This is a genomic window from Natrinema sp. CRL1 (assembly GCF_059162405.1).
Window position 1 is genome coordinate 1 of sequence record NZ_JBLVOY010000011.1, and the last position, 52,016, is coordinate 52,016.

Sequence of the window (52,016 nt, forward strand, 5' to 3'; positions counted from 1 at the left end):
CGACGCCGTGCGTGCGCGAACCTGGTACGGCGAATTTCGAGAACTCGTCTTGATGTGTGCAGTTTACAACATCACGCAGGCCGTGAACCAGTGAAATCAAGCACCGTCTGGCGATTCACCACGGCCCTTTCGACGTAGTCGAGCTGACCGCTCAATCCTAATCAAGAGAGCAGTCAGATCGCCGTAGCCATCGGCGAGAAACACCGTGTCAGAGAGATCGTGTTTCTCGGTCAATTTGTGTAGGAACGCAGCGGCTGGATCGGTGCCTCGGCGTCCAAAGACTGCGACATCGAGAATCAACCGTGAGTCTAGGTCGATTGCAGCGTACACCCAAGACCAATCGCCGTTAATCTTGACAGCGGTTTCATCAATGGCGACCCGCGTCGGCGAAGCCGTCGACGGGTCTGACATGCTGTCAGCCACCCGATGTACCCAGTGCCAGATCGCTTGATGAGAGCGTTCTACGCCGATCAAGCGAAGAATCGCTTGTGTCTATCGAAGTGAACAACCGGTCGCGTGGAGACGGACGGCGAACACCCTGACGGGCGTCGCCGTCCGTTCACGCTCCCAAGATTCATCAAAATCCGCCGCGTAGCACTCGCTGAGCAGATCTGCGAGCTGCATGCCAAACTAGCTCTATGACCTGCTCGCTTCTCAAACTGCGCTAACTAGTGTTGCTTCCAGATCCAATCGATAAGTACAGGACTGCTCTCGTCTGCTGGTTTTGATGCATCTATTCACGGCTGAAGAACCACTAGACGGTGCCCGTTGGAGAAATCCACCATCTCGTACATAATCGGCGAGAATAATGTCCTTGTAGTACCGTATTCATCCGGTCAGCCGTATATTCGTATCCGCTTCGGTGCACTTCGAAAGTCACTGCGTCGATCTCGTTTTTGGATTCAGTTTGTTGGGACATTGTTTAATGCCTTGTTAATTATTCATATCAATGGTTACGTTCTCATGTTCGTCGATCGATGCATTCATTGCCGGGTTGAGAGTTATCGTTGAGTGGTCGTTTCCCATGATAACTGGTCCCTCGAACTCCGCTCTTGGGTTGAGTCTATCACGGTGATAGGTCGTTGCTTCTCGCCACTCTCCGTCAAAATACACCTTACGCGTTCCGCCGTCGTCCGCTTCGGTTTTGGCGGCACTTGGACTCTGGAACTCTTGGGCAGCTGTTTGCTTGCTCCCGATAGCGCGTAAATTCACGAACGTAACTGGGAACTGGTCGAAAGGGGCCGAACCGATCGCAAAAACGCGGATTCGGAGAATCGAACCACTCTCACTGACGGGCCACAACGGCGGCCGAACCGACGGTATATTTATTTCGGTACAAATTTATGTGTTCTGCATGAGCGATGCTTATTTAATCGGTGCCGGACAGTCGTCATACGGAGCTTTTCCCAGCGAGAGCTACCGATCGCTGTTCCGGACGGCGTTCGAGGCAGCCGTCGAAAGCGTCCCAGACGGGATCGATGCGGCCGAGATCGACGAGGCCGTCATCGGCAATCTCGGCGTCGGCGGTCGCCAACTCGGGCTCTCCGGCCCGGCAGTGACCGAACACGTGGGCCTCGATGGCGTGCCGACGACGCGGGTCGAAAACGCCTGCGCGGCGAGCGGCTTCGCGGTCCGGCAGGCGGTCCAAGCGGTCAAATCGGGGATGGCCGACGTCGTCCTCGCGGGCGGCTTCGAGGTCATGTCCGACATGAGTTCGGACGCGACGAAGTACTGGCTCGGCGTCTCCGGGGAGACCGAGTGGGAGCGCCTCTCTGGAACCACCTTCTCCGGCGTCTACGCCCAGATGGCCAGCGTCCACATGGAGCAGTACGGCACCACGCGCGAACACCTCTCGCGGGTCGCGGTGAAGAATCACGCGAACGGGGCCAAGAACCCCCACGCGCAGCTAGGATTCGAGTGCTCGCTCGAGGACGCCCAGTCCGCGCCGGTGGTCGCCGACCCGCTGAACCTCTATCACTGCTGTCCGACCTCCGACGGCGCGGCCTGCGCGCTGATCGTCAGCGAGGACGTCGTCGACGACTACACCGACGAACCGATCCGCGTCGCCGGCGTCGGTGCCGGCAGCGACAACGTCGGCCTCTTCCAGCGCGACACCTACACCGGCGTTCCCGCCAGCCAGCGGGCCGCCGAGTCGGCCTACGAGATGGCCGGCGTGGGGCCCGACGACCTCGACTTCGCGGAGGTCCACGACTGCTTCGCCATCGCGGAATTGCTGGCCTACGAGGATCTCGGCTTCTGTGAGAAAGGCGAGGCGGGTCAGTTGATCGAGTCCGGCGCGACCGAACTGGGCGGCGACCTCCCCGTCAACACCTCCGGCGGCCTCAAGTCCAAGGGCCACCCCATCGGCGCGACGGGTGCCGGACAGGTCGTCGAGGCCTACAAACAGCTCACCGGCACGGCGGGCGAGCGACAGGTCGAGAACCCCGCCCGCGGGCTGACCCACAACGTCGGCGGCAGTGGCGGTGCGTCGGTGATCCACGTTTTTGAGAAGGAATCGGAGGTGGAAGCATGAGCGCGATCACCGGCGTCGGCGCGTACGCGCCGCGATTCCGCATCAGTAGCGGGGCCTTCGAGGAGGCGTGGGGCCAGTTCCACGCCGCCGGCATCACCCAGAAGGCCGTCCCGTCGGCCGACGAAGACGCCCTGACGATGGGCTACGAGGCCGCGACCCGCGCGCTCGAGGCAGCCGAGACCGACCCCGGCGAAATCGACTGGCTCGGGTTCGCGTCCTCGCAACCGCCGGAGGCCGAGGAGGACCCGACCGCCCGACTGGGCGCGATGCTCGCGCTCTCGGAGTCGGCGACCAGACAGGTGTTTACCGGGAGCACGCGCGCCGGCACCCACGCGCTGTGGGCCGGCCTCGACGCGCTCGAGGCCGAGTCGACCACCGCGCTGGTCGTCGCCGCCGACGCGCCGCGGGGCGACCCCGACAACGGGATCGACCACGCCGCCGGGGCCGGCAGCGCCGCGTTCGTCCTCGAGCGCGACGGCCCGGCCGAAATCACCGACCGCGCCGAATATTCCGTGCCGTATCCAGGGACCCGGTTCCGCAACACCGGCGAGGACGAGACGCGGGGGCTGGGCGTCACCCAGTACGACCGGCAGGCATTCTCCGAGACGATCGGCGGGGCTATCTCGGGTCTCGAGGTCGAACCCGAGCCCGAGGCGGCCGCGATTCAGGCACCCGACGGGAAACTGCCCTACCGCGCCGCGGGCGCCGCTGGCGTCGACAGCGACGATATCCAGGCCGCCGCGACGGTCCACGAACTGGGCGATCTGGGCGCCGCAAGCATCTCCGTCTCGCTGGCCAGCGCGCTCGAGGACGGGTACGAATCGATCCTCGCGGTTTCCCACGGCAGCGGCGCGGGCGCGGACGCGCTTGTCGTCGAGGCCGACGGCGAGGTTCCCGCAGAGATCGCCCTTGAGGGCGACGAGACGCTTTCCTACGCGGAGTACCTGCGCCAGCGCGGCATCGTCACGACCGGCCCGCCGTCGGGCGGGGGTGCCTACGTCAGCGTCCCCTCGTGGAAGCGCTCGCTCCCGCAGCGCTACCGGCTCGAGGCCGGTCGCTGTTCGGAGTGCGGCGCGCTCTCGTTCCCGCCGGAAGGCGCGTGTGACGACTGCGGGGCGCTCGCCGAGTACGAACCCGCTGCCCTCTCTGGCGAGGGAACGGTCGAGGCCGTCACGACTATCTCGCAGGGCGGCGCCCCACCGGAATTCGCTGACCAGCAGGCCCGTTCGGGCGACTACGCCGCGGCGATCGTGGCGCTTGAGTCGGCACGCGGCGACGACGCCGTCAGCATCGTGGCGATGGGAACCGACGTGGCACCCGAGGGGTTCGCGGTCGGCGACCGCGTCGAGACGACGATCCGTCGCATCTACACGCAGGAGGGCGTGACGCGATACGGGTTCAAGATCCGCCCGCGATAGCCAGTAGCGGCGACTCTGGGACGCGACATCGAACCGTCGCCAGTCGGCCGCGATTGTGTTCCGTGAGCGCATCGAGACATCCGGTTTTTGCGTGGATCCGCCGAATACACCCGATCGCGTTCGTCGGATAGGAATCTTTTTCACTGCGCTTGAGATGCGATACCACATGCGAATCGCAGTACTCGGAGCCGGGAGTATGGGCCACGGGATCGCGCAGGTCTCCGCCGCGGCGGGCCACGACGTCGTCCTCCGAGACGTCGAGAGGGACTGCGTTGAGGACGGTCTAGAGGGGATCCACGAGAACCTGCAGGGCGGCGTCGACCGGGACAAGCTCACCGAAGAAGAGATGGCAGCGACGCTCGAGCGTATCGAGGGCACGACCGACCTCGAGGCAGCGGTCGGCGACGCCGACCTCGTCGTCGAGGCCGTCCCCGAGGAGATGGACCTGAAGCGGGCCGTGTTCGCGGACGTCGAGGACGCCGCGAGCGAGGACGCCATTATCGCCTCAAACACCTCCTCGCTGTCTGTGACGGAGCTGGCCAGCGTGCTCGAGCACCCGGATCGGGCAATCGGACTACATTTCTTCAACCCGCCGCACATCATGGGCCTCGTCGAGATCGTCGTCGCCGAGCAGACCGACGAGCGCACCGAGGAGTTCGCGATCGACTACGTACGGGGCATCGAGAAGGAGGACGTCGTCGTCCGCGACACCGCCGGGTTCGCCACGTCCCGCTTGGGACTCGCGCTGGGACTCGAGGCAATCCGGATGGTCGAGCAGGGCGTCGCCAGCCCCGCGGACATCGACGAGGGGATGGCGCTCGGCTACGGCCATCCAATGGGACCGATCGAACTGACTGATCACATCGGGCTCGATGTCCGGCTCGACATCGCCGAGTACCTCCGGGAGGAACTCGGCGAGCGGTTCAGGCCGCCGCAGTCGCTCCGGCGGAAAGTCCGGGCCGGCAAGCTCGGCAAGAAGACCGGCGAGGGCTACTACGTCTGGGAGGACGGCGAGCGCGTCGGGACGAGCGGCGACTGGGGCAACGACTGAACTGCGACGGTACGGTGCCGCTCGAAGGGGCTGACGTGCACCGTCGGCCGCACGATCCGTCGTTGAGCCAGAGGTCGAGCCCCATCGGATCGTTGGGCGTGCGAACGATCGGATCGATTCGCGACGGCAGTGGTCTGACGGGCGATACGAACGGGCGAAGTGGTAGGGTTTGGGTCGGTCTACCGAACCATATGAGCGACGACAAGTCAGCGCGAATCGCGAGCGTGTCGTCACGCGATCAACTGTCGCCCGAAGACCCGACGCATTTCGATGCGATCGAGGAGAGCCGCGGTGGCGTTCGCGGCCCGTTTCAAGTACTGCTGCGAAGCCCAGAGATGACCGGGCGGACGGGCGAACTGGGCGCGTACCTCCGTACGAAAGCCAGTTCGACGGGACCAATCGGGAACTCGCGGTTCTGACGGTCGCCCGCGAGTTCGACTGCGCCTACGAGTGGGCCACGCACAGACCTTCGCGCGGAGGAGCGAGAGGCGGCAATCGACGCGATCAGGACGGACGAGTCCGCTGCCGGCCTCACTAAGGACGAGGCAACGGTAGTCGAATACGGTCGTGAGCTGTTTCGAAAGTGCGGTATCGCTGCGGACACCTATCGGGCGGTGGCCGATTGCAACTCGTCGAACTGACGGCGACGATAGGGAATTACGCAATGCTCGCGTGTGTACTGAACACGTTCGAGCTGCGGCCCGACAACGACACACCACAGTTACCCCGACGGTTCGATCACCGTTGGCTCCCGACGTCGCCGCTACAGTGGCGAGACAGCGTCGACAAAGGGCCAGTACAGCGTCCAGCTGAGTGCTACGATGACGAACGCGAACGCCAGCGTGAGCAGCCCGAGCGCGGTGACTTCCCTCATCGTCAGCGGTCCCTGTTCGTACGAGATCAAGACGGTGGCGTTGTTGAACGGGAGTAGCGTGGTCGACATCAGCAGAATCGCCAGTCCGAAGGAGAGGTACAGCTGGTTCACCTCGAGCAGCGTGGCGAACTCGAGGAGGATGGGAAACATCACGAGGAACGCGGCGGAGACCGAAGAGAACGCAGTCCGAACGAATATCGCGACGAAAAATAGCATGAGGAGCACAACCGCCGTCGGTGCACCGAGCGGAAGCACGGACGCGAGTCCGGAGATTAGGAAGTCGAACGCGTTCAGGTCCTGCATGACCTCGAGAAGCGAGAGCATTGTCCCGATAAGGAAAATAATTCCCCAGTTAATTGACCGGACTTCTTTGGCGGTGACGATGCGGACGCCCGGCAGCGAAAACACAAGGACGACGAACATGCCGGGGATGATCGTGGATATCCCTACGAACGAGCCGACAATCCAGAAACAGGTTGCGGTGAGAAGCGTCCCGACGACGATCAACTGATCGCGGGTCAACGATTCGGGAGCACCGTCAATGCCGTCGATACCGTCGATCGATCCGTCGGTGCGTACTTCGCGCGTCTGGAGGTCGCGATCGTCGTCAACGTCGTAGACGAAGCTCGCGGCGGCGATCCCGATCGTGAACAGGAGGATAATCGGCGGCGTCATATACAGCGCCCACTCGACCCAGGTGATTGGCCGGACGATCGAACTGGTCAGCGCCGACGCCGCGATCGCCATTCCGCCGCCGGTCATCAGTGCCAGCGACCCGACGGGGTTGAGGTGGCCGATGACGTAGTAGGCCAACCGGCGGAACTGACTGTCGTTATCGATGTTGTACAGTTCGTTGACCCGGTCGACAATCGGAAAAAACGTCGCTGTTCGAGCGGTGCCGGAGGGCATGATGAACGCGAGGAGGAGGATCGTGGCGGCGAGCCGGCGGATGGAGCTCTTCGGCGTGCTCTCGGGGGAGACGAGGAGGGTGGCGACCCACTCGTCGAGATCGACCTTCGCGACGCTCTTGCCGATGAGCAGGAGCAAGACCATGAAGAACACGAGGTTCGACGCGAATCCGACCGTCGCCGCCTCGAACGTCGGTGCCACGCCGAGTGTGTAGAGCAGGATCACGCAGAGGATGCTCGAGATCGTGTACGGAACCGGTTTCGTAATCCACAGGAGCACCGTCGCGAGGAACACGGAAAAGGCGAGCTGGACATCGGGCTGGACCGTTGCGGAGACGGGGACGAATGCGCCGATTACGAGGATCGCGGCTGCACCGGTGAGCCCCAGTACCGATGTCGCCTCGAGGTTGGACCTGCCGAAGACGTTCACGGACCGACTGACAGGCTACCGCATAATATTCGTGTCGACTTTCGGCGCTGCGGTGCAACTCGCTGCTTGAATGGATTCCCGATCGGATCGGTCGCCGCTGACCGGTGACAGGTGCTATCACACCGCTACTGTTAATGAGGTGTAAGTAGTGAGACGTACCAATGGCAACGTTCGATTTGGACACGGAAGAGTACATCCACGATGACGACCGGATGCAGTCGTTCATCGATGTCGTACAGACGACTGCCGAGGAGTACGAAGAGATCACGGACCTGCTCGCGGCCCTGGAAGCACCGTTCGAGGAACTCCTCGCGGACAACGGCTGGCTTGACGAGAAGTATCAGCAGCTCTGTACTGACGAAGATGACGACATGGGGAACATGGGCGACGACATCGCCCAGTGGCTGCTGTACCGTGACGGAAACAAGCTTGCACTGTTCACGCTCGTCCTGCCACCTGGTGCCTCGACGCCGGTCCACGACCACCTAGCGTGGGGCTTAGTCGGCATTTACGGCGGCATGCAGCGCGAGGAGTTCTACCAGCGCGTCGGCGATGGCAAGAACGATGTGGGTGAGGCCGAACTCGAGCACCTCCGGACTGAACACATGGAGCGGGGAGACTACTACGAACTCGCGCCGCCAAACAACGACATCCACTCGGTGACGACAACGTCCGACGAGCCGAGCGTGAGCGTTCACCTCCTCGGCGCCGATGTCGGCTGTATCGAGCGCCACGCGTTTGATGTCGAGGACGAGGAGATCGAACTTTTCCACTCCGGATACACGAACGTCGAATGTGACGAGATCATGGAGGCGCCGGATATCGGTCACGGACATGGAAACGGGCATGGTCACAGTCACGACTAGTCGATCTCACACGCGTCCGGCCGGGAACGGCCCTAAACTCGAGGCAGTTACGCCTAGTCGAGGGCGAGAAACGGCCAAAAGGATAGGTACTTTTTTCTCCTTATCGAGGCGCTGACGACTCGACAGCACCGTCACCCGCCGCGGCAGTCGCAACTCAAGTCGGAGCGGATCGCCGCGGTGCGACGGCGGTAACCCGACCCCTTTGATAGGTTCACGGCAAAATTGATCTCCACCACGGAGACAATAGGGGCGAACCGAGTACAACGGAGTGTGCAATCGTTCGCCGAAGTCGGCAGCAACGCGAAAGCGATCTGGACCGATGGAAAAGGCAAGATCCTGTTCGCCGTCGCCGCGGGGTGGTTCCTTTCTATCGGTCTTCGATTCGTCTATCCGGTGTTGCTCCCGTCGCTGCAGTCTGCCTACAGTATCGATCTCACGACGGCGGGGCTCCTGTTGAGCGTCCTCTGGGTCGCGTACGCGCTCGGGCAGCTCCCTGGTGGGATCCTTTCCGATCGGATCGGTGAGCGGAACATCCTCGTCCTGAGTACAGCCATCTCGGCCGTGACGATTGCGCTGGTCGCGGCGGCCGATTCCGTCCTCGTGCTGTTCGCCGCGACAGCAGCGTTCGGTGCCGGTACCGCACTCTATGGCGTCGCTCGGTTCACCACGCTCTCGCATGTGTTCCCCGACAACGAGGGGGCAGCGATCGGACTAACCATGGCCGCCGGCGATCTCGGTAACGCGCTCCTCCCGCCGGCCGCGGGACTCGTCGCGGGCGCACTGGCCTGGCAGTACGGCTTCGGTCTCACCGTGCCGCTGTTCACGGTCGTGGCCGCCTTGCTGTGGATGTCCGTTCCGAAGCGGACGTCGGCGGGCTCGAACGCGATCGACGAACTCTCGCTCGACGCGTTCCGGGAGGTCTTCGCAGCGCTCAGTCGCTCATCGATCGTCCTCGTCACGATGCTGCAGTTGCTAGGCTACGTCGCCTGGCAAGGGTTCACCGGGTTCTACCCCACCTACCTGATCAACGTCAAGGGGATATCACCCTCGGTCGCCACTCTCCTGTTCGGCGCGTTCTTCGGGCTGGGAGTCGTCATCAAGCCCGTCGTCGGGTCGGTGTACGACCGGTTCGGCCTCAAGCGATCGTATCCGATCGTGATGGGCGTGTTCACGGTGACCGTCGGACTCCTCCCGCTGTTCGAGGGGTTCTGGTCGATCGTGATCGCAACGGTGTTCCTGAGCAGCATCCTCGGCTACGGGACGATCACGCTGAGCTACCTCACCACCGCGCTGCCGGAGTCGGTGCAGGGCACCGGTCTGGGAACCCTGCGGACGATCTACATGACGGCCGGCGCCGGGAGCCCGGTCATTATGGGCGCGCTCGCGGATCGCGGGTTCTTCGACGAGGCGTTCCTGTTGCTCGCCATCGTGGCGGCCGTCGCGATCGCGCTCTGTACGCGGATTCCGAACCAGTAGCCGCGTCGGACGCTCCGTTCGGTGATCGGGGTACCGAGACACGGCCTGCTTCAGTTCCGGCTACGAGGAGAATCCGACATCGTCGCCGAGCGTATGTTCTTCCACGACGTCCTCGTTGAGTTCGATCCCGAGCCCCGGTTCCGTCGGGACCTCGATGTGGCCGTCCGCGATCAGCGGCCCGCCCCGGACAAGCAGGTCGTCCCACCAGTCGACCTCCAGGGCGTGGTACTCGAGCACGTCCGCGTTCGGGATCGCCGCACAGAGATGGACACAGGCGATCGTACCGACAGGGCTACAGACGTTGTGCGGCGACATCGGGATGTAGTTCTCCTCAGCCCGGTCGGCGATTCGTTTTGACTCCGCGAGGCCGCCGCAGGTCGTCGGGTCGGGCGTGACGATGTCGACGGCGTGCTCGTAGAGCAGTTCGGACAGTTCGTGGACACGGAAGCGGTTTTCACCCGTCGCGAGCGGCGTCGAGGTCGACCTAGCGAGTTCGCGCTGGGCGCTCGTCTCCTCGGGCGGAACGACATCCTCGAGCCACATGAGATCGTACGGTTCGAGGGCTCGAGCAAGGCGCTTTCCGCTCTCGACCGAGTAGTCCCAGTGGCAGTCGAAGGCCAGATCAACATCGTCGCCGACGGCGTCGCGAACGGCCGCGACGATCTTGCGCTTACGTTCGATCGCGGCGTTGTCGAGGCGGCCGTTGTACGGATCGGGTTCGTTGTCCGACGCCATGTCGAGGTCGAACTTGATTGCCGTGAACCCCGAGTTGACGACCTCTGCGGCCGTCTCGGCGTACGCCTCGGGCTGGTATGCATCGACACCTGCATACTCCGTGAAGCCATCGTCGACAGCGTACGCCTCGCCGGCGTGGCAGTCGCAGTAGATTCGGATCCGGTCGCGGTACTTGCTGCCAAGCAGTTGGTAGACCGGCAGCCCGTAAACCTTGCCGGCGAGGTCCCAGAGCGCGATCTCGATGCCCGAGGCCGCGGTGACGACCTTCCCAGTCGTCCCACCATGACCGGACATTTCCTGGACGATGCGCCGGAAGAGTCGCTCGACATCAAGCGGATTCTCGCCGACGAGGAACCGCTTCGTGTACGCGATCAGTTCGTCGATCCCCCCGCCCCGGTAGGCCTCTCCGATCCCCGTGACGCCGGCGTCGGTGTGGACCTTGACGAGATTCCACTCGAAGTTCCCTTCGACGACGCAGGTCTCGATATCAGTGATCACGATGTCGTGGTCGGCCGGTCGGACGGTCGCATGATTGGAAAAGTCTCGCACGCACCTATTACTGACGGACGGACGAATAAGTAATGCGGTTGAGGTCAACGTGACGAGGAGACGCCACCCGGGCCTCATCGGGAACCTCCAACGGTCAAGATTCGAGGTCTCCGGCGTCGTATCGTAGTGCGGCGGCGACCTTCGACGGGACGCCAGCGGCAGGTATCAGTCTCGGTACCGCGGCTCCGATATCGTCAATCGACCGAGTCCCGGTTCTCCTTGATCCATCGTCGCCACTTGTCGGGAATCGACGCGGCCGAACTGGTCTCACCGTCGATGACGACCTGAGTCGTCCTGGCCGTTGCGGCGACGTCGCCGTCGGCGCGTATCTCGTACGCCTTCGTAATGCTCAACTCGCCCAACCCGTCGTCCGGACCGCCACCTCAACGCGCTGGTCCGGTTTGATCGGTGTCTTGTATTCGAGGTGGAGTTCGACGATTACGGTGTCGACCTCGCCGATTCGCCGTCCGATCACGTCCCGGTAGTACCCTTGCCAGGCTGCCCTGAGATAGCTGGCATAGACAATGTGTTGACGTGACCCATGCCTTCAATATCTCGTATCGTGTCTGTATCTCCATGCTATAACTGAACCATGACACGATGAGTACAATACCCGAGTCGCAGTTGTATGTTCTGATACGGGCGATCCCGAACACAGGAAACGGGACGAACGTTCAGTAACCGGCCGTCTCGTGATCGGTCCACGGCATATCATTAATAGGCTGGAGTTTCGATATAGGAGTACAATGGTCATTATTGCTGCCGTAGATCAAACTGAACCGAACGACGACGTGGTTAGAGAGGGACGCCGACTTGCGGATGCGTTCGGAGCGCCGCTACACGTCGTTCACGCGCTAGACCGATCTACGTTCATCGAGTTGGAACGTGGTCAAGTCGAAGACGAGGGGGAGACGGTGCCACTCGATGAGGTGCGAGGGATGGGGGAAACGATCGCGTCAGAGGCGCTCGAGCGAATTGGCGTTGAGGGGACCCCTGTCGGGCTCGTCGGGGAGCCGGCCGAGGAGATCATCGACTACGCCGACCGGAACGACGCATCGCACATCGTCCTCGGCGGCCGGAGTCGCTCGCCGGTCGGCAAAGCGCTCTTCGGCAGTGTCACACAATCGGTGCTGCTTAACACGTCCCGACCGGTCGTGTCGGTCCACAATGAAGAGGCGTGAACCGGCGCGGCGATCCGCCGCAGCGAGACGCCCTGCTTGCCGCTACGTGATGCGACTGTGCCAGCCGCCGTCGACCGGGATAACGGAGCCGGTGACGTAGCTCGCGGCCGGCGAGGCGACGAACGCTGCGGCACGGGCGAACTCTTCCGTCGATCCCAGTTCATCAACCGGCAACTCTGCCTCGCGCCGGTCCCAGGCCTCGCTCTCGGCGATCCCTTCTCGGTCAGTCAATTGCTCAACTTTCGTTCGGATCCGATCCGTGACGACGCCGCGTGGGGCGACGCAATTCACTCTGATTCCCTCCTCGCCGAGCTCGTTGGCCTGTACTTTCGAAAGGCCGTAGATTCCCGGCCGAAACACGTGGCCAAGCGCCCCGTTCGAGGTCGGTTCGAGCGAGGAGACGGCGACGAGGTGCGTGATCGACCCACCGCCGTCTCGCAACGCGGGAAGCGCCTCCTGGCAGAGCAGGAGGGTACAGCGCAAGACTGACTCGTATGCGGCGTCGAACTCGTCGATGCTCGCCTCGGCAAACGTTGACGACGGCGGCGCAACGTGGTTCGTAATCAGTGCGTCGAGCGTCCCGAGCCGATCGACGGCCGTCTGCGTCGCGGACCGGATCGACCGTTCGTCCTTGAGGTCGCAGACGACCCAGTCGATCGTATCCGGGTCGGCGCCCGTCTCATCGAGGACGCGTTCTTCGGCCGCCTTCAGGTTTTCCTCACTCCGAGAGGTGATGACGACGCTCGCACCCTCGTCGACCATCCGGGTCGCGACTGCGAGGCCGAGCCCTTTGCTCGCCGCCGTGATGAAGACACTACATCCGTCGAGATCGAGATCCATATGTTGTGTAGACGATCATTGATGATGTACTATGGGTTATGGGCTGATCGTTGCATCTCCCTCTAGGATCGTCGCACCGTCGGCAGTATCAATAGTTATTGATATCTCCGCCGTCGTCGTGTTGCCCGTTCGATCCGTCTCGACCTCCGCAACCGTTCCGCTGACGCGCAGCGAGTCGCCAGGCCGAACCGTTCCGACGAACCGGGTCCGAAACCGGTCGACTACGTCGATAGGCACCCAGTCCGTCACTGCCGCCGACGCGAAGCCAGCAACGAGCATTCCCGGCACAATCACGCCGTCCTGGCCGGCCGTTCTGGAAAACTCGTCGTCGTGGTGGAGGGGATTGAAATCGCCGCTAGCCCCGAGATAGCGGACGATCTGCGTCCGATCGAGGTCGTCGACGCAGAACGTCGGCAACTTGTCCCCGACCGAGAGCGTGTCCGGATCGAGATTCATTGCGAATCGGCCGCCTCCCGTTCGATGCGCGTCCGTCGTTCGATGACCACGACTTCGCCGTCCGCGTCGGTGTACGTCGTCTCGAGGACGGCAAAAGTAAGCGTCCCGTCGGTGCCGGGCTTCTGATACACGTCGACCAGTTCCGTCGTCCCGTCGAGCGTGTCGCCGACGGTCACAGGGCGGCTGTACTCGTACTCCTGTTCGCCATGGACGGTGCGTTCGGGGTCGAAGCCGAGATTAAATCCGAACGAGGACCCATCGTTGCCGACGCGGTACCGAGGGAAGTACGCGACCCGTGTGAACGTAAGCGGCGCGGGGACATCGTCGTACCCAGCCTCTCGCGCGGCTTCACCGTCGTAGAACATCTCGTTCTGACTCTCGATCGCCCGTGCAAACTCGGCGACCTTCCCCGCTTCCACGGTGAGATCGGTGACTGTCTGCCGACGTTCGCCGACCAGCGACTCGAGTTCCGCCATGGATTTCTCAGGCACTGCTGATCCCCTCGTTGGCTTCGATCCGCTGCCGCCAGTCGGTCGGGATCGGACGGGACGATCCGCTCTCGTTATCATATATCACCTGAACCGTCTTGGCCGTCGAGACGATATCGCCGTCGACGCGGAGCGTGTACTCCATGGTGAGACTCGAGGTCCCGAGGTCGGTCACCGCGACCTCGATATCGACGATGTCGCCGCGGGTGATCTCGGCACTGTAATCAATCGTCATGTGCACGACGACCGTGTCTGCTGCCCGGAGGTCGTACTCCAGCACCTCCTCGTAGTATCCTGCCCTCGCCTCCGCGAGGAAGGTCGGATATTCGCTGTTGTTGACGTGTCCCATCGCATCGATGTCCTGAAACCGTACCGGTATCGACGTCACGTGCGTTGCTGCCATCATCGTCAGTTCTGACGTGAGCTTTCATAAATTACGGGGATCGATATCAAATACCACTCACCGGCATCGATACCCGCGAGACCCGGCTCCATCGCCGTTGGGATCCGTTCGAACGAAACCGTCGCTGACCAGCCCAGTAACTGGCGAGTACGACGGCCGGAGAAATCACTGGAGGGAAAAACGGCAGCCGAGAGGTTATCCCAGTTGCTTTTTGAACACGCCGCGAATCGCCGGACCGATCGTCAGCGCGACGATCGCGATCACGATGATCAGCGAGAGGGGATCGTTCACGAAGATCATCAACGAACCGTCGGACAGGGTGAGCGATCGGGCGAAGTTCTCCTCAGCGATCGGTCCGAGGACGATCCCGAGGACGAACGCGATGACCGAATAGTTGTACCGCTTCATGTAGTAGCCGATGATGCCGAGACCGAACACCGTCAGCACGTCAATCCAGTTGACTCGGAGCAGGAATCCACCAACGACGGCGAGAACGACAATCATAGGGATGATGATGTCTGTATCGATCTTTGTCAGGACCCCCATCCGGCTAATGAACGTTAGTCCGACGAACAGAATGACGAAGTTCCCGAGGAACAGCGCGATGAACACCGCGTAGGTGATCTGGAGGTCGGACGAGAAGAGGTTCGGACCCGGTTGGAGACCGTGCATGATGAGACCGCCGAGCAACACGGCGGTCGAACCGCTGCCGGGGATCCCGAACGAGAATGTCGGGATGAGCGATCCAGGAATCGTCGCGTTGTTCGCGGATTCCGCTGCGATCAGTCCCTCGTGGTTGCCGGCGCCGAATGAGTCCGGATCGTTCGACGAACGCAGCGCTTCCGCGTACGAGACGAACGTCGACACCGTCGACCCAGCACCGGGAACCGAACCGATTCCCATGCCGATGAGACTCGATTTCGCGAGTAGATATGGTTTCGTGAGAACGGAACTGATTCCGCTACGGATCGAACCGGTAATCTCCATATCTGTCTGTGCGACGCCGCCCTCCTCTCCTGCCAGGTTGATCATCTCGGCAATAGCGAATAGGCCGATCAGTGCGGCGACAAAACTAATACCGTCGAACAGCGCCGGATCCCCGAACGTGAATCGCTGCTGAGGGATCATCGGTGCCATCCCGATTGTGGCGATAAGCAGTCCGAACATCCCAGAAACGACACCCCTGACGAGTGATCCGCGGGCCACGATCGCGATCATTGCGATGCCGAGAAGCGCGATGAGGAAGTACTGGGGTGACCCAAACAGTAGCACCATTCTGACGAGGAAGGGCGAGATAAGGATCAACAGCACGATCGTAATAAATCCGCCGAGCGTCGACGCGACAGCGGACATCGCGAGCGCGGTGATCGCCTGTCCCTGTCGCGAGAGCGGGTACCCGTCGAGCGTCGTCGCCGCTGCTGCTGACGTCCCGGGCGCGTTGAGAAGAATCGCTGCAATGCTCCCGCCGTACATCCCGCCACTGTAGATACTCACGAGCAGAATGATAGCGTTTACCCCGTCGAGCGGAAGCGTGAGCGGAAGGATGAGCGCCATCCCGAGCGAGGCGCCGATGCCAGGGAGTGATCCAACGAATATTCCGATGAGGATTCCGACCGTCAACCAGAGTAGCGGTTCACCGGTCAGGATGATGCTGATCGCTTCGGATAGTGCGTCTAACATGGGTCAGCCCACCAACACCCCCGAATTGAGTTGTACATTGAGCAGTCCCATGAAGCCGTACACGATCCCAAACGCGCCCGCCGTCAATCCGACCGTGATGTACCAGTTGTGGTCCACCCAGTACGAATAAGCGAACACGAACACCGGTGAGGCGAAGAGGAAGCTGATGAAATAACACAGCACTACGTATCCAGCCGTCATCACGGAGAGTACGAATCGCTTGTTTTCCAGCGCAGTTCGCGGCGACGGGAGGATTGAGTGCGACTCGAACTGTCGCTCGTCCGTCGCTCCCGTCACCGCTTCGGCGCTCATTTCGTTATCAGACTCCTCCTTGGAGTCGACTGTCGGTTCTCTGTCGGTCGTCATGTCGTCCATCTCCTCGGTCTCCGCTTCGACCTCCTCGATTTCCTCCTCGTAGGAGTCGAACATGTCTCCAGACTCGCTCACGACCGCTCGCAGCGGAGCGGGGAGAAACGGCTCAAGGAGGAGCACCAGTGCTCCAAGGAACGTGATCGAAGCGATAAATCGCGGAAACATCCCCGACGGATCGCGGAACTCGGCGGCCTCAACGAACATGTAGGCGGAAACGACGAGGAGCCCTATCAGAAGTATGTGCTCTGCCGTGATTCTCTGACTTAAATTGCGTGAATTGCTCTCAGACATCACATCACCGTGAAATAACGATTAGCAGGAACTACCTTATAGTTTGTGTTGATCGCTATCGTATGCGTGGGATGTAGCCCCGCTCGACCGCCACGACTCGCCTCACGACGAGTCGTCGGAAAGATGTCCCTTGAGCGCCTCCAGCACGGCGACGTAGTCGTCGTCGGACGAGTTCAGTAACTCCTCGTGGAGGGCAATCGTCTCGTCGATGATCGGCGCTCGATACCCGGCGTCCGCAGTCGTCTGCCGCACTTCACGTAGTTCACCCAGTCGGCGTTGCGCGTGTTCCGGGGTATTCTCGAGCGCGGTTCGCATCCACTCCTCAACTGATCGCTCATCGAAGAGTCCGTTCAGGTCGTCGAGAACGTCCTCGTGGACGCCGTACGCGACGGCCGGAGCGAGCGTTTCGGCAACGAGTTCGCGCATCCCCTTAGTGAACGTGCTCCGGAACATCTTGAGCAGCGCCGGGTGCATCGGATCCGCGCCGACATCCTGGACCGTGAATCCGACCGTTCGAAGGGCGGCGACGGTATTGGCGCGATCCGGCCCCCCGATGACCAGTCGGACGCTGTCGCGACCCGCCGCGGCAGAGCCCATGATGGTCGCCTTGAGCGGCGTGCCGCCGGCCGTCTCGATCTTGTCGACGATCTGTTCGGTCGTCGCCGGCGACACCGAGTTGAAATCGAGGAACGGCTGTCCCGGCACGAGCCCCGGAGCGGTCTTCGCAGCGACGTCAGCGGCCGTCGCCGGCCAGACGCAGGAACAGACGAGCTCCGTCTCCGCCGCGAGCGACGCGTAGGAGTCGGCGACGGCGATCGGCGAGTCAGAGAGTCGCTCGCGAAGGCGATCCGGAGATCGAGTCAGTACGGTGACGTCGATGTTAGTTTCGACAAACGCTCGAGCGAGCAGTTGACCGGCCTCACCGTACCCGATAAGTCCGATGCGCTCGATGCTCTCGGCTCCGCTACAATCCGCATTTTCGGCGCTCATTTCGTACGGGTAGTCGAGATTTCACCTCATAAGTCCTCCTGTGGATTGGTGACGAGGAGATCGCGACGCTTCGGAGCGATACTCGACTCTGGAGACGGTCACAACGCATTACTGCGATAACGGGGTACAGACGGGCAGCGTCACAGTTCTACTGTCTGACCGGGACAGCAACGCGGTTTCGGCCAGTCCGCGAGCGCCGGTACCTTTTCCATCAGTGTAGCTGTACATTTGAGCGGAGGTCCAGTGGGTGAACGCACTGGAAAGTACACGCATGAAAATCGGATTCAGATGTACGGAAGGCGGGCAGCGGTTCGACGAGGCACTGACAGAGGTCAAACATGCCGAGGAGCTCGGCTTCGACTCGGCATGGGTCGCCGAACACCACGGCTGGGGCGCGAAGTGGCCGAATTCCTATATCGCACTTGCCGGATTTGCAGCCGCGACGGACAAAATCGAATTCGGAACCGGCGTCACGATCCTCCCACAGACGAACCCGGTCTCGCTCGCAGGCGCGGCGAATCTCGTCGATGTCGTCTCGGACGGTCGCTTTATCCTTGGCGTCGGAACCGGTTGGCGTCGCGACGAGATGGAGAATCTTGGGTACAACTTCGAATCGCGCGGCCCGCGCATGACCGACCACCTGTGCGCACTCAACGAACTATGGGAACCCGGACCATCGTCCTACGACGGCCGGTTCGTGTCGTTCGAAGAGTTCGACCTCACACCCGAGTCTGTCCGCGATCCGCGACCGCCGATCTGGGTCGGCGGCGGATCGACGCCTGCACTGAAGCGGGCCGCGCGTTTGGGGGATGCCTGGCTGCCGTCTTGGCGCGAACCGTTCGACGCTCTTGAGGAGAAGTATGCGACGTACGAATCGTTCATAGACGATGCCGACGGCTCGAACAGTTCGGTTCCGCTGCTCCGAATCGCCTGTATCGACGAGGACGGCGACGTCGCTCGTGAGAAGCTTCGCACCCTGCTGACGAAACTGGTCGAATCGTACCGGGCGAAGGGGTCGACGGTTCCGGAGGCATGGGTAAGCGCGCTCGAGGGCGACATAGACGAGTTCGCGCAGGATCTGTTCGTTTACGGGACGCCGTCTGAGTGTGCAGCCCAGATCGAACGGTACCGTGAGGCCTTCGGCGTCGATCATGCGGTGTTGCGGCTCGCGACGCCGACGACGGACCACGAGGACGTCATGGAGGCCGTCGACCTGTTCGGTCACCGTGTGATCCCCGATCTTTGAGGGAACGCCCGCTCCCAGTACCGTTTCAGAGATCCGGTTGGCACCGCGGCCCGTAGTCCCGAAGCTATGGTCCGTCGTCCGTAGCCACTAGGAGATAATCCGGTCTCGACACTAAATAAAATCGAACGACCATGCCGTCGAACGCGATCTATTGTAGTTGGTCGAGGTCGATCTGCTCGTCGAGGCTAAATGCTGACTCGATGGCCGCGTTGGTCTCGTCGGGACCGTTGAACAGCACTTCGTTGCCCGTCTCTTCGGACCACTGCTGGACCTCGTCGGAATTGACGGCCGCCTCGTAGGCGTCGGCGAGCGTCTGAACACGATCATCGGGCGTGTCCGGTGCGCAAGAGGCGGTTCGCATGATTGCTCCGAACTCGTCGACGTTCGTCCAGCCGGCGTCCTCGGTGGTCGGCGTGTCCGGGAAGACGCTGGATCCGTTGGAGGTCAACACCCCAACGATGTCGATGTTCCCCTCCTCGACGGCACCGGCGGCCGAGGAGTCAGTCGCGGTGCCCACGGGAATCTCACCGGACGCGGCTGCCTGCACGGTCGGGCCGGAACCGTCGTAGACGATCCAGTCCTCCCAGGGGACATCGCCCTCTTCGCGGAGTTGGATCATGGCGACGTGGTTCGCGGCGCCAAGCGACCCGCCGAACTGCGTGAGATCGCCATCCGCGTACCTATCCGCGAGGTCTTCCATCCCCTCGATCTCCTCGTCAGGGTTCGCGAAGATGACGTACGGCGTCTGTCCGTATTGACAGATTCCCTTCAGCTGAGAGAGGTCGTCGTTGGTCTGGTTGAGCAGCCATGCGATGCCGGCCGTCGGCAGCGTGTGGCCGACGTGCGTGTAGCCGTCTGGCTCGGCGTGATACGCTTCTGTGATACCCTGAATCGATTCGGCGCCGGGAATGTTTTCGAGTTGCACGTCGACACCGAGCTCTTCCCCCACTTGCGGCAAGATGCCTCGCGCGTACGTGTCGGAACCGCCTCCCTCACCGTATGGAATGATGTGACGAATGTTGTCACTCGGAAACTCGCCGTCCCTGTTGTCGCCCCCGATACAGCCGGCGAGACCGACTGTAGTTGCTGCACCCACACACTTCACGAAGTGGCGCCTGTCAAAACTTGGCATACACGGATTGATATCCAATGTAGCATATTAAACCTTATGACTCTGATGGAATAGATACCGATTATTCATCGGGAGTCGTTCTCGGTAGGATGATACTCAGGCGACTCCCATCAGGCAAAGGGGAATAGCGCCCACCGATGGGGCAGCCTCCCTCCAAGGCGGATTCAGTCTGACTGAACCGCTGCGGTCGCCATGTACGTTCCGTGATCCACTAGGAACGGCATCAAGTTCGATCAGATCGGCGAGGGCGGGCCGGATTTATGTGCGCTCCCGACAAGGTCTGACCCGTGATCATGCAGTACGACACCATCGAGAGCAAGCTAGAGGACGGCATCGCGACAGTAACGCTCGACAGACCCGAGTCGCTAAATGCATTCTCGCCGACGCTCAGAGGGGAGCTGGTTGACTGTCTCGAGGAGATCCGCTCGCTCGATCGGGACGAGTCCGAACCGAACGTCCGCGCGGTTGTCGTCGAGGGCACCGGCAAGCAGGCGTTCAGCGTTGGTGCCGACGTCAACGCCGACGGCGATGCTCCTCAGCCCAGCGTGAAGGAGTTCCGAGATGAACTCGTTCTCCCCCCGAATCTCCCGATGCCGGTCGTCGCCGAGATCGATGGCTACTGTCTGGGCGCCGGCCTCGAGTTCGCGATGGCCTGCGACTTTCGCCTCGCAACGCCGGAGAGCGAACTGGGCTTTCCCGAGTCGCGGCTCGGGATCCTTCCAGCCAACGGTGGCGTCCAGCGGCTCGTCTCGCAGGTCGGCTCGAGTCGCGCCAAGGAACTGGTGATGGCGGGTGAGCGCGTCTCCGCCGAACGGGCGGAGAGCGACGGGTTCGTCGATTACGTTCACCCCCGCGCGGAAATCGATTCGTTCGTCCGAGAGTTCGTCGATCGGATCACGACCGGCGCGCCGCTCGCGATCCGCGCCGCGAAGGACGTTATCGATACGGGACTCGGTACCGATCTGGAGACGGCGATCCAGTACGAACACCGGGCGTCTCGTGCGCTCCGAGAGACGCGCGATCACGAAGAGGGACAACAGGCGTTCCGAGAGGATCGAGAGCCTGAGTGGCAGTGGGAGTGAGGCGGTGACCTGGCTCTCGGTACGAGGTCGAGATGGCGTAACCGTACCTGCGACGCGTCAGTCGTCCGAACCCATTACGTCGAGGACGTATTCGGCGGTACCGCCCCGGACAACGTGGCTGTTCTGTCCGACATCGAGTTCGTTAGCAACGTCGTCGGCAACCGTCGAGACGGATCGGAACAGTTCCTCGGAGCTGATCCCCATCCGCGAGAGCATGTGAAGCAGGTCCTCCGTCGGTGTGTTCCCGACGCCTTCGAGTTCGTCGGGGAGGACGACACCACCGCCGACTCCGCAGACCGACGTGTCGAACCGGTCGACGCCATGTTGCATCGCGACGAGCGTGTTCGCGAGGCTCATGCCATTGGTGTCGTGGAGGTGGAGGCCACAGTCGAGGTCGGGCCAACGCTCCCGGACGGCTGAGAGACTCTCTGAGACCTGTGCGGGATCAGCGAGTCCCATCGTGGTCGCAAGCGTGACTTCGTCGACGCCCGCTTCGACCATCGCGTCGACCACGGAGAGAGTCTGTTCCAGTGGGACGCGCCCCTCGTAGGGACAGTAGAAGCTGGTCGCCATCCCCGCCTCGACCGCGACGTCGGTCCCGTCCGCGAGGTCGACGATCCGCTCGATCTCCGCGATGCACTCCTCGCGGGTCGCGTTCTGGTTCTTCTCGCAGTAGGTTTCGCTCACTGCGAGGAGCGCATTGACCTTGTCTACGCCGGCCTCGAGGGCCCGCTCCATGCCAATAGAGTTGGGGACGAGCGCCCGGTAACTGACGTCCGACCGGCGATCAATTCGCTCGGCGACCTCCGCGGCGTCACGGAGATTCGGCACGGCGTCGGGGTGGGTGAACGACGTGAACTCGATCTCGTCGACGCCCGTCTCGGAAAGCCGATTGATCAGTTCGACCTTCGTCTCCGTCGGAACGAACTCATCCAAACTCTGAAATCCGTCACGCGGCAACATCTCGACGATCCGGACATCCTCGGGAAGGTCGTCCATCTAGATCACTCCCCCCTCGGAGAGCCGCTCGTACTCCTCCTCGTCGATCCCCACCTCCTCGAGGTACACCTCCTCGTTATGTTCGCCCGGGGACGGGCCGAGGTGGGACACTTCGCCCGGCGTCTCGGAGTACTTCGGCACAATGCCGTGGGTCTTCACCTCACCGAGGTCCGGGTCATCGACGGAGACGATATTGTCCCGCGCTTGGTAGTGTGCGTCCTCAAAGATATCGGCCATGTCGTAGATCGGTCCGACGATGGCATCGGAGGCCTCCATCACCTCGATGACCCCGTCGGTCGGCCGCTCGCTAGTCCAGTCCTCAATGATCGCGTCGAGTTCCTCGACGTTATCCAGGCGGTCAGCGTTCGTCTCGAAACGCGGATCGTCGATGAGGTCCTCACGACCGATCGCCGCCATCACGTTCTCGAAGATCCGCTGTGACGACGCGGAGAGCGCGATGTAGCCGTCCGCGGTCTCGTACATGTTTCGGGGCGCGGAGTTCTCCGATCGGTTGCCCGTGCGCTCGGAAACGTAGTCCATCGTATCGTAGGCCTCGACCTTGCCGATGAACAGACGAAACAGGGGTTCGTACAGGCTCACGTCGACGACCTGTCCCTCGTTCCCCTCTGTCATCTCACGGTCGAACACCGCGTACACCGCTGACTGGGCGGCGTACTGTCCCGCCGTGAGGTCGGCGAGCGGAATCGGCGGGAGCAGGGGATCGCTGTCCGGGAAGCCGTTACTGTGGGCCCACCCGGAGATACCCTCGGCAACGGATCCGAATCCCGGCTTATCGGATTTCGGGCCGGTCTGGCCGTAGCCAGTGATGCGCACCATGACAATACCCTCGTTAACTGCTTTCAGTTCCTCGTAACCGAGGTTCCACCGTTCCATGGTTCCCGAACGGAAGTTCTCCAGGACGATATCGGCGTCCTCGACCAGTTCGAGCGCCATCGCCTGACCCTCGTCTGACGACAGATCAAGCGTGACACAGCGCTGGTTGCGACCCAGCGACTTCCACCACATCGACTCACCGTCCTTGATCGGCTTCCACTCGCGGATCGGGTCCGTCTTCGTCGGGTGTTCAACAGTGATGACGTCGGCGCCGAAGTCGGCCAGCGTCGAGGCAGCGAAGCCACCGCTTATCATCGTCGTGAAGTCAACGACGCGAAGACTACGTAACGGTCCTTGAGACATACGTACGGATAACAAGGGCAACGGGATGTAATATAAGTTTGTTTCTCGAGGGTCCGGAGACAGACGGGCGAACCGATCGCGTCGCTGGAGAACAGCGTTCCGACACCGGCCGGTTTCCGAACACGGATGGAGTCAGTCCCGTTCCAGGCCGACATGGTAGTGTGGAACCTCCATTCGCCACCACTCGTCGGTCGGTTTCCCCTCCCGGAGCCAGCGGATGTAGGCGTGGTTCATGTCGAACGTCGTTCCGCGTCGAATGCTTTGGAGTCGAGGGACACGCCGCGGCGGGATGTTCCCGACGTTGACTGACGGACCGAATTGGTAGACCAGCCAGGACCAGAACTTCGCGTACTCGAGTGAATTCATCGTCGGACTCCAGATCTCGAAGACGATGTTCTCCGGGCCGACGGCCTCTGAGACCTCTAGCAATGCCTTCTGTCCCTCCCGATACGCGAGGTCGCGGCCGATGAGGTTCCGAACGACCATCCCCTCCCAGTAGATCATCTCGCATCCGGCGTCGAGGAACCGTTCGAACTGCTCGATCGTCACCTCGATCTTGGCGCGGTCGAGCGAATACCGAGTCTCATCCTCGTGAACCACTTGGCACCGACCTCACCGGTGACGTCAAATCCGTGTTTTCGGAGCGTCTCGACCTCCGATCGCATCCCGTCCACGGACGGGCGATCGACGTGCGTTTCGTACTCCACGACATCGATACTGGCCTCCTCAAGGCGGTCGAGAAATTCGTCGTCTTCCCCTGCATGCGTGCGACCTCGCCGGGAGCGCTGCCGATCTGAACCCGGATGTCGTCTCTGATCACGTCGTCCGGGGCCCAACTGGCGGCATCGAGCAGTTTCACGACATCGATATATTCACCGTACCGTTCGAGGACCACCTCCGGAACGTTCACCTGTAGCGTCACGAAGCACAGGCCCTCATATCGAGGTTTTTAGACACGTGACGGCTCTCGAGACCACCTAGGAATCTATCGCTCATGCCCGGGCTAACAATGAACATGTATGAATGCGTTCTCCTCGATGTTCAGTTCGCGCCGAGCGAGGAGTTCAAATCAGACGCTCAGACCCGCGGATGCTCCTCGACGACGCGCTCGGCAAGCTGCGCCGCAAGCCCGGTGTACCGCGTCGGGTCGGTTAACGACGCGACCTCCTCGGGCGTGAGGGCGTCCGTGACCCGATCGTCTTCGAGCAGCCGATCGACGAACTCGTCGTCCGAGTCGGCCGCCATCGCGTTCTCGTAGACGATCTCGTGGGCCGTCCCCCGCCCGACGTAGTCTGCAAGGGCCATCATCACGTTCTCCGAGGTCACGAAGGCGCCGTGGATCGAGAGGTTCTCGCACATCCGGTCCGCGTCGACCGTCAGCCCTTCGACGAGCTGGCGCGCGCTCTCCGCGCAGCGATCGGCGTAGCCGAAGGCCGTCGGAACGACCGCAAACTCGCCGTACCAGGTCGACGCCGAGCGCTCGTCGAGGGTGGCCATCAGTTCGAGCATCGATCGGGCCTCGCTCCGGAGGAGCTGCGCGGCCATCGCGGTCTTCTCTGCACGCTTCGGGTTACGCTTGTGGGGCATCGTGCTGCTGCCGACTTCACCCTCGGGAACCGGGTTCCGGAGTTCGCGTATCTCCGGCCGATTCAAGACGAGGACCTGCCTCGCGATTCGCGAGAGTGTGCTCGCGACCGACGCAAGCGCGGTGACCACTCGCGCGATCCGATCCCTCGCGGCGTGCCAGCCGACCGTCGGAACCTCGAGTCCGAGTTCGTCCGCAAACGCGTCGGCGATCTCGAGGCCATCCGAACCGAACGTCGCGTACGTCCCGACCGCGCCGCCGAACTGACAGACGGTGATCGATTCCTGGATCGACTCGAGGTAATCGACCTGCCGGCGGAGTTCGTCCAGCCAGCTCGCCGCCTTCAGGCCGAACGTCGTCGGTACCGCGTGGACGTAGTGCGTCCGTCCAATCATCGGGGTGTCGGCGTGGGTATCGACGTGGTCGGCGAGGTGGAACTCGATCGCCCGGAGCCGCTCGAGCAATTCGTCGAGTCCGTCTCGCACCTGCAGGACGGTCGTCGTGTCCATGACGTCCTGGCTGGTTGCGCCCCAGTGAACGTACTCGCCCTCATCGCCGATCATTGCCTGCCAGCCGCTGATAATCGACATCGCGAGGTGGCCTCGCTCGTCGAGGTAGTGTTTGACGACATCCATGTCGACGTGTTCAACCGACGCACGGTCGGTGAGCGTTTCCGCGACCTCCTCGGGGATCATGCCGACCGACGCTTCCGCCCGTGCGAGCGCCGCCTCGACCCGGACGAATCGGTCAATGTAGCTTTCGGTGCCGAAGATCTCCCGCATAGCCGGTGTACTGAACGTATCCGCGAACAGCGGACCCTGTACCTGTGACGCCATAGCTAATAGCTCGTTTCGATCGACATAATCGTTCACCTCGAAACGAGCTACCGTTCTCATGATCGAGGCGGCAGCAGCGAAGTGTCGAGATCTCGATCGGGATTCGCGGCCACCAACGGCAGCCGTAGCGGCCGGCTCGGGGCAACTTATTTACTCCATGGTTGTGGAATAGCTGTATATGTGCGCCAATAGCACACGTACAGACGACGGAGTGAGTATTGAAATCCTCGACCCCCGAGGGGAAGTGAACTATGACGCGACGCCGATCGCGGAACGGCTCGACTCGCTCGAGGGGGCGACCGTCGGACTGCTCGACAACTCGAAGAGCAACGCAGATATCTTCCTCGAAGCCGTCGGCGAGCGGCTCAAATCCGAGTACGGCGTCGATGAGGTCGTCTACCGACGGAAGGACAAGAGTCCGATCCCCGCCGACGCGATCGCCGACCAACTGGTTTCGCAGTGCGACGCCGTGGTCAATGCCTACGGCGACTGCGGCTCGTGCACGTCGTGGTGCGTCTACGACAGCATCGACCTCGAAAAGAAGGGAACACCGGTCGCAACGATCAACAGCGACGAATTCATCAAGCTCGGCCAGTCGGAGGCCCAGTCGCTCAGCATGCCGGGCCTGCCGCTAGTCATGGTCTCGCACCCGATGGGCGACCTCGAGGAGCCGAAGGTCCTCGATCGGGCCGAGAATGCGCTCGAGGAGATCGTCGCCGTTCTCACCACCGACCGCGACGAGCTCGAGGACGAGTACGCGGAGCGCTATTTGGCTGCCGACGAGGAACTGAGCGACGAGAGCCTCTACTGCCCGATCGACCTATGACGTTCGACTCAGAGACGATTTCGATCGACGACGACTTCGAGGACGTAAACGACTACCTCTACCGACGGGAGATGACCGACGGGCTCCCGGTCGTCCCGCCGACGGCCGAGCGTGTCGAACGGATGCTTGAAGGGACCTCGCGGGAGCCGGACGAGGAGTTGGGAACGATCCCGCCGAAGTACGGGGTCGCAACGGTCGAGAAGATCGCCATCAACGCCGTAATGGCCGGCTGCGAACCGGCGTACATGCCTGTTCTGATCGCGGCGGTCGAGGCGATGACCGAGGAGGAATTCAACCTCTACGGTGTCAATGCGACGACGCACCCGGTCGCGCCGATGCTCGTCGTCAACGGACCAATCGTCGAAGAGATCAACCTCAACTACGGCTACAACGTCTTCGGACAGGGCTACCGGGCGAACGCGACCATCGGACGTACCGTCCGTCTGCTCCTCGTCAACCTCGGCGGTGGGACGCCAGGGGATATGGACCGCGCCACGCACGGCCATCCCGGAAAGTACAGCTTCTGTATCGCCGAGAACGAAAAGAAGAATCCGTGGAATCCGCTCCACGTCCAGCGCGGGTTTGACGAGGACGAGAGCGCCGTGACGGTCATGGGCGTCGAAGCGCCCCACGAGATCAATGACCACGTCAACGAAAAGCCGGCAGAGCTACTGACGATCGCGGCGGACGTGTTCGCGACCGTCGGAAACAACAACTCCCACCACACGCACGGCGAGATTTGCATCGTGTTGGGTCCCGAGCACGCCGATACCATTGCCCGCAACGACTGGAGCCGTGAGGACGTTCAGTGGTTCCTCTACGACAACGCCCGAAACGAGCTCGAGACGCTCCGGACGGCCGGCATCACCGACAACTACACATGGCACCACCGGTTCGAGGTGGAGAACGACGACGCGAGGATCCCGCTCGTCGAGACGCCGGAAGACGTCACCGTCGTTGTCGCCGGCGGCGCGGGAAAGCACTCGATGGCGTTGCACTCGTTCGGCGAGACGCGGTCGATTACCGTCGGCATCGACGAGGAGGTCTGACCGATGCTGCCGGATGATGCGATCGATTTCCACGTTCACGCAGCCCCGTCACTCTGGGAGCGAAAGCACGGGACGGTCGAGCTCGCGCGGCGGGTCGCTGAGTCCCACCTCGGCGGGTTCGTACTGAAGAGCCACTTCTGGAACACCGCGCCGATGGCGCGGATGGCCGCTGAACAAGTTCCCGACGTCGACATCTACTCATCGATCGCGTTGAACACGTTTGTCGGCGGCTTCAATCCCAGTGCAGTCAAATTGGCGATCGAGATGGGCGTCTCCGTCGTCTGGCTGCCGACCTTCAGCGCGGCCAACTACACCCCGGGACGACACTTCCCCTTCGAAGGGCAGGACCTTACCGCGCTCACCGACGATGGTGCACTCCGCGCCGACGCTCGCGCTGTGCTCGAGACGGTCGCCGACGCCGATCGTGACGTCGTGCTCGGGAACGGCCACCTCGGCCCTGACGAGACATACGTCATCCTCGACGAACTCGAGGCGATGGGCGCCGAAGTGCCCTATCTCATCACACACCCCGAATCGGCCTTTATGGACCTCTCCCGCGAGGATCAAGTTGCCTTCGCCGAGCGCGGCGCGTACCTCGAGAAGTGTTACCTTCCGGCGACGAAAGGCGATGTCGACGTCGAGACGATGGCCACGACCGTCGACGCAGTCGGCGCTGACCGCTGCGTCCTCTCGACGGACTACGGTCAGCCGTCGAACCCTTCGCCACCGGAGGGACTGCTGGAGTTTGCCGACCGGCTCGTCAATGCCGGGCTGAGCGAAGACGAGATCGAGACGATGGCACTCGAGACGCCACGTGTCCTGCTGGAGCCGCGCTGAACGTCGGTGCGCTCAGGCTGAAACTTATTATTCTTTCTCTGACACACTGAAGTGGTATGTCAACTCAAATCAGGGATGGAGACACGGACATCGAGATCGTCGATTTATACTTTGTCACGGGCCCCCACGAGAAGATGCAACAAGGGTTTAGTAGCTCGTGTGAGATGTACGGTTGTCATGCGAGCAGTAGTCTGTACTGACTTCGAATCGTCAGAAGTGAAGGAAGTTGAAACGCCCGCGCCTGGTCCGGGCGAGGTTCTCATCGAGGTGTCGCGTGTCCAGCTCAGCGTCACAGAGTGCATGCTGTACCGCGGCACCGAGATCGCTCATCATGACGAGGTCGCTCGTCGCATTCGCGAGAGCAACGACGGTGCACAGTTGTTCGGCCACGAGTTCTGCGGCCGAATCATGGCAGTCGGCGAGGGCGTCGACGCCTACGCGGAGAGCGATCGGGTCTACGCGCCCGGCAAACCTTACTGCGGTGAGTGTACCTACTGCCGGTCGAACCACCAGCACCTCTGCGACGACATCATCAGTCTCGGGTTCGACCGCCCCGGAGCGCTCGCGGAGTACGTGCGGATGCCCGTCGAGCCGCTCTGTACGCTCCCCGATTCCGTTTCGGACGCGGAGGGCGCCGCGTTGCAGCCGATGGCCAGCTCGGTGCTCTGTACGCTCGACGCAGACGTGGAGCCGGGCGATACCGTCGTTGTCATCGGCGCCGGAGTCATGGGGTATCAGTGCGCGCTTCTGGCCAACCGGTTCGGTGCTGAAACGGTGTATGCCGTCGACGTCCGCGACCGACCACTGGAGCTCGCCGAGCAAAACGGCGCTGAGGCGATCGATGCGACGGAGACTGACGTCGTCGAGGCCGTCGACAAGGCCACCGACGGGATCGGTGCCGATATCGTCTTCGAGGCAGTCGGCGGTGACCAGAGCCACGCCACCGAGGGCGGTGATCCGATCGCACAGGCGTTCGAGGTGGTACGACGCGGCGGCACGGTGGTACAGGTGAGTCACATCGAGGGCGAGGTCGACCTGTCGCCGCGGTACCTGCGATCGAAGTCGATTCGCTGGGTCAATCCGCGGAAGGGCCTCGTTTCGATCCAACCCGGCACAGACACGGGGCAACTAGCCGCCGACCTCGTTGCAGACGGCGAGGTCCCGATCGAGGACTACGTCACCCACGAACTCGACGGCCTCGAGGAGTTCGAGACCGCGGTCGACATCACCCTCAACAAGGACGAGTACGACGCGCTCGGGCCGGCTCAGCTCGTCCTCAATTAGTCGAGCTTCGGGAGGAACAGACTGAGCACAGCTGCGACACCGGTCGCCCCCGCGAGTAACAGAAACGCTCGGTCGAAGTAGCCGATATCGGCGACGAACCCGACGACGGTCGCGCTCGTCGCCCCGAACAGCAGGTGGCCGGTACGCAGGAGTCCGAGCCCGGATCCTTTTATCTCGGTCGGGAGCGCGTTCGCGATGAACGTCTGAGTCGTCGGCGTGAATCCGAGGAGACTGCTCAACAGCACCGTGAGCACGACAAGCGGAATGAACCCCTCGACAAACGAAAGCGCACAGAGTCCGATCGTTATCAGCGTGAGGATGCCCATCAGCGTCCGACGCGGTCCGAGCGTGTCGTGGCTGAGGCCCGACAGCGGACGGACGATTAGTCCCAAGAAGAAGAAGAAGCCGAACAACGTCGAGGCGGCTCCGGCGGAGAACCCCTTCGTCTCGATGAGGTAGGTGACGAAGAACGACGTGAACCCTTGCCACGCGAAGAAACCAAGGAACTGGATGGCAGTGGCGATCAGGACCGGCCCGAGGAGGATGCTCGAGAGGACGTACCGGAGCGACGGGTTGGATCCATCGGCGGTGGCTGCGTCTCCACCGTCGCTGGCGCTGGTACCGTCTCCGTCGGATGCACGAAGCGATCCTGATGGAATCGCGTACCAGAGGAACAACCCCATACAGAGAAACAGCGGCGCGGTGAATCCCATCCCGGCCCGCCAAGAGAACCACGATGCGATCCCAACGGCCAGCGGCGGCAGCAGCGTGTTACCGACGTCTCCGGCCGCCATCGTGAGCGAGACGGCCGTACCGTCTCGCTTCGAGTAGACGTCCGTGAGGACCGTAAACCGGGTCGTGCCGTACAGCGCGGTCGCGAAGCCGAACAGCGCCGTCGCGGCGAAGAGGATCCGATAGTCCCACGCGAGCGCAACGAGGAAAATCGTTACAGTCGAGACGAGCGTACTCGCGGTCAGGACGATTCGGGCGCCGAGCCGATCTCCCAGAACGCCGCCTGGGAACTGGCCGAGCGCATAGGCGTACCAGAGGACGGAAATCAGGAGACCCGCCGTCGTCAGCGTGAGGTCGAACGCCTCTCGGAACAGCGGTAGCATCGCTGGAAAGATAATTCGAACCCCCATCGAGAGGAGCCATCCCCCGGCGACGCCGAGCAGGATCCACCCTCGTCCCCCCTGACGCAGTTCACGGAAAATCGCCTGTACGGTACCTAGACGGCCGCGAACCCAGGATCGACCATACATGCTCAGAAGCGGGTCTCCCGTCTCACGGACTCGATCGATGAATGCGGTATCACGGAACTCTCCATTCAGTAGTCGCGATCGAACGCCGGTTCCCGGCCCTCGATGACGGCGTCGACGGCCTCCGTATGCTCCGAATCGTTCACGCACTTCCACTGAGCCTCGAGCGCGGCCTGGGTGTAGTCCTCGAAGCTCTGGTTCGTGTCGATGAGTTGTTTGGTGTTCTGCATGGCGAGCGCCGGTTTGTCGCGGAGTTCGTTCGCGAGGTCCCTAGCGCGCTCGACGACGTCGCCGTCGGTGGCGCTCTCGACGCTCAGACCGAGATCCTCGGCCTCGTCGGCATCGATGTCGCGACCGGTCAGAATGAGCTCTTTGGCCTTGCTCTCACCAACGAGTCGCGGTAACAGCCACGCGCCGCCATCGCCGGGGACCAGACCGATGTTTACGAACTGCTGGCGGAGGAAGGCGTCGTCGTCCATAACACGTATATCGCACGCGAGCGCGAAGTCACAACCGGCGCCGACCGCCGGCCCGTTGACCGCTGCGATCGTTGGCTTCTGTCCAAAGTAGAGGAGGCGATCGACGTTCTGTACCAGCCAGAGGTGCGATCCATACAGGTGTTTCTTCTCTCGATCCTCACGGCCGTCCATCGAGGTCACGTCGGCACCACTGCAGAACCCTCGGCCGTGCCCCGAGAGCAGGACGACGTACACGTCGTCGTCCGTCATTGCGTCCTGTAACGCCTCGTTGAGTTCCAGCAGTGTCTCCTCGTCGAAAGCGTTCATGATGTCAGGGCGGTCGATGAAGACCTCCGCACGGCCGTCTACGATATCGTAGTCGATCTTATTGTACGGCATTACCACACATGGTGATGGGAGTCCTTATAAAAATTGCCGTTCCGTTCGTCGGGACGGACGCGACTGCCTACGGTCGGCCGCCCGTTACAACCACGTCGCGATCGTCAGTCAGTGGTGGCCACACCCCCGTTGACATCCGATTCGCGACGGTTGCGGTCGGTCAGTCGTCGGCCTGCAGACGTGCGATCTCCTCCGCGGAGTAACCGGCGAGCTCCGCGAGCACCTCTTCCGTGTGCTCGCCGAGTTCGGGTGCGGGTTCGACCTCCGGACTCTCGCTCCCGGAGAACTTGATCGGCATCCCGGGGACGGGGATCTCGTCGCGACCTTCGCTTTGGTTCGGCACGTAGTTGAGCATCTCGCGGTGCTCGAGGTGGGGATCGTCGACGATTTCCTCGACCGTCTGGACCGGTGCACAGGGGATGTCCCGCTCAAGGAGCGTCTCGACGACCGCGTCTTTCTCTTTCCCCTCCATCCAGTCCTCAATCGCACCGTCGATCAGATCCATGTGCTGGGCGCGTTTGTACTTCGAGTCGAACCGATCATCCCCAACCATGTCCTCGCGGCCGATAAGCCGCGCGAGGCCCACCCACTGATGTTCGCTGATGCATATGACAGCAACGTACCCGTCCTCGACCTCGTAGACGTTGTACGGAGAGATTGCGAGGCCAGAGTGTTTATTCCCCGTTCGCGGCGGCGCGTCGTTCTGGGAGACCCACGACGAAACCGGCGAGGCGAGCGTCGGATAGAGGCAGTCGAACATCCCCACTTCGACGTACTGGCCTTCACCGGTAAACACCCGTTCGAAGAGAGCGGCCACGACGCCGACGGCGAGGTGAATCCCGCCGAAGAAGTCGGCGATCGCCGGCCCAGCCTTGACCGGTTTCTGATCAGGGAAGCCGGTCGTGTGGATCGCGCCGCTCATCGCCTGAATAGTCAGGTCCATCGCGGGGTAGTCAGCGTACGGGCCGTCGTCGCCGTATCCAGATCCATGAGCGTAGACGAGTTCAGGGTTCACCTCGCTCAGATCATCGTAGCCCAGCTCGAGAGAGTCCATCGTCCCGGTCGAGTAGTTTTCGATGACGACATCGGCCTTCTCGGCCAGCCGATGGAGAGCCTCCTTTCCCTCTTCGGACTTGAAGTCGAGCGTTATATCGCGCTTGTTCGGATTGAGGTACTGGTACTGGGGGGGTTTGCCGTCTTCGGTACGCGTTCGGATGTTCTCGCCCCATGGCGGCTCGACCTTGATAACGTCAGCACCGAGGTAGGAGAGGATTGTTCCGCAATACGGGCCCTGGTAAATCTGACCGAGATCTAGTACTCTGACTCCACTAAGCGGTTGGCGCATACCTGGTATAGGCCGGTCCGGGGTCAAAAAAGTATCTACCCGATGCCCGGACGGGACTCAGTCAAGTCCGTACTTCTTCAGTTCGCTGGCGATCGCGTTCCGCTGTACCTCAACTGTCCCACCGGCGATCTTCCACCCACGCACCCACCGGTAGAGGTACTCGATCGGCGAATCTTTCATGTAGCCGTTCGCACCGTGGATCTGCATTGCCTCGTCGACCACTTCCTGGCCGACCTCGTTGGCCTTCACTTTCGCCATCGAGGTCTCCAGTCGCGAGGGATCGCTCTCGCGGGCATTGGCGGCCGCACGGTAGATCAGTAGCCGGGCGGCGTCGAGTTCCATCGCCATATCGGCTAACTTCCACTCGATCCCCTGGAAGTCAGCGACCGGCTGATCGAACTGTTCTCGGTTCTTCGCGTAGTCGAGGGCCTTGTCGAACGCATTGAGACCGCAGGCGACGCACATCATGGCGTTGTGGCACCGCTCGACGTTGAACTCGATCAGCAACCGCTTGAATGCGTCCTTCTCGTGGACTAACACCTGGTCTTCGTGGACGGTGCAGTCATCGAAGTACAGCTGGTGTTGGACGTGGCCGGCCATGTTGACCGAGCCGTCGTCAAGCGTGAGGCCATCAGTGTCCTTGTCGACGACGATTGCACCGATGTTGTCGTCCGGGAACCGCGCGTAAACGAGGAACGCGTCGCACTGGGCCGCCTTGGTTACCCACATCTTGCTGCCGTTTAGGATAAGTTCGTCACCGTCGCGCTCGACACTCGTCTGCATGTTGCTAGCGTCGGATCCCGCCTCAGCTTCCGAAATCGCGACGGAGATGATTGAGTTCCCGTCACAGACAGCCGAGAGGTACTTCTCCTTGAGATACTCGCTTCCCAGTTCCGCGATCGCCCGCGGCGGTCCCATTGATGATCGCGAGAGGATGTGTGCGGTGTCGGGGCAGACGCGTCCGACTGCCTCCTGTGCGGTGAGAACTTCGACGACTGAGTAGCCGCCGCCGCCGTACTCCATCGGCAAACCGATTCCGAGAAGGTCCTGCTCCGCCAGAATCTTCTGATTCTCGTACGGGAACTCGTCCTCCCAAGTGAACGCCTTCTCCGCGAATCGGTCTGTCGCGATGTCGTTTGCTGTCTGGTATATCAATTCCTGTTCATCGGATCGCTGAAAGTCCATGTTCAGAAGATCGGATGGATTCTATTTGAGTGTTTGGATACCGCGACCTCCGGCGACGATTAACTCAAGATTCACCAGTCTGGATCCTTACTACGGGCGGAAGTATTTTTCCAGGGATGGCGTTCAAGGTATCGGTGGATCAGGGTCCATATGGTCCGAATGTGTGCAAATTCCGAATATTAGCCGATAATATGACTTCTAGTTATCGTACTATGCGAACAATCCACATCACTAAGTTTTTGCTCTGCCGAAACACGGAACCGAATCGTACCACTGCTAATATCTGTCTCGTGTAAGATTGAATCTGCAGACGTGGGTCATCCCATTACACCCATATGAGTGTATAACTAGGCTAGAAGGTTCGGCAGAGTTCTTTACAGTCACATGGTTGTAATCTACAATGGGATGTTGATTACAACCGTTTATACCGGTGCGTTCGTATACCGAATGTACTGGTTCAATATTTGCTATTTATTTTTACAACCGTATGTCTGTTGTTTTTGGGCAGAGCATCGAGCACGATCCTTTACAACAGTATGAATGTATATAATTAGTTCGAATAGACGATGTCCAGTTCCAGTTCATTCACCCTCGCGAGGAGGAGATCAGGGAACTCCTCCCGGATGAGGTCACCCTTGAACCGCTGGGCCGGGCCGGAGATCGTTAACGCACCGAGGAGAGAGCCATTGGGTTCCTGTACCGACGCTGCAACCGCGCTGATTCCCTTGTTGTGTTCCTCAAAGTTGAACGCAACACCCCGTTCACGGGTTGCCTCCAACTCCGCAAACAGTTCCTCCTCATCGGTAATACTCTGGTCCGTCAATGCCTTTAGTCCGCACTGGTCGACGATCTCCTGAATCTGCCAGTCCGGCAATTCGGCGAGCATCGCCTTGCCGGCTGCAGTCACGTGAAGCGGAAACTGACTGCCGTACCGGGAGAACGTCTCAACGGCGAGGTCCCCAGTTTTAGTGTAAAGGTACCGCCCGTGACCGTGTTCCAGGACGGTAAAGTGCGTCCGGCCACCCGACTCCTCGGCGAGGGCCTTCACGTGCTGTTCGGCCTTCTGATACCCGACCTTCCGCTGGCGAGCGTATTCCCCGACGTGGAGGAACTCAAGACTAGGATAGTAGACGCTTCCTTCGTCGACCACGAACCCGTTGTTCAGGAGCGTCCGCAGATGGTTATGTGCCGTACTCGGCGCAATGTCTAGTTCCTCCGCGAGTTCGGTTACTCGAGCGCCGTCACGTTCCACGAGTTGTTGGATTATTCCGAGGCTGATTTCCACCGCCCTGATGTTCGAGTGATCGGATTCCATACCTGTTACCTACAGCTCTTACTATTTAAAGTTCGCCTCTGGAGAAACTACCCATACAAATCGTGTGCTTGTGAGGGATTTCGTCGTCCATATTGGAACGGAAGTGAGCGCCGCCCACCGATTACCGGTTGGTAGCGCAATCAGAGAAGAGACATCATAGTATCGGTGACCGACTATCAGATCCGACAGATCGTATGCAGTTATATATAACTGCCCACGAGTAGTATGGGTATGATTGAGAGCGAGAAGTGGCAATTATTGATCCCAGAGCAGATCGCGAGCGAAGGACCGGAGTCGATCAGCGACATCGTGCTGTCAGTTGAAACGTACGACGACGAGACCATCGGCGACCAGCTCCCGGATGCCGACGCGATAATCCTCCGAGGGGTGGAACTCGACGCCGACCTGATCGCCGACGCCGAGCGGCTGAAGGTCATCTCGAAGCACGGCGTCGGGCTGGACAGCATTGATATCGATGCCGCGAGCGACCGCGGGATTGTGGTCTGCAATACTCCGCAAGCGAATTCGCGGACAGTTGCGGAGCACGCGATTATGCTGATATTGACGACACGGCGGAACCTCCTGCAAGCCGACCGCGCGGTCCGGGGTGGCAACTGGGACGTTCGGTCGGACTGGGATCGGTTCCGTCGGCATACAATCACCGGTGACACGCTCGGTCTCTTTGGGTTCGGCAGTATCGCGCGCGAAGCGGCGGACCTGGCGGTCGGAATGGGAATGCGATGCATCGTGTACGATCCGTACGTCAGCGAAGACAAGCTACCGGCGGACATCGAGAGGGCGAGCGAGAAACGTGCGCTGTTCGAGGCGGCCGACACGGTGAGTGTCCACGCCCCGCTCACCGATGAGACGCGGCGTGCCATCGGACGGGACGAGTTGCGGGAGATCGATTACATCGTCAACACAGCTCGAGGAGAGATTATCGATGAGTCGGCATTAGAGCGGGCGTTAGCGGAAGGCGAGTTGATCGCCGCCGGGCTGGACGTGCTCCACGACGAACCGCCGGCGCCAGACGACCCGCTCCTCCAGCGGGATGACGTCATTCTGTCCCCTCACATGGGGACGCTATCGGTCGAGGCGACGCGACGAATGAGCGTGGGCGCTGCGGAGAACGTCCGGACGGTCTACGACGGTGGAGTCCCAGAGTCAACGGTGAACAAGGACGCGTTGTAACCATAGCGTCGAATCACGTTTTCCGCGGTATCGCCAACTGTCACCATCCATCGTGTCATGTACTAGTGTAAAATGATAAGAATCAAGAGGAGCGGTATTGTCTGTCACAGCTATGGTCCGTCAGAACACGGTTCGAGAAGTAATTACAGACGACGGTGTCGTCCTCGGCGCTCGTGCCTCCTCGTTTTCGCCGGCACTCGTCGAGATTTACGGTGATATCGGACTCGACTTCGTGTGGCTGGACTTCGAGCACTCCGGGTTCAGTCCGTGGGACGCCGATAAGATCACTCACCTGCAGCGAGCGGCGGAGCTGAGCGGGATCCAGCTGCTCGTCCGTCTCCCGGACGAGGATCCGGCACTGATCCGAAAGGTCCTCGATACGGGCGTTCGAAACCTACTCATCCCGCGAATCGAAACCGCTGCGGAGGTCCGCCGCGCCGCCGAAGCGACGCGGTTTGTCTACGAGGGGCGTCCTGGCAATCGGGGAATGGCCGGCCAACGGGCGAGCGGGTACGGAACGACGGAGGGGTACGCGCAACGCGAGGATGACACCGTCAACCTAGGCGCAATGATCGAAACCGAGGAAGCTGTCGACAATATTTCTGATATCCTTGATGTCGCGGAGCTCGGGTTCGCGTTTGTTGGCTCGAACGACCTCGCGACACAACTCGGGCACCCAAACGAATCTGATCACTTGGAGGTGACTGCGGCCATTGAAACAGTCGAAGCGGCGAGTCGAAGCGCGGGCGTCCCGCTTGGCGCCGTTGCCCACGCCGTCGACAATGTAAACCGGAAAATCAGCAACGGCTATCAGATTCTCCGTATCGGTGGTGAATTCGAATCGGCAAGAAGGACGCTCATGGATCGAATGGCCCAAATTGAATGAGTCATGACGGTCATTCCAAGGATCCTCGGACCGGATCGTACATCAGTCCGATCCGCGAACGGAGAACCCACTTGAACCACCTCGAAAACCCCGACCGTTCCGGCGATTTATCTGTCTGTCCGGTCCGCTCCAATAGCATGCAATTATCGAACAACAAAGCGGTCCCTCAGTACCTCGATTGTTCATGATAACGATTGGAACGGCGAGTGCCGCCCCTGGTGAAGTCAGTACAGGACGGCTTGAGATAGGTGAGACTCGAGATGGACGGCCATTCGGCCTTCCCATTGCCGTTATCAACGGTGAAGCCCCGGGCGATACGTTGTACATACAGGCGGCGAGCGACGGGGACGAATTGAACGGCGTCGGCGTCGTTCAGCGGGTGGTTCCCCGGCTCGATCCCGCGAAGATCTCAGGAGCGGTCCTCATCATCGGAATCGTCAATTACCACGGCTTTCAGGTGGCAGAACACCGAAATCCGATCGATGATACGAAGACGAACAGGACGTATCCGGGGGACCGTGACGGAACGTCGAGCGAGCGTATCGCGGCCGAAACGTTTGATGTCGCGACGCAAGCCGACCTCGCGCTGGATCTTCACCAGGCATCGACGAGCCGAATGATCGATGAAATCCGAGTGCGGTGTGGCCGAAGACATCGGCTTTACGACTCCTGTCTCGAACTCGCGAAGGTTTTCGGCTGTGGCTATGTTCTCGATCAGAAGGGGCCGGATGGGCAGCTCGCTCGGACCACACCCAACGAAGGTATACCAACCGTCGATCCGGAACTCGGTGGCTGCGTCGGCTGGGATGAAAGTAGTATCCGCAAAGGCGTTACGGGGGTCTTCAACGTCCTACGGTACTACAACTTTCTGCAGGGGGACGTCGACATTAAAGACCAGACGAAGGCAACGGGATTCGATCACTACGGTACGCCTGCAGGTGGACTGATATCGTTCAAAAAGGAACTCGGCTCCGAGGTTACGCGCGGCGAGACGATATTCGAAGTGACGACGCCGTTCGGCGAGCCGAAAGCCGAAGTGACCGCCAACAACGACGGGATCTTCTGGCGGAGTCGACGCCTTCCGCAGGTTGCTACCGGCGAGTACGTTTGTTCCGTCGGTACTGGCATCACCACATACTAGCCGCGTGGAAACGTCGCAGCCGTTCGAAGGCGCCTATCGCTTTTCGAGCGGAACGAACTTGCGGTCTTCTGGGCCGACATAGCGCGCTCGAGGTCGAATGAGCCGATTATCGTCATACTGCTCAAGCACGTGAGCGATCCAGCCGCCGACACGAGAGATGGCGAAGATCGGCGTATACATGTCGATCGGGATTCCCATCTGATAGTACGTGGACGCAGAGTAGAAATCCACGTTGGGAGCTAACCCCTTCTCTTCGGCCAAATATTGCTCGATGGCGGTACTCATCTCGTACCACTTTGTATCTCCGGCAGCCTTCCCGAGAGATTCAGATCGTTCGCTAAGGATTTTCGCGCGCGGATCCGTAACGGAGTAGACGCGGTGGCCGAAGCCGGGAATACGACGACCCTCGTCAATCGCAGTTTCGATCCATTCGAGCGGATCTGATCCGGAACGGTCGACATCTTCGAGCATCTCCATAACGTCCTGATTGGCACCCCCGTGTAGGCTTCCGCTCAAGGTACCGATGGCGCTCGTGAGAGCTGCGCGGAGGTCGGCGAGCGTGCTCGCAGTAACCATTGCAGAGAACGTCGACGCGTTCAGACCGTGGTCGGCGTGGAGGACCAGTGCCTGATCGAACGTCTCGCTCACCACCTCATTGGGGACCTCGTTGTTGAGCATGTACAGGAAATTCTCCGCGTGTCCGAGGTCCTCTCGCGGCGGGACTAACTGGTCGCCGCGGCGAGCCCGTTCAAAGGCCGCGACGATTGTCGGCATTTTCGCCGTGATCCGTCGCCCTTTCCGTAGGTTTGCCTCGCGATCAGTCATACCAGCCTCGGAGTCCGATTCCGAAAGTGCGGAGACGACCGTGCGCAAGGCGGCCATCGGTTCTTTGTCTGCGGCCGCGAGCGCTCGCGTTATCTCGAGGATAGTATCGTTGACCTCGCGATCGGCTGCCATCGCCTCGGTAAATTCGGCCAGCTCCGTTTGATCGGGGAGGGTGCCGTACCAGAGCAGGTAAAGCACTTCCTCGTAGCTAGCGCCACGAGCGAGATCCTCGATGGCGTACCCTCGATAGCTCAACCGACCGGCGTCACCATCAATCGTGCTAAGTTGCGACTCCGAAACTACGACTCCCTCAAGACCACGTTTCACTCCATCTGCCATAGTGAGGTATTTCCATACACTTCGAAAAAGGTTACTATCAGAGGTTTATATTCATTACCTGATTTAGTAGAATGAATTCGGTTTCCATAGTCAAAATGTCAATCACGGTTATTGTTCTTCACATATTCCTATGTGGTGATGACTAACACAGTCTCTAACGGGACGGTACGGAAAACTGAACCTAGGAACTGTATTCGATATCTCGTCGTCGTACTGTTCCTTATCACCGTCTCTCCGAAACTACTATCGAGATTGATTGTGCAGACAGCGGGCGGACTCGGCGGAGATCAGTTTATTACTCTACTATCTATGCAGGGAATCCGGCGGCACTGATAGGCGCTGCGGGATACATTCGGAAAGCTCAATCACTCGTAGAAACCGAGCGCGAACGCATGCGTACGGAACGAGACGCGTTTTACGATTTCGCCGAGGAAGTGCGAGCGCTGAGCGTATCAGATGGTTTCTCGCAATCAAACCAAACGCTGCTGATGAAGGGAGGAACTGTCGGAACCAGAGTAAAACCCGTCCGAAATCGCTATCGAGAAACGGTGATGGCGGTCCCCCATTACGACGAGGACTACGGCGAACCTCTTCGCGAAAATATGGCTGCAGAGTTTAACCGAGACATCGCTACAGTTGTAGTAGACGATCAACCGTTTTCTACGCAGTTGAAGCGATTACTGGTCCAGCAGGCACGCACCGCTGCTCGGCGACGCGAGGAGTTGCTTCGAAGTCTCTCGGGGGAGCAAGAATTGTTAGCTGATGCGTCCGAGCGACTGCAGGATATCGAGGATTCATTCGACCAAAATTCTACACTATAGTAGCCACTGAAAGTCATTGCACACCTGATCGCACGACTGCGTCGCGATCAGTGTGTAAATCGTTTCAGTGGCTACTATAGAGTGGCAGTCTTTTTCGCAGTTAGTCTCGTCTGATAAGACTCTACAAAGGAATATCGACGCCTGCGAACAACTCGTAGCGGATCGACAGCGGAGCCTTCACAGCAACCGAGTCGGATCCGACCAATTGTTGCAGCGGTATCTTTACGATCATCTCGGGTTCAGTTTCCCTGTGTTGAACGCGGCTCTCGACTTAATTCGACGATTGGAGAAGAGGCGACGAGCGGTAACTCAAGCGCTCGTACGTTGGTAGCGGCGAGCAGTTCGCATCGATTATCATCTTTCCAGGTGCAAATTGAGTCTCTTCCAACGAGTAGCGCGATTTGAATGACGGAACAACTGCTGCAACCGCATATCCGATCTGACGGTCTGGCAGGCACGGTCTAGCTCTGCACTTCCGCAACTGGCACTTTTCCGTTGGAGTTTGATGCGGTCTTTGATTACTACACAACTGTTCAAGCCACTCTCGGACGCTCGTCCGACTGCCCACCCATGAATTATGGAAGCAGTTGGCTCTGGTGAATCGCCGGACAGCACGGACTTCGACCGTCAAATCTAGGAAGGTGAAGCGGGAAACGGCGGATGGTTCATGTCCAAAATTTCCCGCTTCACTGGGAAAGTAGTGACGTTGGCTAAAAGTGCTGTTGGTGGCCGAGGCGAATCCGCCGCCCCACAGGGTGGCGGCGGATTCGCCGACTACGCGGTTGTTTCGCTGCATTGTCTGCGGATTTACTTGGAGAAATCCTACCGCGAAGCGCTCGATCTCCTGAGCGAGATGCCACAAATACTGGCAGAGATCGGCCTTGAGAAGGCCGATCTCCCTGATCACTCGACGCTAGTGAAAGCGTTTGATAGGATCAAGATGGCGATCTGGCGAGTGCTGCTGCGCCTGTCGGCGCAGCTGCACGAGCCATCTGGTCACGCTGCGATGGACGCGACGTTTTTCGACCGCGAAAACGCGAGCAAACACTACTGCCGTCGGACGAATTATCGTGTTCAGACGCTCAAAACCACCGCTCTCGTCGATACTGAGTCACAAGCTATCCTCGACGTTCACTGCACAACCGAGAAACGTCACGACACGCAGATCGGCTGGCAACGATTACGTGAAAAACTCCGGGAAGAGGACGTAAGACCGCTGATCAAGCATCGAGAGTTCCGTCCCATCGATCACGCGCATAACGCGCGGATCGATGGGACTCTCTACGGTCAGAGAGCGTTGTCTGAGACCGTCTTCTCCGTGATCAAGCGCACGCTCGGCGATGCCGTGCGTGCGCGAAGCTGGTATCGAGAATTCCGTAAAATCGTTCTGATGTGTACCGTCTACAACATCAAGCGTGCTGTGAGCTAGGGAAATCCAACGTCGTATGGCGATTCACCACGACCAAGCAGTTGATTTGCATTTTGAGGGTGGGAAACCACTTTTCGATGAGGTTTCAGTCGGTATAGTTGACCCGGCCGCTCAGTCCTATTCGAAAGAGAGCAGTCCGATAGCACCGCCGCTCTACAACGTGATTGATTCGGAAGCATTGAACACTCTCTTTACGTCTGATTCCGGTGACGTTTCTACTGTCGAGTTCGAGTACGTTGGATATTCTGTTGTTGTTCGCAAAGAGGGCACAGTTGAGGTCTATCCGGCCAACCTTTAGTCAGTATTTCGATATCACTGTCTTGCCTCTTCAGCATGGAGTCTGGGATTCCGTAGACCATCGTCGCTATAGATTGCTGGTTCCTGTTGGTTAACACAGGGCGACAACCGATGTCCTACAACCCACCGACCCCGCCGGCGGCCCTCCCGATGGAATTAGTCAACACCCTCAACGAGTCCACTCTGGACGTCTTCTGGACGTAGCCCGCTACGCCGAAGAGTTGGCCGAACACAAAGAACACGAGGCCGGTCTCGTGAAAAAATCAGACGAGGACGACATCGAGGAGCAGCCCGATGATTTTCCAGACAATGTCCCCGCAAAGGCGATAATTACGACCAAGGAGATCCACAACAACTGCTACTACTACTGGCAGTGGTGGGATGGAGAGAAGATCCGTTCCCAGTACAAAGACCCGTTAACCTGGACGAATAGAAAGACGACATCGGAACTTGCCTTGGCCACTATCGATAGGCCCCGTGTTCGAAGTGTAAACTGATGGCTGGGAGCGGGAGAGTGGAAGACGAGGCCAGTTTTCACATTGATGGCGGGGGAGTCACAACTTACACTTCGATGACGGGGAGTAGGGCGTACCGCTTATACTTCGACAAGTGGGAGGAGAAGTAGATTATATCAAAGTCCTCGTTACACCTCGATGACGGGGCCTCCTGTTGGATATACCTCAGTATCGGTTTCGCCAGAGACGAGGAGAATCAGTCGAATACGGTGGATAAATTGACCAAGTCGACTGGATAAACATCGAAAGAGGTGAATCCTTTTAACGCCTCGGCATACAGCAAGCGTATGGCCGGTACTGACCAGGATGGAGTGGACCAATCTATCCTCGACGAAGGATATCATTCTAGAACTGATTCAGAACACGTAGAAGTCGGTGATGGGAGTACTCAGCGCTCGATCCGAGACATGCTGGACGACGAGGGAGAGACATCAGTTTTTGTCGACCGGGATCTCGTCGAGCCAGACACGATTATCGACGAGGAGCGAATCGTCGGTCGTGATGACCAGCTCGAAGCTGTTGTCTCGTATCTGAAACCAACACTTCAGGGTAACCGTCCTCCAAATATGCTGCTATACGGTCCTGCTGGGACGGGGAAATCACTCATCATCGGAGCAGTTACGCAACAGATTATCGAGCTCTGTCAATCTAGGGGCGAACGTTTTGGCGTGGCCGACATCAACTGCCAGCCGATCAACACCCTCGATCAAGCCGTCTTCGAACTCGTCCAGACCGTCGCGAACGACGTTGACGCAGAGGTCGGTGTTCCAGAGACGGGCGTGTCAACGAAGCACAAGTACCGACGCTTGTACGAACTCATCAATGATCACTACGACTCAGTCATTTTCATCCTTGATGAGATCGATCTTCTGGTCGGTCGACGAGCGAACGACGAACCCGCCTATTCGAAACTGCTCTATCAGCTGTCGCGAGCAAGTAACACAAACGAGATTGAGGGGCAAGTATCGGTCGCCGCACTAACGAACGACCCCAAATTTATGGAGGATATCGACGGCCGAGCCGAGAGTTCGTTCAATCCCCGGGACGTCTACTTCCCGGATTATGACGCGAATCAACTCCGTCAGATACTCGAAAACCGTCGCGATGCCTTCCGGCCCGATGCCTTAACTGACGACGTACTACCGCTCGTATCGGCATTCGCAGCCCAGAGCCACGGAGACGCACGAAAGGCAATCGACCTGTTCCGTGGTGCCGGTGATCTCGCGGATGAATGTGGTGACAAGAAAGTCTGCGAAGAACACGTCCGCGACTCCCAGAAAGAGATCGACAAGGACCGCTCACTGAAGCTGATAGAGGGACTAACTACCCAAAAAAAGATCTCTCTATACGCGACCGCTTCTGTCGCCTATTTTTCCAATTGGTCCGGGAGTTCGGTTCCGAGTCCAGTCGGCTTCAAGGTCTATCAATGGGTTACCGATGAGATTGATGCTGACCAGATGACACGGGAAACCTACGTCAAGTACGTCAAAGAACTCTCCACGTATGGTCTCATCTCGACATCTCGGAAGAGCCGAGGACGCGGTGGCGGAATGTACATGGAGTTCACGTTCACGGGTGATCCCGAAGCGATGATGAATCGGATCGTCGACGACACTCGTTTGGGGGCGATAGCCAAACAAAAGGATCTCCTTCAACCAGTGGTCAACGCTCAGCTGAGGGAGTTCCAGAGCCAGTAGATCTGCAGATGGTCTTCCGAGGATTCTCTCGAGGCACCCTCAGTCTTTGATGTGTAAACTTGAGTCTAATTCAAGGCTATATCCCAACATTCGTGATTAGTAACAGAATCGAGTACCGGACAGGTGCTGAAGATATCCCTCACGCCATGGCTATTATCGAAAACTACGAGAGATCCCTTGTGACGTCCTGAATGCTGAACACCCTCCCCCCGTCATCGAAGTGTAAACGAGAAGCGTAAGTCCAAGAGGAAAACACGAATAAAAGCGAATATTGGCGATAGAAGGTTCTAGGACAGCGATTTCACGAAGAACAACGCTCTCAGAGAGAGAATTATCACTCGGTTCGTAAAAGCAACCTCGTGATTAGGCCTACTGCGGTTTTGGTTATCACGTATCCCATATAAAACCTCGTCAGACAATAGCTAATCTTGAGACAGAATATAATCCAAGTGTTTGAGAACGTCACCACCACATATATAGTTCTTTTCACACCTCTAATATTTTTCTGGTTCTGGCTTCCACTCCCTTCGAAGGGTTTTACACATCGATGACAGGGGGAGGGAGTAGGGGTTGTCTCTTCTCGTTGTTACAGAGGCACTGTCTAATTGAGCCAGTTTGAGAAGTGAGCAGGTCGTACTATTGAGTTGGTTGATGCTCGCAGACCTGCTCAGCGAGAGCTACGAGGCGAATTTAGAAGAATCTTGGAAGAATGAGCGGACGGCGACGCCCATCAGGGCGTTCGCCGTCCGCCTCCATTAGACCGGTTGTTCGCTTCGAGATACAACAGCGATTCTCGCTGAATTAGGCGTTGAACGCTCTCACGGAGCGGTTTGGAACTGGGTACATCGACTGGCTGACAGCGGACGCGACCCGCCGACGGCATCGCCGTCGCGGGTCGCTGTTGACGAGACTGCTGTCAAGATTAACGGCGAGTGGTCTTGGCTGTACGCTGCAATAGACATCGAGACAAAGTTGATCCTCGATGTCGCGTTATTTGGTCGGCACGGTACCGATCCGGCAGCTGCGTTTCTACATAGACTCCGCGAGAAACACGATCTCTCAGATGCTGAGCTTCTCGTCGATCAATTCGGCTATCGGACTGCCCTCTCTCGATTAGGATTAAGCGGTCGGACCAACTATACCGAGCGAAACCTGATCGAAAAGTGGTTTCACACCCTCAAAATGCGTATCGACCGCTTCCATAATTCATGGGTGGCAGTCGGACGAGCGTCCGAGAGTGACTTGAACAATTTGTGCATTACTACAACCACCAGAGACCGCATCAATCTCTTGGTGGAAAAACGCCAATTGAGAAGGTGCAGAACTAGACAGTGACGCCGTACAGAACATATCGCGTTCCGTGTGATTGTCAACCGGAAGCGGTAGCCGTGGATCAGAGAAATCAGGCATCTTGACGTCGCACCCCACTCTTTGCTATCGATTCGATTAAGAATACCCTCAGCGGGTATACGCCAGACTCTGGGAGGTGCCAAACGGTCTCGGAGTGCTCATTCGAGCAAACTAGGACTGAGATCCTATTCAGATCTGTCTCTCCACCACTGAGTATCTGACCTGAAATCTAAGTTGTTTTTTCGCGCCTGACGGGTGAGGCGCTTTCACCTGTGCCTCGAGAGTACCCATGAGTACAGATCAACCGATCCATCGCGAGCAGCAGCAACCCCACCATGACCGCAGTAACACAAATGACCGAGAGCAAAGGTATTCCGGAGACATTGCTCGACTAAACGGGCATGAACTCATCGCAATCGATGAGTGGCTCCCAGGAAGGGAACCGACACAATACGATCTCGACCTCACCGATAGCGACGAGTATCGCACACGCTACTGGCGCTGCCGGAACTGTGGCCAAGAACGCAATCGTCGCGACGAATTCAGAGACCAGTGTGAAACACCAGCACCACCGACCCCACTCGAGGCGGAAGGGTACTCGATCGACGACGCGCGAACACGCCGCGCACTGAGCGAGGAGATGGGCGTCCGCTTCACCGCGGCGGGACCGGTCTACAAAGTCGATAGTGAGAGCGGGAACACATACGAGATCAACATCGAGGCAGAGACCTGTAACTGTCCAAATTTCGAACAGTGCCAGCCAGAGAGTGGCTGTAAGCATCTTCGGCGTGTCAATCTCGAGATTCGAACTGGACTCGTTCCTGCTCTAGATGGAACATTCATTCGATAAGAGAGAGGACTCGCTTATTCGAGGTTATTTATCTCCCTTAGAGTGGTGCAGGGGACGCGAACAAAGTCCACTGTACGATGTATGGAATCCAGATTCACAGCAATAGCGTCCGGCAGAGCTGAGACGATTCAATTCATGAAACGAGGTATCGCCAGATGACCGACCGCGACGAGTGCCGAGTAGCGACCTGTACGAGACTCGCCCGTGAACAGGCAGGGTACGGCCGGTTCTGTTCAAAGCGGTGTGAGCCCGCTATGAGCACCTCCAAACGGACGCTCGAGAGACTGCTCAGGAGGATGGAATCAGAGGATAGGCCAGAACAGAGAGTCACCGATGACAAGCAGGTTCCTCTCGACGATATTCACGAGGCGATTCTGTCGGTATACCCCATCCCTCTCTTCTACAAATGTTCCAGTCAAGCAACGATAGTCCTGAGGTTTATCAGAGAAGCCGCACCCAACATCGGCGATGCCTCTCACCGATCGACAGGAGGATCTCCTCGTCGCAGTTGCACTGACCGAGTTCAGTGTTCACTATGAGAACGCTGATCCCGAACTCGCTGAACAGGCGTGGCAGCTTGCAGCGAACCGTCTCGTCGAGTACGACATCGGGCCTGCCGAGGCCGTCGATACACTCGAGATAGGGTAGACGTGATTTGATACTCTCCTCGAGAAGACTGTAAAAGCGCCCGGCAAGGTGGATATCAATCGTCGCCAGCGAAATTTGGATACTGCCAGGGAGGAGAGTGGGTGGAGTGGCCATGTCGCGCGGTGGAAGCCGACAGTGACTACGTGATACCGTACTAGTCGTCGCTCGGTTCTGTTTTGATCGTTACGTCGACTACGTCACCAGCTTCGACATCGGCGGTCTCGAGGAGTTCCAAGACCTGTGTGTCCGCACCATCACTCAGCACGCGGGCCGAAACCGTCTCCTCGGATCGGTCGAGTGTCGTTTCAATCGCCTCGAGACGGGCGAGAACGTCTGCTTCGAACGATCGATCGTTCTGTCGGTCGTCCTCATCGCGTTCAGGTGCTTTCGAACCATCGTTCTCTGGATCAGTACCAGCATACGGGCCCTCGATAGCTCCTGAAAACGTCTCTTCGAGGGAATCGAGATCAACACCTTCTGCCTCGAGATTGATCGATCCATATCGACAGCGAGGGAGTGAGGCGTCGATCTCGAGTGACTGTTCTTGGAGAGCGTCCCACTGTCGGCTTTGAATTCGACTTGCAGTCGAGTCGGTGATCCAGTCGGGGACCTGCCACTCGCCGTTTTCGTAGAGACAGTGGATCCCTGTATCGTTCGTTCCCCACGTAAAACAGCGATCGAAGCGCTGCTGAAATTTTTTGAGTCTGCGTCCGCTCGCGTGCTTGATGACGACCTCTTTCGGAGCGATGTCGTGAACAATGTCGGTGATCGTCTCACTACTGGGATGATTCGACAGTGAAAACGCCTGTGTGGTACAGCGGGTGTCTGCTGGGTCGACCTCGTCTCCCGTCGTTAATTGAACGAACGCAGCAGCAGGATCATCGCCGATTGCTTGCCGAAGTCGCTGTGTACTTCCGGTCGTCGGCATCTCGGGGCCGGCAATCGTGATCCCGCCATCTGTCAGTACCTCGTTCGTCCGGTCGAAGACCGCTGTCGGTTCGACCCCAGACACATCGTACTCGAGGGTGTCGTAGAGTTTCGCAGCCTGTCCGACGAGCGTGATCGGAACCTCGCGCTCGAGCACTTCCGTACAGTGACCCAGCAGTGTTGCATAATGAACGCCAGTCAATGAACTTGCCGCGACGACCACTCGTGAGCCGGCATACGCCTGCTCGAGGGTCAATTGAAGCGACTCATTCAGTGACGTCGTGTAGGAATCGTTGCTCGCGACGTTGAGCAGGAGACAGTCGATATCAAACGGGTACGACGTTGCCAGCCCCGGAAATCCTGCACACGATCGCGTCGTGAAGTCGCCCGAAATAAGAATGTGCTGCTCGCCGTGTAGGGGGTCGTCACTCGCAGTCTCATCGTGAAACCGGACCAGGAACCCTGCCCCACCAGGTGTGTGGCCAGCGGCAATCGGCCGGACCTCGAGGCCGTTGAGGATCGACGTCCATTCGTCGATCGGTTCGAGCGCGTTGAGCGCGGCGGAGATGTCCCCGAGGTCGTTGTCCTTTGTAGCTTCCGGGAGGGACTGCTTGAGGATAGCGGCGGTTGTGTGTGCGGTATAGATCGGCGCATTGTGTCGGATGTTCGTTGCGAGCGTGCGATAGTGATCGATATGCGGGTGTGTGAGTAAGATTGCGTTCAGATACTCATCGTCTGCCAGTAGTGTATCGAGATCGACGCCATCTCCTGCATCGACGAGAATACAGGCACGCGTGCCATCCGCAGCTGTAAACCGCAGCAGCGTCGATTCGTTGCCGCTGTTAATATTCGCATTTTGATAGGAGACACGCATGCGTTTTATCCACATTGATCGTAGATCTGTATAAAGACGGAGGATCTTCTTCCAAAAGTGTCACCCGGCTCACGCGGTCATCGTCAGTAGCACCGAACCGACTGGCGAGAGGTAGACAGCTGAATCAGGCATCTTCACAGCGAAATTGCCACACGAATTCCAGCGGCCTCCGTCGCAGTCTTAACCAACGAAAACGCTCGTAGGAGCAAAGTTGTTGGTTAACACTCGAAGGAGCCGATGAATTTCGGCACTTACATCCGTGCTACTGGCACTCAACTCGTGGAATCTTAGTCGCCTGACGGATTGTATCTGTGTCTATACTGCAGCATGTTTGTCCGCGCCAACCGCCGTCACCGTCCTCGGGCGGGCTCGGCAAGCATTTCAATCCCGGTGTGGGTTTCTACCGCGTTGCGACGCCTAGACTACCTCAAGGACATGAAGAAGCCGATCGGGTTTCAATCCCAGAACGGGATTGAAACATAGCTGCCGACCGACGATGCAACGATGACGGCCGGGTCGCAGGGCGGTAGAAACCCAGAACGAGCTTGAAACCATGATTGGTGTCGGCATACTCTTGGACAATATCGAAGAACCTGCTGACGTGACTCACTTGGTGTAAAGAGAGGTGGTATTTGGCCAGTTTTTCACCCCCTGTTGGATGCAGGAGGTTGATGATCGGTGAACGACTCCAATGGTACAACGAGCGAATATGAACGAAAAGGACCTAGACAACGGTGGTTCAGACTCTCAGAGAACAAGGAATCATTCCCATATTTCTAGGAGTAATGGGGGTCAGAAACCCAAGTTACTCAGAAATCGTTTCGAATTGATGCTCCGTTTCCTTGACCGGTGCATCATCCGGCGCACTGGAATAATTGAGAAGTTCAGACGGATACGCATCCTGTGCGAGGCCGATGAGAAGCGGTTCTGCCTCGGCGAGATAGGCATCATATCCGTATGGTCCGCGATACTCGGCCGGATCCCACGCCCGAATCCAGAGGTAGGTCTGCTGCTTGAGTGTCCGTGTTCCCGATTCGAAGAGCTCGCTTGCCCAAGCGAGTTTCTTCTCCTCTCTCCCAAAGACGGTATTCGAGAGTTCACCGATATGCCAGTAATCGCCGTCCCCCCAACGTGCAAAACTCTCCGTCCGGGACCGATCCTTCGCGATTTCTGTGAAATTCGCGCTTAGCTCGTTTTTCTTCCCGTAGGCTTCTCCCTTTCCGATATACCGAGGGATGATATCTGTCACATCAGGGTTCTCGCTCTCTGTCCGCAGTTGATACATGACATATAAAAGACCGTCCGGACAGTTCGGAGGGACACCGTCCTTAGAGACACATCGCTTTCCTTCTCGCCGAATTTCCTCGTCGATAGCATCGCTACGTTTGAGGCCATTCTTCGGGGTTAGCTGCACTTGGAGATCCTCGTTCGTATCGAAGAGAGGGATCGGATCGGCTTCCGATGAATCTTGGATATCGTCGAGGATCGTTTCTTCGACCCATTCATGCCAGAGGTCGGTCTTTGACTGCCCCGTTATCTGTATGTCAGGAGTAGACGAGAGTGTTGTCGGTTCGTAGCTATCGTCACCAGTGAGCCAGTCCGGGCCGACCTTCCCCATTTCGTGGACGACTTGGTTCGGGACGAATTCACGATTCGCGAATACCCGTTCGAAACGCGATTGCGAGTGGACGAGTCCGACGAGTTTCGCCTCGAGTTCTTGCCGATATGGCGAGGATCCATACGGTCCCGTATCGAGTTCCTCAACGTTGAGAATCCAGGCATAGAGTGGGCTCTCGGCGTGTTCGTAGACGGCCGCCATGTGGTCGTATTTCGACCAGCTCCCCCACGAACCGTCATCTTCCCATGCGTCGGTCGGAAGGGCATCTCGAATTTTCTTAAAGTGTTGATAGAGTCTCGAGGTGATACTACTTGTTTCTCCGATATAGACCGGGATAACGTCGCTCGCTTGCTTCACCGGCTCGTCTAAGAGATAGAGAAAATATAAATACTGCCCATTTCCTCGTCCGTATCGATAGGTATCGAACTCATCAGCCGTGTCGAGTTCTTCACCAGACGTATCGATCATCGGAACAGGATCCGGCATCTCGGAAGAGCGAATATTCGTCAGAAGCGTTCGTCCGATCCAATCTTCCCAGCGTTCCGCTTTTGTGGCCATTGACTGACAGAGAATTCCAGCGAAGTTCATTAACAGTTTATGGTTGTGAGGACGTTTCGCTGCAGACTATCTGTATAGGGCAGCGAGAAATTTTGCAGCGATGCGCTCCATCATTCCTTATCGTTCGAACCGGACTCGTTCAACGGGAATCTAGAGGACCAAGTCGAAGCGGTGTGTAGCGAGTGTTAGGAGGCATACGTTGAGCGACAGTGGAGCAGTGACGTTGAGGGTGGGGTGTTACGAATCGAAGTCTGGGATGGCGGTGATCACTCGGAGTACTTCGCGGCGGGTGACGAGGCGATTCGCGGTGGTTCTGAAGGAGTACTACGAGTAGTGAGTGAGAACAGGCGGCTCTGGTGAATCGCTAGACAGCGTCGGCTTCGACCGTTAGAACTAGGAAGATGAAGCGGGAAATCGCCGATGCTCTATGTCGAAAATTTCCCGCTTCACGAGCAACGTCGTTCAGTTAGCTAAA

At 59.4% G+C, this 52,016-nt stretch carries 48 protein-coding genes and 5 pseudogenes; 27 read left to right on the forward strand and 26 right to left on the reverse strand.

Annotated features, from left to right (window positions below; translation table 11 throughout):
* Window positions 1-94: pseudogene (locus ACJYUO_RS21095) on the forward strand (IS5/IS1182 family transposase); the annotation flags it as partial.
* Between the two features lie 16 nt (window positions 95-110).
* Here the strand turns inward: ACJYUO_RS21095 and ACJYUO_RS21100 are convergent.
* Window positions 111-624: pseudogene (locus ACJYUO_RS21100) on the reverse strand (IS6 family transposase); the annotation flags it as partial.
* A 309-nt stretch (window positions 625-933) separates the two neighbouring features.
* The gene (locus ACJYUO_RS21105) at window positions 934-1,212 is read right to left on the reverse strand and encodes a hypothetical protein (RefSeq protein WP_494347288.1); all 279 of its coding nucleotides are present in this window, start codon (window positions 1,210-1,212) and stop codon (window positions 934-936) included.
* Between the two features lie 142 nt (window positions 1,213-1,354).
* Between ACJYUO_RS21105 and ACJYUO_RS21110 the strand changes: the two genes are divergently transcribed.
* The 4 genes from ACJYUO_RS21110 to ACJYUO_RS21125 all read left to right on the forward strand — a co-directional run bounded on the left by ACJYUO_RS21110 (window position 1,355) and on the right by ACJYUO_RS21125 (window position 5,421).
* Window positions 1,355-2,533 (forward strand): thiolase domain-containing protein, encoded by a 1,179-nt coding sequence (locus ACJYUO_RS21110; RefSeq protein ID WP_494347289.1) that lies wholly within the window; start codon window positions 1,355-1,357, stop codon window positions 2,531-2,533.
* A complete protein-coding gene (locus ACJYUO_RS21115; protein WP_494347290.1) occupies window positions 2,530-3,951 on the forward strand; it encodes a zinc ribbon domain-containing protein in 1,422 nt (473 codons plus the stop codon). Before ACJYUO_RS21110 ends, ACJYUO_RS21115 begins: the two co-directional genes overlap by 4 nt.
* Before the next feature lie 166 nt (window positions 3,952-4,117).
* Window positions 4,118-5,002 (forward strand): 3-hydroxyacyl-CoA dehydrogenase family protein, encoded by an 885-nt coding sequence (locus ACJYUO_RS21120; RefSeq protein ID WP_494347291.1) that lies wholly within the window; start codon window positions 4,118-4,120, stop codon window positions 5,000-5,002.
* A 191-nt stretch (window positions 5,003-5,193) separates the two neighbouring features.
* Complete coding sequence (locus tag ACJYUO_RS21125; RefSeq protein ID WP_494347292.1) at window positions 5,194-5,421, forward strand: hypothetical protein; 228 nt, start codon at window positions 5,194-5,196, stop codon at window positions 5,419-5,421.
* Window positions 5,422-5,765: 344 nt separating this feature from the next.
* On the opposite strand, the gene ACJYUO_RS21130 is transcribed toward ACJYUO_RS21125, so the two are convergent.
* Entirely contained in the window at window positions 5,766-7,214 is a 1,449-nt protein-coding gene (locus tag ACJYUO_RS21130; protein ID WP_494347293.1) for an SLC13 family permease, read from the reverse strand.
* A gap of 161 nt (window positions 7,215-7,375) precedes the next feature.
* Between ACJYUO_RS21130 and ACJYUO_RS21135 the strand changes: the two genes are divergently transcribed.
* Together ACJYUO_RS21135 and ACJYUO_RS21140 are read left to right on the forward strand one after the other, a co-directional pair.
* Complete coding sequence (locus ACJYUO_RS21135) at window positions 7,376-8,080, forward strand: cysteine dioxygenase family protein (protein ID WP_494347294.1); 705 nt, start codon at window positions 7,376-7,378, stop codon at window positions 8,078-8,080.
* 270 nt (window positions 8,081-8,350) lie between these two features.
* Entirely contained in the window at window positions 8,351-9,556 is a 1,206-nt protein-coding gene (locus tag ACJYUO_RS21140; protein ID WP_494347295.1) for an MFS transporter, read from the forward strand.
* Window positions 9,557-9,616: 60 nt separating this feature from the next.
* Here the strand turns inward: ACJYUO_RS21140 and ACJYUO_RS21145 are convergent, their stop codons facing one another.
* Window positions 9,617-10,840 (reverse strand): mandelate racemase/muconate lactonizing enzyme family protein, encoded by a 1,224-nt coding sequence (locus tag ACJYUO_RS21145; protein ID WP_494347296.1) that lies wholly within the window; start codon window positions 10,838-10,840, stop codon window positions 9,617-9,619.
* A 194-nt stretch (window positions 10,841-11,034) separates the two neighbouring features.
* On the reverse strand, window positions 11,035-11,193 hold the full coding sequence (locus ACJYUO_RS21150) for a hypothetical protein (RefSeq protein WP_494347297.1): 159 nt from the start codon (window positions 11,191-11,193) through the stop codon (window positions 11,035-11,037).
* 393 nt (window positions 11,194-11,586) lie between these two features.
* Between ACJYUO_RS21150 and ACJYUO_RS21155 the strand changes: the two genes are divergently transcribed.
* On the forward strand, window positions 11,587-12,021 hold the full coding sequence (locus tag ACJYUO_RS21155; RefSeq protein WP_494347298.1) for a universal stress protein: 435 nt from the start codon (window positions 11,587-11,589) through the stop codon (window positions 12,019-12,021).
* 42 nt (window positions 12,022-12,063) lie between these two features.
* Here ACJYUO_RS21155 and ACJYUO_RS21160 read toward each other — a convergent pair whose 3' ends face one another.
* The 7 genes from ACJYUO_RS21160 to ACJYUO_RS21190 form a co-directional block, all read right to left on the reverse strand.
* Window positions 12,064-12,861 carry an SDR family oxidoreductase gene (locus tag ACJYUO_RS21160; protein WP_494347299.1) on the reverse strand — a complete coding sequence of 266 codons (798 nt, stop codon included), beginning with the start codon at window positions 12,859-12,861 and terminating at the stop codon, window positions 12,064-12,066.
* 36 nt (window positions 12,862-12,897) lie between these two features.
* Window positions 12,898-13,317, reverse strand: coding sequence for a MaoC family dehydratase (locus ACJYUO_RS21165; protein WP_494347300.1), 420 nt, complete (start codon window positions 13,315-13,317; stop codon window positions 12,898-12,900).
* Window positions 13,314-13,808 carry an FAS1-like dehydratase domain-containing protein gene (locus ACJYUO_RS21170; RefSeq protein ID WP_494347301.1) on the reverse strand — a complete coding sequence of 165 codons (495 nt, stop codon included), beginning with the start codon at window positions 13,806-13,808 and terminating at the stop codon, window positions 13,314-13,316. The genes ACJYUO_RS21165 and ACJYUO_RS21170 overlap by 4 nt, the downstream gene beginning before the upstream one ends.
* A complete protein-coding gene (locus tag ACJYUO_RS21175; protein ID WP_494347302.1) occupies window positions 13,801-14,208 on the reverse strand; it encodes an acyl-CoA thioesterase in 408 nt (135 codons plus the stop codon). The genes ACJYUO_RS21170 and ACJYUO_RS21175 overlap by 8 nt, the downstream gene beginning before the upstream one ends.
* Window positions 14,209-14,403: 195 nt before the next feature.
* Window positions 14,404-15,888 carry a tripartite tricarboxylate transporter permease gene (locus ACJYUO_RS21180; RefSeq protein WP_494347303.1) on the reverse strand — a complete coding sequence of 495 codons (1,485 nt, stop codon included), beginning with the start codon at window positions 15,886-15,888 and terminating at the stop codon, window positions 14,404-14,406.
* A gap of 3 nt (window positions 15,889-15,891) precedes the next feature.
* The gene (locus tag ACJYUO_RS21185) at window positions 15,892-16,551 is read right to left on the reverse strand and encodes a hypothetical protein (RefSeq protein WP_494347304.1); all 660 of its coding nucleotides are present in this window, start codon (window positions 16,549-16,551) and stop codon (window positions 15,892-15,894) included.
* Window positions 16,552-16,653: 102 nt separating this feature from the next.
* A complete protein-coding gene (locus tag ACJYUO_RS21190; protein ID WP_494347305.1) occupies window positions 16,654-17,541 on the reverse strand; it encodes an NAD(P)-binding domain-containing protein in 888 nt (295 codons plus the stop codon).
* Window positions 17,542-17,812: 271 nt separating this feature from the next.
* Between ACJYUO_RS21190 and ACJYUO_RS21195 the strand changes: the two genes are divergently transcribed.
* On the forward strand, window positions 17,813-18,787 hold the full coding sequence (locus ACJYUO_RS21195; protein WP_494347306.1) for an LLM class flavin-dependent oxidoreductase: 975 nt from the start codon (window positions 17,813-17,815) through the stop codon (window positions 18,785-18,787).
* Window positions 18,788-18,935: 148 nt separating this feature from the next.
* Here ACJYUO_RS21195 and ACJYUO_RS21200 read toward each other — a convergent pair whose 3' ends face one another.
* Window positions 18,936-19,736: a Bug family tripartite tricarboxylate transporter substrate binding protein gene (locus ACJYUO_RS21200; RefSeq protein WP_494347307.1), complete on the reverse strand. Its 801-nt coding sequence runs from the start codon at window positions 19,734-19,736 to the stop codon at window positions 18,936-18,938.
* Window positions 19,737-20,212: 476 nt separating this feature from the next.
* On the opposite strand from ACJYUO_RS21200, the gene ACJYUO_RS21205 reads away from it, so the two are divergent.
* Window positions 20,213-21,001, forward strand: a complete 789-nt coding sequence (locus ACJYUO_RS21205) for an enoyl-CoA hydratase/isomerase family protein (RefSeq protein ID WP_494347308.1) — start codon at window positions 20,213-20,215, stop codon at window positions 20,999-21,001.
* A 57-nt stretch (window positions 21,002-21,058) separates the two neighbouring features.
* On the opposite strand, the gene ACJYUO_RS21210 is transcribed toward ACJYUO_RS21205, so the two are convergent.
* From ACJYUO_RS21210 to ACJYUO_RS21220, 3 genes are all read right to left on the reverse strand, one after another.
* On the reverse strand, window positions 21,059-22,000 hold the full coding sequence (locus ACJYUO_RS21210; protein WP_494347309.1) for a hydroxymethylglutaryl-CoA lyase: 942 nt from the start codon (window positions 21,998-22,000) through the stop codon (window positions 21,059-21,061).
* Complete coding sequence (locus ACJYUO_RS21215; RefSeq protein WP_494347310.1) at window positions 22,001-23,197, reverse strand: CaiB/BaiF CoA transferase family protein; 1,197 nt, start codon at window positions 23,195-23,197, stop codon at window positions 22,001-22,003.
* 132 nt (window positions 23,198-23,329) lie between these two features.
* Window positions 23,330-23,797 carry a phosphosulfolactate synthase gene (locus tag ACJYUO_RS21220; protein WP_494347311.1) on the reverse strand — a complete coding sequence of 156 codons (468 nt, stop codon included), beginning with the start codon at window positions 23,795-23,797 and terminating at the stop codon, window positions 23,330-23,332.
* A gap of 32 nt (window positions 23,798-23,829) precedes the next feature.
* On the opposite strand from ACJYUO_RS21220, the gene ACJYUO_RS21225 reads away from it, so the two are divergent.
* On the forward strand, window positions 23,830-23,994 hold the full coding sequence (locus ACJYUO_RS21225; protein WP_494347312.1) for a hypothetical protein: 165 nt from the start codon (window positions 23,830-23,832) through the stop codon (window positions 23,992-23,994).
* 280 nt (window positions 23,995-24,274) lie between these two features.
* Here ACJYUO_RS21225 and ACJYUO_RS21230 read toward each other — a convergent pair whose 3' ends face one another.
* Window positions 24,275-25,618 carry a class-II fumarase/aspartase family protein gene (locus ACJYUO_RS21230; protein ID WP_494347313.1) on the reverse strand — a complete coding sequence of 448 codons (1,344 nt, stop codon included), beginning with the start codon at window positions 25,616-25,618 and terminating at the stop codon, window positions 24,275-24,277.
* A 178-nt stretch (window positions 25,619-25,796) separates the two neighbouring features.
* Between ACJYUO_RS21230 and ACJYUO_RS21235 the strand changes: the two genes are divergently transcribed.
* The 4 genes from ACJYUO_RS21235 (at window position 25,797) to ACJYUO_RS21250 (ending at window position 29,614) form a co-directional block, all read left to right on the forward strand.
* Complete coding sequence (locus tag ACJYUO_RS21235; RefSeq protein ID WP_494347314.1) at window positions 25,797-26,444, forward strand: UGSC family (seleno)protein; 648 nt, start codon at window positions 25,797-25,799, stop codon at window positions 26,442-26,444.
* Window positions 26,441-27,493, forward strand: a complete 1,053-nt coding sequence (locus tag ACJYUO_RS21240) for a hypothetical protein (protein ID WP_494347315.1) — start codon at window positions 26,441-26,443, stop codon at window positions 27,491-27,493. Before ACJYUO_RS21235 ends, ACJYUO_RS21240 begins: the two co-directional genes overlap by 4 nt.
* 3 nt (window positions 27,494-27,496) lie before the next feature.
* Window positions 27,497-28,330, forward strand: coding sequence for a DUF6282 family protein (locus ACJYUO_RS21245; protein WP_494347316.1), 834 nt, complete (start codon window positions 27,497-27,499; stop codon window positions 28,328-28,330).
* Between the two features lie 177 nt (window positions 28,331-28,507).
* Window positions 28,508-29,614, forward strand: coding sequence for a zinc-dependent alcohol dehydrogenase (locus ACJYUO_RS21250; RefSeq protein WP_494347317.1), 1,107 nt, complete (start codon window positions 28,508-28,510; stop codon window positions 29,612-29,614).
* On the opposite strand, the gene ACJYUO_RS21255 is transcribed toward ACJYUO_RS21250, so the two are convergent.
* The 5 genes from ACJYUO_RS21255 to ACJYUO_RS21275 form a co-directional block, all read right to left on the reverse strand.
* Window positions 29,611-30,876 carry an MFS transporter gene (locus ACJYUO_RS21255; protein WP_494347318.1) on the reverse strand — a complete coding sequence of 422 codons (1,266 nt, stop codon included), beginning with the start codon at window positions 30,874-30,876 and terminating at the stop codon, window positions 29,611-29,613. The genes ACJYUO_RS21250 and ACJYUO_RS21255 overlap by 4 nt on opposite strands.
* A 65-nt stretch (window positions 30,877-30,941) precedes the next feature.
* Window positions 30,942-31,730, reverse strand: a complete 789-nt coding sequence (locus ACJYUO_RS21260; RefSeq protein WP_494347319.1) for an enoyl-CoA hydratase/isomerase family protein — start codon at window positions 31,728-31,730, stop codon at window positions 30,942-30,944.
* 160 nt (window positions 31,731-31,890) lie between these two features.
* A complete protein-coding gene (locus ACJYUO_RS21265) occupies window positions 31,891-33,075 on the reverse strand; it encodes a CaiB/BaiF CoA transferase family protein (RefSeq protein ID WP_494347320.1) in 1,185 nt (394 codons plus the stop codon).
* 57 nt (window positions 33,076-33,132) lie between these two features.
* Entirely contained in the window at window positions 33,133-34,260 is a 1,128-nt protein-coding gene (locus tag ACJYUO_RS21270) for an acyl-CoA dehydrogenase family protein (RefSeq protein ID WP_494347321.1), read from the reverse strand.
* A gap of 550 nt (window positions 34,261-34,810) precedes the next feature.
* Window positions 34,811-35,575 (reverse strand): IclR family transcriptional regulator, encoded by a 765-nt coding sequence (locus ACJYUO_RS21275; RefSeq protein ID WP_494347322.1) that lies wholly within the window; start codon window positions 35,573-35,575, stop codon window positions 34,811-34,813.
* Window positions 35,576-35,806: 231 nt separating this feature from the next.
* Between ACJYUO_RS21275 and ACJYUO_RS21280 the strand changes: the two genes are divergently transcribed.
* The 3 genes from ACJYUO_RS21280 to ACJYUO_RS21290 all read left to right on the forward strand — a co-directional run bounded on the left by ACJYUO_RS21280 (window position 35,807) and on the right by ACJYUO_RS21290 (window position 38,793).
* Window positions 35,807-36,766, forward strand: coding sequence for a hydroxyacid dehydrogenase (locus ACJYUO_RS21280; RefSeq protein ID WP_494347323.1), 960 nt, complete (start codon window positions 35,807-35,809; stop codon window positions 36,764-36,766).
* A gap of 112 nt (window positions 36,767-36,878) precedes the next feature.
* Complete coding sequence (locus ACJYUO_RS21285) at window positions 36,879-37,652, forward strand: HpcH/HpaI aldolase family protein (RefSeq protein WP_226778447.1); 774 nt, start codon at window positions 36,879-36,881, stop codon at window positions 37,650-37,652.
* A 184-nt stretch (window positions 37,653-37,836) separates the two neighbouring features.
* Window positions 37,837-38,793 carry a succinylglutamate desuccinylase/aspartoacylase family protein gene (locus tag ACJYUO_RS21290; protein WP_494347324.1) on the forward strand — a complete coding sequence of 319 codons (957 nt, stop codon included), beginning with the start codon at window positions 37,837-37,839 and terminating at the stop codon, window positions 38,791-38,793.
* Window positions 38,794-38,826: 33 nt separating this feature from the next.
* Here the strand turns inward: ACJYUO_RS21290 and citZ are convergent, their stop codons facing one another.
* On the reverse strand, window positions 38,827-39,957 hold the full coding sequence (gene citZ / locus ACJYUO_RS21295) for a citrate synthase (protein WP_494347325.1): 1,131 nt from the start codon (window positions 39,955-39,957) through the stop codon (window positions 38,827-38,829).
* Window positions 39,958-40,307: 350 nt separating this feature from the next.
* On the opposite strand from citZ, the gene ACJYUO_RS21300 reads away from it, so the two are divergent.
* Together ACJYUO_RS21300 and ACJYUO_RS21305 are read left to right on the forward strand one after the other, a co-directional pair.
* Window positions 40,308-40,778, forward strand: a complete 471-nt coding sequence (locus tag ACJYUO_RS21300) for a DUF7260 family protein (protein ID WP_494347332.1) — start codon at window positions 40,308-40,310, stop codon at window positions 40,776-40,778.
* A 67-nt stretch (window positions 40,779-40,845) separates the two neighbouring features.
* Window positions 40,846-41,109, forward strand: a complete 264-nt coding sequence (locus ACJYUO_RS21305) for a DUF7260 family protein (protein WP_494347326.1) — start codon at window positions 40,846-40,848, stop codon at window positions 41,107-41,109.
* A gap of 159 nt (window positions 41,110-41,268) precedes the next feature.
* Here ACJYUO_RS21305 and ACJYUO_RS21310 read toward each other — a convergent pair.
* A pseudogene (locus ACJYUO_RS21310) lies at window positions 41,269-41,373 on the reverse strand (IS6 family transposase); the annotation flags it as partial.
* Window positions 41,374-41,445: 72 nt separating this feature from the next.
* Here ACJYUO_RS21310 and ACJYUO_RS21315 point away from each other — a divergent pair.
* The 7 genes and pseudogenes from ACJYUO_RS21315 (at window position 41,446) to ACJYUO_RS21345 (ending at window position 47,564) form a co-directional block, all read left to right on the forward strand.
* Window positions 41,446-42,207, forward strand: coding sequence for an IS5 family transposase (locus ACJYUO_RS21315; RefSeq protein WP_494347327.1), 762 nt, complete (start codon window positions 41,446-41,448; stop codon window positions 42,205-42,207).
* 16 nt (window positions 42,208-42,223) lie between these two features.
* Window positions 42,224-42,505: a HalOD1 output domain-containing protein gene (locus tag ACJYUO_RS21320; protein WP_494347328.1), complete on the forward strand. Its 282-nt coding sequence runs from the start codon at window positions 42,224-42,226 to the stop codon at window positions 42,503-42,505.
* A 110-nt stretch (window positions 42,506-42,615) separates the two neighbouring features.
* Window positions 42,616-43,001 (forward strand): annotated as a pseudogene (locus tag ACJYUO_RS21325) (hypothetical protein).
* A 425-nt stretch (window positions 43,002-43,426) separates the two neighbouring features.
* Entirely contained in the window at window positions 43,427-44,716 is a 1,290-nt protein-coding gene (locus ACJYUO_RS21330) for an orc1/cdc6 family replication initiation protein (protein ID WP_494347333.1), read from the forward strand.
* Between the two features lie 651 nt (window positions 44,717-45,367).
* Window positions 45,368-46,044: pseudogene (locus ACJYUO_RS21335) on the forward strand (IS6 family transposase).
* A gap of 311 nt (window positions 46,045-46,355) precedes the next feature.
* Entirely contained in the window at window positions 46,356-46,916 is a 561-nt protein-coding gene (locus ACJYUO_RS21340) for a hypothetical protein (protein WP_494347329.1), read from the forward strand.
* 468 nt (window positions 46,917-47,384) lie between these two features.
* Window positions 47,385-47,564, forward strand: coding sequence for a hypothetical protein (locus tag ACJYUO_RS21345; RefSeq protein WP_006185501.1), 180 nt, complete (start codon window positions 47,385-47,387; stop codon window positions 47,562-47,564).
* Window positions 47,565-47,718: 154 nt separating this feature from the next.
* On the opposite strand, the gene ACJYUO_RS21350 is transcribed toward ACJYUO_RS21345, so the two are convergent.
* Together ACJYUO_RS21350 and ACJYUO_RS21355 are read right to left on the reverse strand one after the other, a co-directional pair.
* Window positions 47,719-49,365 (reverse strand): MBL fold metallo-hydrolase, encoded by a 1,647-nt coding sequence (locus ACJYUO_RS21350; protein ID WP_494347330.1) that lies wholly within the window; start codon window positions 49,363-49,365, stop codon window positions 47,719-47,721.
* Window positions 49,366-50,170: 805 nt separating this feature from the next.
* Window positions 50,171-51,541, reverse strand: a complete 1,371-nt coding sequence (locus ACJYUO_RS21355) for a GIY-YIG nuclease family protein (protein WP_494347331.1) — start codon at window positions 51,539-51,541, stop codon at window positions 50,171-50,173.
* Window positions 51,542-52,016 lie beyond the last annotated feature (475 nt).

Coding starts and splice junctions, on each gene's coding strand:
- ACJYUO_RS21110 (WP_494347289.1), top strand. CDS start 1,355: ATGAGCGATGCTTATTTAATCGGTGCCGGACAGTCGTCATACGGAGCT.
- ACJYUO_RS21115 (WP_494347290.1), top strand. CDS start 2,530: ATGAGCGCGATCACCGGCGTCGGCGCGTACGCGCCGCGATTCCGCATC.
- ACJYUO_RS21120 (WP_494347291.1), top strand. CDS start 4,118: ATGCGAATCGCAGTACTCGGAGCCGGGAGTATGGGCCACGGGATCGCG.
- ACJYUO_RS21125 (WP_494347292.1), top strand. CDS start 5,194: ATGAGCGACGACAAGTCAGCGCGAATCGCGAGCGTGTCGTCACGCGAT.
- ACJYUO_RS21135 (WP_494347294.1), top strand. CDS start 7,376: ATGGCAACGTTCGATTTGGACACGGAAGAGTACATCCACGATGACGAC.
- ACJYUO_RS21155 (WP_494347298.1), top strand. CDS start 11,587: ATGGTCATTATTGCTGCCGTAGATCAAACTGAACCGAACGACGACGTG.
- ACJYUO_RS21160 (WP_494347299.1), bottom strand. CDS start 12,861: ATGGATCTCGATCTCGACGGATGTAGTGTCTTCATCACGGCGGCGAGC.
- ACJYUO_RS21165 (WP_494347300.1), bottom strand. CDS start 13,317: ATGAATCTCGATCCGGACACGCTCTCGGTCGGGGACAAGTTGCCGACG.
- ACJYUO_RS21175 (WP_494347302.1), bottom strand. CDS start 14,208: ATGGCAGCAACGCACGTGACGTCGATACCGGTACGGTTTCAGGACATC.
- ACJYUO_RS21180 (WP_494347303.1), bottom strand. CDS start 15,888: ATGTTAGACGCACTATCCGAAGCGATCAGCATCATCCTGACCGGTGAA.
- ACJYUO_RS21185 (WP_494347304.1), bottom strand. CDS start 16,551: ATGTCTGAGAGCAATTCACGCAATTTAAGTCAGAGAATCACGGCAGAG.
- ACJYUO_RS21190 (WP_494347305.1), bottom strand. CDS start 17,541: ATGAGCGCCGAAAATGCGGATTGTAGCGGAGCCGAGAGCATCGAGCGC.
- ACJYUO_RS21195 (WP_494347306.1), top strand. CDS start 17,813: ATGAAAATCGGATTCAGATGTACGGAAGGCGGGCAGCGGTTCGACGAG.
- ACJYUO_RS21205 (WP_494347308.1), top strand. CDS start 20,213: ATGCAGTACGACACCATCGAGAGCAAGCTAGAGGACGGCATCGCGACA.
- ACJYUO_RS21210 (WP_494347309.1), bottom strand. CDS start 22,000: ATGGACGACCTTCCCGAGGATGTCCGGATCGTCGAGATGTTGCCGCGT.
- ACJYUO_RS21215 (WP_494347310.1), bottom strand. CDS start 23,197: ATGTCTCAAGGACCGTTACGTAGTCTTCGCGTCGTTGACTTCACGACG.
- ACJYUO_RS21230 (WP_494347313.1), bottom strand. CDS start 25,618: ATGGCGTCACAGGTACAGGGTCCGCTGTTCGCGGATACGTTCAGTACA.
- ACJYUO_RS21235 (WP_494347314.1), top strand. CDS start 25,797: ATGTGCGCCAATAGCACACGTACAGACGACGGAGTGAGTATTGAAATC.
- ACJYUO_RS21240 (WP_494347315.1), top strand. CDS start 26,441: ATGACGTTCGACTCAGAGACGATTTCGATCGACGACGACTTCGAGGAC.
- ACJYUO_RS21245 (WP_494347316.1), top strand. CDS start 27,497: ATGCTGCCGGATGATGCGATCGATTTCCACGTTCACGCAGCCCCGTCA.
- ACJYUO_RS21250 (WP_494347317.1), top strand. CDS start 28,508: ATGCGAGCAGTAGTCTGTACTGACTTCGAATCGTCAGAAGTGAAGGAA.
- ACJYUO_RS21255 (WP_494347318.1), bottom strand. CDS start 30,876: ATGTATGGTCGATCCTGGGTTCGCGGCCGTCTAGGTACCGTACAGGCG.
- ACJYUO_RS21260 (WP_494347319.1), bottom strand. CDS start 31,730: ATGCCGTACAATAAGATCGACTACGATATCGTAGACGGCCGTGCGGAG.
- ACJYUO_RS21265 (WP_494347320.1), bottom strand. CDS start 33,075: ATGCGCCAACCGCTTAGTGGAGTCAGAGTACTAGATCTCGGTCAGATT.
- ACJYUO_RS21270 (WP_494347321.1), bottom strand. CDS start 34,260: ATGGACTTTCAGCGATCCGATGAACAGGAATTGATATACCAGACAGCA.
- ACJYUO_RS21275 (WP_494347322.1), bottom strand. CDS start 35,575: ATGGAATCCGATCACTCGAACATCAGGGCGGTGGAAATCAGCCTCGGA.
- ACJYUO_RS21280 (WP_494347323.1), top strand. CDS start 35,807: ATGATTGAGAGCGAGAAGTGGCAATTATTGATCCCAGAGCAGATCGCG.
- ACJYUO_RS21285 (WP_226778447.1), top strand. CDS start 36,879: ATGGTCCGTCAGAACACGGTTCGAGAAGTAATTACAGACGACGGTGTC.
- ACJYUO_RS21290 (WP_494347324.1), top strand. CDS start 37,837: ATGATAACGATTGGAACGGCGAGTGCCGCCCCTGGTGAAGTCAGTACA.
- citZ (WP_494347325.1), bottom strand. CDS start 39,957: ATGGCAGATGGAGTGAAACGTGGTCTTGAGGGAGTCGTAGTTTCGGAG.
- ACJYUO_RS21315 (WP_494347327.1), top strand. CDS start 41,446: ATGTCCAAAATTTCCCGCTTCACTGGGAAAGTAGTGACGTTGGCTAAA.
- ACJYUO_RS21320 (WP_494347328.1), top strand. CDS start 42,224: ATGGCGATTCACCACGACCAAGCAGTTGATTTGCATTTTGAGGGTGGG.
- ACJYUO_RS21330 (WP_494347333.1), top strand. CDS start 43,427: ATGCTGGACGACGAGGGAGAGACATCAGTTTTTGTCGACCGGGATCTC.
- ACJYUO_RS21340 (WP_494347329.1), top strand. CDS start 46,356: ATGAGTACAGATCAACCGATCCATCGCGAGCAGCAGCAACCCCACCAT.
- ACJYUO_RS21345 (WP_006185501.1), top strand. CDS start 47,385: ATGCCTCTCACCGATCGACAGGAGGATCTCCTCGTCGCAGTTGCACTG.
- ACJYUO_RS21350 (WP_494347330.1), bottom strand. CDS start 49,365: ATGCGTGTCTCCTATCAAAATGCGAATATTAACAGCGGCAACGAATCG.
- ACJYUO_RS21355 (WP_494347331.1), bottom strand. CDS start 51,541: ATGGCCACAAAAGCGGAACGCTGGGAAGATTGGATCGGACGAACGCTT.